General features: G+C 65.7%; 50 protein-coding genes and 1 pseudogene (2 of these 51 running past the window's edge). 18 read left to right on the top strand and 33 right to left on the bottom strand.

Going from position 1 to position 57671, the window contains the following annotated elements; all coding sequences use genetic code 11:
- From NDI56_RS17650 to NDI56_RS17630, 5 genes are all read right to left on the bottom strand, one after another.
- A protein-coding gene (locus NDI56_RS17650; RefSeq protein ID WP_310921013.1) for a FecCD family ABC transporter permease crosses the window boundary here: on the bottom strand, positions 1-739 show its 5' portion. Its footprint begins 389 nt before the window's first position; the window shows 739 of its 1128 coding nt (coding positions 1-739); the start codon lies at positions 737-739; its stop codon lies beyond the left edge, outside the window.
- Positions 729-1682, bottom strand: a complete 954-nt coding sequence (locus NDI56_RS17645) for an NAD(P)/FAD-dependent oxidoreductase (RefSeq protein WP_310921012.1) — start codon at positions 1680-1682, stop codon at positions 729-731. Before NDI56_RS17645 ends, NDI56_RS17650 begins: the two co-directional genes overlap by 11 nt.
- 2 nt (positions 1683-1684) lie before the next feature.
- Positions 1685-2827 (bottom strand): ABC transporter substrate-binding protein, encoded by a 1143-nt coding sequence (locus tag NDI56_RS17640; protein ID WP_310921011.1) that lies wholly within the window; start codon positions 2825-2827, stop codon positions 1685-1687.
- Positions 2828-2989: 162 nt separating this feature from the next.
- A complete protein-coding gene (locus NDI56_RS17635) occupies positions 2990-4006 on the bottom strand; it encodes a HEAT repeat domain-containing protein (RefSeq protein WP_310921010.1) in 1017 nt (338 codons plus the stop codon).
- A 136-nt stretch (positions 4007-4142) separates the two neighbouring features.
- Positions 4143-4952 (bottom strand): ZIP family metal transporter, encoded by an 810-nt coding sequence (locus NDI56_RS17630; RefSeq protein ID WP_310921009.1) that lies wholly within the window; start codon positions 4950-4952, stop codon positions 4143-4145.
- 139 nt (positions 4953-5091) lie between these two features.
- Between NDI56_RS17630 and NDI56_RS17625 the strand changes: the two genes are divergently transcribed.
- A complete protein-coding gene (locus NDI56_RS17625) occupies positions 5092-5283 on the top strand; it encodes a hypothetical protein (RefSeq protein ID WP_310921008.1) in 192 nt (63 codons plus the stop codon).
- A 45-nt stretch (positions 5284-5328) separates the two neighbouring features.
- On the opposite strand, the gene NDI56_RS17620 is transcribed toward NDI56_RS17625, so the two are convergent.
- From NDI56_RS17620 to NDI56_RS17610, 3 genes are all read right to left on the bottom strand, one after another.
- Positions 5329-6177 carry an alpha/beta fold hydrolase gene (locus tag NDI56_RS17620; protein WP_310921007.1) on the bottom strand — a complete coding sequence of 283 codons (849 nt, stop codon included), beginning with the start codon at positions 6175-6177 and terminating at the stop codon, positions 5329-5331.
- Between the two features lie 86 nt (positions 6178-6263).
- Positions 6264-6569, bottom strand: a complete 306-nt coding sequence (locus NDI56_RS17615) for a CGCGG family putative rSAM-modified RiPP protein (protein WP_310921006.1) — start codon at positions 6567-6569, stop codon at positions 6264-6266.
- 52 nt (positions 6570-6621) lie between these two features.
- A complete protein-coding gene (locus NDI56_RS17610; protein WP_310921005.1) occupies positions 6622-7035 on the bottom strand; it encodes an SRPBCC family protein in 414 nt (137 codons plus the stop codon).
- 179 nt (positions 7036-7214) lie between these two features.
- On the opposite strand from NDI56_RS17610, the gene NDI56_RS17605 reads away from it, so the two are divergent.
- Positions 7215-7865: a helix-turn-helix domain-containing protein gene (locus tag NDI56_RS17605; RefSeq protein ID WP_310921004.1), complete on the top strand. Its 651-nt coding sequence runs from the start codon at positions 7215-7217 to the stop codon at positions 7863-7865.
- 138 nt (positions 7866-8003) lie between these two features.
- A complete protein-coding gene (gene rdfA, locus NDI56_RS17600) occupies positions 8004-8600 on the top strand; it encodes a rod-determining factor RdfA (RefSeq protein ID WP_310921003.1) in 597 nt (198 codons plus the stop codon).
- Between the two features lie 3 nt (positions 8601-8603).
- On the opposite strand, the gene NDI56_RS17595 is transcribed toward rdfA, so the two are convergent.
- From NDI56_RS17595 to NDI56_RS17585, 3 genes and pseudogenes are all read right to left on the bottom strand, one after another.
- Complete coding sequence (locus NDI56_RS17595) at positions 8604-10532, bottom strand: archaea-specific SMC-related protein (protein WP_310921002.1); 1929 nt, start codon at positions 10530-10532, stop codon at positions 8604-8606.
- A 393-nt stretch (positions 10533-10925) separates the two neighbouring features.
- A pseudogene (locus tag NDI56_RS17590) lies at positions 10926-11227 on the bottom strand (transposase); the annotation flags it as partial.
- Positions 11228-11329: 102 nt separating this feature from the next.
- Positions 11330-11842, bottom strand: a complete 513-nt coding sequence (locus tag NDI56_RS17585) for an SRPBCC family protein (RefSeq protein WP_310921001.1) — start codon at positions 11840-11842, stop codon at positions 11330-11332.
- A gap of 1206 nt (positions 11843-13048) precedes the next feature.
- Here NDI56_RS17585 and NDI56_RS17580 point away from each other — a divergent pair.
- On the top strand, positions 13049-13213 hold the full coding sequence (locus tag NDI56_RS17580; protein ID WP_310921000.1) for a hypothetical protein: 165 nt from the start codon (positions 13049-13051) through the stop codon (positions 13211-13213).
- Between the two features lie 158 nt (positions 13214-13371).
- On the opposite strand, the gene NDI56_RS17575 is transcribed toward NDI56_RS17580, so the two are convergent.
- From NDI56_RS17575 to ppsA, 7 genes are all read right to left on the bottom strand, one after another.
- Entirely contained in the window at positions 13372-15291 is a 1920-nt protein-coding gene (locus tag NDI56_RS17575; protein WP_310920998.1) for a molybdopterin oxidoreductase family protein, read from the bottom strand.
- Positions 15292-15302: 11 nt separating this feature from the next.
- Positions 15303-16040 carry a helical membrane plugin domain-containing protein gene (locus tag NDI56_RS17570; protein WP_310920997.1) on the bottom strand — a complete coding sequence of 246 codons (738 nt, stop codon included), beginning with the start codon at positions 16038-16040 and terminating at the stop codon, positions 15303-15305.
- 1 nt (position 16041) lies between these two features.
- Complete coding sequence (locus tag NDI56_RS17565) at positions 16042-18351, bottom strand: molybdopterin oxidoreductase family protein (protein ID WP_417936039.1); 2310 nt, start codon at positions 18349-18351, stop codon at positions 16042-16044.
- Between the two features lie 29 nt (positions 18352-18380).
- A complete protein-coding gene (locus NDI56_RS17560; protein ID WP_310920995.1) occupies positions 18381-19373 on the bottom strand; it encodes a 2Fe-2S iron-sulfur cluster-binding protein in 993 nt (330 codons plus the stop codon).
- A 1-nt stretch (position 19374) separates the two neighbouring features.
- The gene (locus NDI56_RS17555) at positions 19375-20865 is read right to left on the bottom strand and encodes an NADH-ubiquinone oxidoreductase-F iron-sulfur binding region domain-containing protein (RefSeq protein ID WP_310920994.1); all 1491 of its coding nucleotides are present in this window, start codon (positions 20863-20865) and stop codon (positions 19375-19377) included.
- A gap of 253 nt (positions 20866-21118) precedes the next feature.
- Positions 21119-21493: a CBS domain-containing protein gene (locus tag NDI56_RS17550; RefSeq protein ID WP_310920993.1), complete on the bottom strand. Its 375-nt coding sequence runs from the start codon at positions 21491-21493 to the stop codon at positions 21119-21121.
- Between the two features lie 495 nt (positions 21494-21988).
- On the bottom strand, positions 21989-24259 hold the full coding sequence (gene ppsA, locus NDI56_RS17545; protein ID WP_310920992.1) for a phosphoenolpyruvate synthase: 2271 nt from the start codon (positions 24257-24259) through the stop codon (positions 21989-21991).
- Positions 24260-24545: 286 nt separating this feature from the next.
- On the opposite strand from ppsA, the gene NDI56_RS17540 reads away from it, so the two are divergent.
- A complete protein-coding gene (locus NDI56_RS17540; protein ID WP_310920991.1) occupies positions 24546-25559 on the top strand; it encodes a type II glyceraldehyde-3-phosphate dehydrogenase in 1014 nt (337 codons plus the stop codon).
- A 544-nt stretch (positions 25560-26103) separates the two neighbouring features.
- Here NDI56_RS17540 and epsC read toward each other — a convergent pair.
- Positions 26104-26967: a serine O-acetyltransferase EpsC gene (epsC, locus tag NDI56_RS17535; RefSeq protein WP_310920990.1), complete on the bottom strand. Its 864-nt coding sequence runs from the start codon at positions 26965-26967 to the stop codon at positions 26104-26106.
- A gap of 182 nt (positions 26968-27149) precedes the next feature.
- Here epsC and NDI56_RS17530 point away from each other — a divergent pair, with 182 nt between their 5' ends.
- Complete coding sequence (locus NDI56_RS17530) at positions 27150-27350, top strand: hypothetical protein (RefSeq protein ID WP_310920989.1); 201 nt, start codon at positions 27150-27152, stop codon at positions 27348-27350.
- Here NDI56_RS17530 and NDI56_RS17525 read toward each other — a convergent pair.
- On the bottom strand, positions 27347-28240 hold the full coding sequence (locus NDI56_RS17525; RefSeq protein WP_310920988.1) for a bifunctional methylenetetrahydrofolate dehydrogenase/methenyltetrahydrofolate cyclohydrolase: 894 nt from the start codon (positions 28238-28240) through the stop codon (positions 27347-27349). The genes NDI56_RS17530 and NDI56_RS17525 overlap by 4 nt on opposite strands.
- Before the next feature lie 313 nt (positions 28241-28553).
- Here NDI56_RS17525 and NDI56_RS17520 point away from each other — a divergent pair, with 313 nt between their 5' ends.
- Positions 28554-30059 carry an anthranilate synthase component I family protein gene (locus tag NDI56_RS17520; RefSeq protein WP_310920987.1) on the top strand — a complete coding sequence of 502 codons (1506 nt, stop codon included), beginning with the start codon at positions 28554-28556 and terminating at the stop codon, positions 30057-30059.
- On the top strand, positions 30056-30628 hold the full coding sequence (locus NDI56_RS17515) for an anthranilate synthase component II (protein WP_310920986.1): 573 nt from the start codon (positions 30056-30058) through the stop codon (positions 30626-30628). Before NDI56_RS17520 ends, NDI56_RS17515 begins: the two co-directional genes overlap by 4 nt.
- Here NDI56_RS17515 and NDI56_RS17510 read toward each other — a convergent pair whose 3' ends face one another.
- Both NDI56_RS17510 and NDI56_RS17505 read right to left on the bottom strand, forming a co-directional pair.
- The gene (locus NDI56_RS17510) at positions 30629-32485 is read right to left on the bottom strand and encodes a BCCT family transporter (protein ID WP_310920985.1); all 1857 of its coding nucleotides are present in this window, start codon (positions 32483-32485) and stop codon (positions 30629-30631) included.
- 47 nt (positions 32486-32532) lie between these two features.
- The gene (locus NDI56_RS17505; protein ID WP_310920984.1) at positions 32533-33771 is read right to left on the bottom strand and encodes an NAD-binding protein; all 1239 of its coding nucleotides are present in this window, start codon (positions 33769-33771) and stop codon (positions 32533-32535) included.
- A 171-nt stretch (positions 33772-33942) separates the two neighbouring features.
- On the opposite strand from NDI56_RS17505, the gene NDI56_RS17500 reads away from it, so the two are divergent.
- Positions 33943-34356 carry a DMT family transporter gene (locus NDI56_RS17500; RefSeq protein WP_310920983.1) on the top strand — a complete coding sequence of 138 codons (414 nt, stop codon included), beginning with the start codon at positions 33943-33945 and terminating at the stop codon, positions 34354-34356.
- A 95-nt stretch (positions 34357-34451) separates the two neighbouring features.
- On the top strand, positions 34452-34832 hold the full coding sequence (locus NDI56_RS17495; protein ID WP_310920982.1) for a Rid family detoxifying hydrolase: 381 nt from the start codon (positions 34452-34454) through the stop codon (positions 34830-34832).
- Positions 34833-35099: 267 nt separating this feature from the next.
- On the opposite strand, the gene NDI56_RS17490 is transcribed toward NDI56_RS17495, so the two are convergent.
- Both NDI56_RS17490 and NDI56_RS17485 read right to left on the bottom strand, forming a co-directional pair.
- A complete protein-coding gene (locus NDI56_RS17490) occupies positions 35100-36827 on the bottom strand; it encodes a formate--tetrahydrofolate ligase (protein ID WP_310920981.1) in 1728 nt (575 codons plus the stop codon).
- A 137-nt stretch (positions 36828-36964) separates the two neighbouring features.
- Positions 36965-38161, bottom strand: a complete 1197-nt coding sequence (locus tag NDI56_RS17485) for an alanyl-tRNA editing protein (protein WP_310920980.1) — start codon at positions 38159-38161, stop codon at positions 36965-36967.
- A 96-nt stretch (positions 38162-38257) separates the two neighbouring features.
- Between NDI56_RS17485 and folP the strand changes: the two genes are divergently transcribed.
- The gene (folP, locus tag NDI56_RS17480) at positions 38258-40630 is read left to right on the top strand and encodes a dihydropteroate synthase (protein WP_310920979.1); all 2373 of its coding nucleotides are present in this window, start codon (positions 38258-38260) and stop codon (positions 40628-40630) included.
- Positions 40631-40666: 36 nt separating this feature from the next.
- Positions 40667-40888, top strand: coding sequence for a hypothetical protein (locus NDI56_RS17475; RefSeq protein WP_310920978.1), 222 nt, complete (start codon positions 40667-40669; stop codon positions 40886-40888).
- 81 nt (positions 40889-40969) lie between these two features.
- Here the strand turns inward: NDI56_RS17475 and NDI56_RS17470 are convergent, their stop codons facing one another.
- The 3 genes from NDI56_RS17470 to NDI56_RS17460 all read right to left on the bottom strand — a co-directional run bounded on the left by NDI56_RS17470 (position 40970) and on the right by NDI56_RS17460 (position 42269).
- Entirely contained in the window at positions 40970-41551 is a 582-nt protein-coding gene (locus NDI56_RS17470) for a cyclodeaminase/cyclohydrolase family protein (RefSeq protein WP_310920977.1), read from the bottom strand.
- Positions 41548-41715 carry a hypothetical protein gene (locus tag NDI56_RS17465; protein WP_310920976.1) on the bottom strand — a complete coding sequence of 56 codons (168 nt, stop codon included), beginning with the start codon at positions 41713-41715 and terminating at the stop codon, positions 41548-41550. Before NDI56_RS17465 ends, NDI56_RS17470 begins: the two co-directional genes overlap by 4 nt.
- 131 nt (positions 41716-41846) lie before the next feature.
- Positions 41847-42269 carry a hypothetical protein gene (locus NDI56_RS17460; RefSeq protein ID WP_310920975.1) on the bottom strand — a complete coding sequence of 141 codons (423 nt, stop codon included), beginning with the start codon at positions 42267-42269 and terminating at the stop codon, positions 41847-41849.
- Between the two features lie 96 nt (positions 42270-42365).
- On the opposite strand from NDI56_RS17460, the gene NDI56_RS17455 reads away from it, so the two are divergent.
- Positions 42366-42956: a hypothetical protein gene (locus NDI56_RS17455; RefSeq protein ID WP_310920974.1), complete on the top strand. Its 591-nt coding sequence runs from the start codon at positions 42366-42368 to the stop codon at positions 42954-42956.
- Positions 42957-43036: 80 nt separating this feature from the next.
- Here NDI56_RS17455 and NDI56_RS17450 read toward each other — a convergent pair whose 3' ends face one another.
- The 5 genes from NDI56_RS17450 to NDI56_RS17430 form a co-directional block, all read right to left on the bottom strand.
- A complete protein-coding gene (locus NDI56_RS17450; protein WP_310920973.1) occupies positions 43037-44806 on the bottom strand; it encodes a BCCT family transporter in 1770 nt (589 codons plus the stop codon).
- Positions 44807-45134: 328 nt separating this feature from the next.
- Positions 45135-45575, bottom strand: a complete 441-nt coding sequence (locus tag NDI56_RS17445; protein ID WP_310921074.1) for a universal stress protein — start codon at positions 45573-45575, stop codon at positions 45135-45137.
- 87 nt (positions 45576-45662) lie between these two features.
- Positions 45663-46913 (bottom strand): threonine ammonia-lyase, encoded by a 1251-nt coding sequence (ilvA, locus tag NDI56_RS17440; protein ID WP_310920972.1) that lies wholly within the window; start codon positions 46911-46913, stop codon positions 45663-45665.
- A gap of 51 nt (positions 46914-46964) precedes the next feature.
- On the bottom strand, positions 46965-49562 hold the full coding sequence (locus NDI56_RS17435) for a GcvT family protein (protein WP_310920971.1): 2598 nt from the start codon (positions 49560-49562) through the stop codon (positions 46965-46967).
- 240 nt (positions 49563-49802) lie between these two features.
- Entirely contained in the window at positions 49803-52481 is a 2679-nt protein-coding gene (locus NDI56_RS17430; RefSeq protein ID WP_310920970.1) for a GcvT family protein, read from the bottom strand.
- A gap of 214 nt (positions 52482-52695) precedes the next feature.
- On the opposite strand from NDI56_RS17430, the gene NDI56_RS17425 reads away from it, so the two are divergent.
- The 5 genes from NDI56_RS17425 (at position 52696) to NDI56_RS17405 (ending at position 57172) form a co-directional block, all read left to right on the top strand.
- A complete protein-coding gene (locus tag NDI56_RS17425; RefSeq protein WP_310920968.1) occupies positions 52696-53115 on the top strand; it encodes a GlcG/HbpS family heme-binding protein in 420 nt (139 codons plus the stop codon).
- 200 nt (positions 53116-53315) lie between these two features.
- Complete coding sequence (locus tag NDI56_RS17420; RefSeq protein WP_310920967.1) at positions 53316-54266, top strand: succinylglutamate desuccinylase/aspartoacylase family protein; 951 nt, start codon at positions 53316-53318, stop codon at positions 54264-54266.
- 158 nt (positions 54267-54424) lie between these two features.
- Positions 54425-55600, top strand: a complete 1176-nt coding sequence (locus NDI56_RS17415) for a DUF8073 domain-containing protein (protein ID WP_310920966.1) — start codon at positions 54425-54427, stop codon at positions 55598-55600.
- 59 nt (positions 55601-55659) lie between these two features.
- A complete protein-coding gene (locus tag NDI56_RS17410; protein WP_310920965.1) occupies positions 55660-56520 on the top strand; it encodes a methylenetetrahydrofolate reductase in 861 nt (286 codons plus the stop codon).
- Between the two features lie 238 nt (positions 56521-56758).
- Positions 56759-57172, top strand: coding sequence for a hypothetical protein (locus NDI56_RS17405; RefSeq protein WP_310920963.1), 414 nt, complete (start codon positions 56759-56761; stop codon positions 57170-57172).
- A 116-nt stretch (positions 57173-57288) separates the two neighbouring features.
- Here the strand turns inward: NDI56_RS17405 and NDI56_RS17400 are convergent, their stop codons facing one another.
- Positions 57289-57671, bottom strand: partial view of a BCCT family transporter gene (locus NDI56_RS17400; RefSeq protein ID WP_310920961.1) — the 3' portion only. The gene runs 1366 nt beyond the window's last position; the window shows 383 of its 1749 coding nt (coding positions 1367-1749); its start codon lies beyond the right edge, outside the window — the gene reads right to left on this strand; the stop codon is at positions 57289-57291.

Here is a 57671-nt window from a genome sequence, read left to right as displayed (position 1 = left end):
CGATCAGGGCGAGCCCCATCGCGACGACCGTCCAGGGCAGCGCCATCCGCACCTGTTCCCAGTCGGTGCCGGTCAGCGAGCCGGTGGTCCACGCGATAGCGCTCTGGACGACACCGATATCGTCGGCGAAGAAGAACAGCGCCGTCTGGAACGAGCTGAAGATGGTCCCCACGATGACCCCCGCCAGCACGAGCCTGACGGGCGAGGTGCCGTTCTTCCACGCGATGATGTAGACGATGAGGAAGGCGACGGCGCCGCCGAGGGCCGCGGCCAGCGGGAGGAACGCGGCCATCCCGGTGAACAGGACCAGCGTGAGCAGAATCATCAGCCCGGCCCCCGAAGAGACGCCGAGGATGAACGGGCTCGCGAGTTCGTTGCGGGTGACCGCCTGGAAGATAGCGCCCGAGACGGCCAGATTCATCCCCACGAGCATTGCGACGAACACCCGCGGCAGACGGATGTTCCAGACGATGAGACTCTCCGTGCTCATCTCGGGCATCTTCATCCCCCAGATAAACGCGTCCCAGGCCCGCAGACTGAAGACGACGTTCGGGTTGAACACCGCCTGCCACGCTTCGACGATGGTCATCGAGTAGGTGCCGTGGCTCACCTGGAGAAGCCCCCCGCCGACGATGACCGCCAGACTCCCCAGACAGAGCGTCGCCAGCGAGCCGTCGAACCAGCCCAGCCACCGTTCCCGACGGGTCGGCGGTGTCGAACTCGCCGTCTCACTGGCCATGGCTACTCACCTCCCCGCCGTGGAGATACGCCGCGATGCGGTCGTCGTCCATCGCGTCGAGCAGCGCGCCCTCGTCACAGCCGGCGACGACCGCCTCGGCGTCGAGATGGCCGGCCAGAGCCGCCTGCCCGCTCTCGGCGCGGGCCGCTCGCTCGGCCGGGCCGATGTACGACGAGAGCGAGTCGTCGAGCGCCGCCGTCCGGACGCGGTCGAACCGCTCGGAATCGGGTTCGACCGGGGCGCCGGGACCGTAGTACTCGTCGAACCACTCGACCCACGCCTCCCGGTCGCCCCACTCGTCGTCCAGTTCCGCCTCGCGGCGGACCCAGTCGACGCCGTCGGCGACGGCCTCCCACCAGCCGTCGTCGACCCGCGCGTCGGTGATAACCTCACCGGCCACTCGCGCACCGCGCCCGGCCGCGACGATGGCCTGCTGTGACTCCTCCGAGGGCGACGCCACGTAGAGGTTCGGGACCGCCGTCGTCCCGTCGTGGTTGGCGTAGCTCCGGTCGAAGGATTCGGTGGTCTCGCCGTCGCGCTCGGTCGTCTCGAACATCGCGTCGTCGTCGCCGAGCCCGCGCATGTACGACCCGTCGTATCGGGTCGCCGCGACGACGCGACGGGCGGTGACCGCCGCCCGGTCCTGCAGGTGTACCGAGAATCCCCGCCCGCCCTCCGCGTGGTCGAGTGACTCGACCATCTCCGCCCGGAGTTCACAGCCGGCCTGCTCGGCGTGGTCGTGAAACAGGTCGTACAGGGTCTCGATATCGATTCCGTCGGGGAAGCCGAGGTAGTTCTCCAGATGCGCACACCGTTGCAGCGAGGAGCGACCCCTGTCGAAGATGACCGTCTCCAGACCCGCGCGGGCACAGAACACGCCGGCCGAACAGCCGGCCGGACCGCCGCCGACGATGGCGACCTCGTGGTCGTAGCTTCCTCCCATGGTCAGAGCTCACCGCTGACGATGTCACCGAGCCGCTGGCGGTCGTACAGCCGTTCGTTCTCACCGAACTCCTCGCCGAACAGCTGCCGCGCCGCCCGTTCGGTCTTCGAGAGGTTGCTTATCGGCCCCTGGTACATCCCACCGGCGGGATACACGTCCCCGTTCTGGACCGCGGTCAGCTGACTCGCCGTGGCGTCCTCCCGGAGGAAGGAGAGATACGTCTCCCGGAACTCGTCGCGGGTCCGGTGCTCGTCGGTGTAGAAAAACAGCATCTCGGGGTCGATATCCAGCAGCGGCTCGTAATCGATGGACCCGCGGTCGGAGGTGAAGCTCTCGATGTCGGAGCCCGCCAGGGCGTCGCCGACCCCGAGGTCGCGCCAGTGTTTGTAGGCGGTCCGCTCGCCGATGCGGTAGGGGTAGAACTTCTTTGGCTCCGTCGACCCCGGCGAGAGCAGCGCGATTTCGGGCCGCTCGCTCTTCGGTGGAAGCCGCTCTCGGATACCGCCGATCGTCTCGTCGTGGAACGTCCGGAGCGCCTCGAACCGGTCCGTCCGTTTGAACACGTTCGCGACTTTCTCCGTGGCTTCGTACAGCGAGAAGTACGGGTACCCCTCGTGCCAGGAGTACGTCGAGAAGCTCGTGTTCCCACACATCGGAGCGACGGTCTCAGTAACGCTGTCGACGTCGGCCTGTTTCCAGTTCGGAATCAGGTTGGTCATGTAGTTCGGGTCGATGAAGTGGACTCCCGCGTCGATGTCGTAGAACCGCTCTTTCGTGATGCCGTCCTGCCACAGCGACGTGACGTCGTCCTTGCCCGCCGAGAGGCCGGGGATATCCTCGTAGTGCCACGTCCGATACTCGCCGGTGAGGACGACGGCACTCGGTTTGCCGACACCCAGTGCGACCCCCATGTCGGCCCAGCTGGCGTTCTCGGCGACCCAGGTTTCGGGCACTGACTCGAAGCGCACCTCGCCGGCCGGTGGTATCGTCACCGAGTAGGGGTCTGTACCCGGCGTCGCGGTACGTTCGGTCTGTCCGGCCAGGTCCGAACAGCCGGCGACCAGCCCGCTGGCCAGGAGCCCGGCTCCGTGTTTGAGACAGTCTCTCCGCGTCGCCCTCCGTTGAAGTTGCTTCCGACGGTGCATGAATTTTAGGCCGTCCTAAAGTGACTAAGACCTTTCGACTTTTTGGCGAACCTAAAACCTCTCCCCCCTCGGCGCCCACAGGACCTACTGCGTGGGGTAGTCGAGAGCACCGCCGGACCTTCCTGTTAGACGGTCACGAACCACAGCGACGGTCGGTGGCGGTCAGCGTGGCGCGCCACAGCGTGGACACATCGGGGGTCCCTTCTCGGGGAGCGCGAGTCCGCAGTGGGGACACTCGCCGTCACCGGCAGGGGAGGTAATCGACTCGACGACGGCCTCGGTCCCCGCTCTGACCGATTCGACGGTCCCGAGTTCGGCTGGCTCCGGTCCGGCTCGCTCCTCGCCTCGGCTCAGCCGCCGGAGGAAGCGCACGCGGTCAGCGAGAAACGACGGCGTCTCGCCGTCCATCGAGTCGATGCCGTCGAGTTCGGGCAACGTCTCGCCACTCCCGTCCGATTCGGCGAACACAGCGAGCGCCTCGGCTGCCCGCCCGCGGACGTACGGACTCTCGTCGGACAGCCGGCCCCCGAGTGCGTCCACCGCCGTTGCCAGCTTCTCCGGCCGCTCACAGCCTATCGCCACCAGCGCCGTACAGAGGTGGTACCGGACGAGTTCGCTCTCGTCGTCGAGATGGTCGGCCAGCGACCCGACCTGATGTCGGAGTCGCTCCGGGTCACCCAGTGCGACGTACGCCAGTGCCTTGGCCAACTTCTCTTTGACCTCCGGTTCGTCGAACGACAGCCCGAGACGCAGGTCCGCCAGCGTCTCCGGGTCACTGACAGCTTCGGGGTGTTCGAGCGCGACGTAGCCCAGCGTCTCGGCACACCGGGCCCGGACGTAGTAGAACTCCCCGTCGTCGTCGAGGCGCTGGGCGACAGCGGCCACGGCGGGACGGACCACACCGGGTTCCGACTCGGCGACGGCGACGAGCAACTTCGCGGTGGACAGTCTGACCGCCCGCTGCTCGTCCGTCAGAAACGGCTCCAGTGCCGTGACCAGTCCCTGGAAGCGCGCCGGCGCTTCGTTCGCGACGGTTCGCAGCGAGTGGAGTGCCCGCTTGCGCTGTTCGGGGCCCGCCGCGCTGACCCGGTCCAGACACGCTATCGCCGCCGCACGCTCTCCGTCGGTAACGAGTGTGGCTAGCCGGTCGGACGAGGGCGCTTCTCCGGACTCGTTCATCGGACAACTGCTCTATCGGCATCTCTCGGTCGACGTACGTAATACCCAACGATTGCACGCAGTCGGCTCGCGGGCGGACGCGGTGATTCGGTGGGAGAAGCGTTCGACAGACCGCAGGTGACAACGCTATCGCGGGTCAGACGGCCACGAGCGGGACCATCACCGACACCCCGACGGTGAGGCCGACGGTCAGTTCCCGGTACCCGCGTCCGGCCAGCTCCGTCCCGTGTTCCAGCGCCTCCGGGATGAACTCCGAGACGACCAGGAATATCATCGCCCCCGCGGCGAACCCGAAGCCGGCGGGCAGGAACTCCCGTGCGACGCGGACGAACGCGAAGGCCAGTACGGCGCCGATAGGCTGGGGCAGACTCGAGAAGACGGCCCACCAGACCATCCGCCAGTTCGGGACGCCCATCGACCGCAACGGGATGGAGATAGCGAGTCCCTCCGGAACGTTGTGGATGGAGATGGCGACCGTCATGAATATCGCGAGTACGGGGACGATGAACGGGCCGAACTCGATGCCGCCCGCGAGGTTCAACTCGGCGAAGGAGACGCCGACGGCGACGCCCTCGGGAAAGCTGTGGACCGTGAGAATCCCGAGGATGAGCACGAGCTTCCTGAAATCTGCCTCCTCGTAGGTCCCCGGATCGAACTCGTGGTCGGAGATAATCCGGTCGGCGACGACGACGAGAACCGCCCCGGTGACCAGCCCACCGACCATCAGGTAGATATCGGTCCGCCCGTCGGCCTCGGCCATCCCCTCCATCACCAGCCCGAACAGCGACGCGGACACCATGATGCCCGACGCGAGCCCCCACAGCGCGACCTGCAGCCTGTCGCTCACCTCCCCGATGACGAAAAACGGGAGCGCGCCGATACCTGTCGCCAGTGCCGTTACCAGCCCCGCGGTGAACACGAGGAGTAAATTTCCCAGCAGTGACATGAGTAATCTATATAGTAGTCGGTATATAATTATGTATGCTAACTATCATTTTTCGGTTGGCCTAAATACTTGACATGTCTTGCACGCCTTCTGGTACCCTTTCCAGACAGGGACAGCCATTAGTATTGAACAGACAGTCGTGACGTTGGCGTCGACGCCGACGCTGTACACGTCGAGTCAGGACGCGCTCGAATCGAAGACCCGATTTATCCTCGGCACGGCTATCTACGCTACAGACCTCGTGCGCAGGCGGTTCGTGCTCCCCCACTCCGAAGACGACCCGACGGTCGACGAGATGGCCGTGGCGGAAGGGGTACCCAACGACGACTGAGTCTCATCTCTACGCTCGGACGGAACATCTGATGACAGGCGCCGCTCACGGCGGCTGGTGGGTGCTGCCTCTCGGTGCCATAGTCGCAAAGAAGGCCCCACACGCCTCGTTGAACGCCCGCGGATTGTCCTGGTTGAGCAGGTGGCCCGCAGCTGGTATCTCGCCTAACTTCGCCCGAGGAACAGTCGCAGCGAGTCGCTCGCCCTGGCGCTTGACCATGGGCGCTTCCTGCTCACCGTAGAGGACGAGCACCGGCGTCTCGATGTGGGACAGGTTCGGCGGTTCGACCTCGTAGAGCGCACTGAATATCTTCCGATACTCGTCCGGCGAGACGTCGTCGAGAGCAGCTAAGGATTTCGAGCGGACTTCGGGGTCGACCGTCAGCCACCGCCGGCCAGTTATCGCTCTGACGGACGCCAGAAGCGACTGAAACGTCGCGGTCGACCCGAACGTGGACACGATTCCCGTGATCGCCGGAAGCGGCGAGAGCATGGGTTTCATCACCGGTGGGATGTCGACCGGGGGCATCGACTGAAGCGGCCCGCCGATGACGGCACCTCGCGCCCGGTTTGGATGTCTGTCGAGATACGACTGCACTACCATTCCGCCGACGGACAGGCCACACAGAATCGGACTGTGGATATCCAGGCGTTCAAGGAGGCGTTCGAGATCGTCTACGAACAGGTCTATCGAATAGTTTCGTGTCCCGGTCGGGCCGGTCCGGCCGTGCCCCCGCAGGTCAAACGTCACCACCCTGTACTCGTCGGCGAATCGCTCGACCTGCTCGTCCCACGATTGGTTGTTCAGCCAGCCACCGTGAATACAGACCAGCGGCGGCCCACTCCCTCGCTCCTCGTACCAGAGCGTTCCGTCCTCGATAGATACTGTCGGCATGCAGTAGATACTGTGGCTTTTCAGGTTTAACGCAGCGGCTTGCGAGCGTCAGGTCCCGCGACGGTCTCTCAGTCCGTCGCCTTTCGTCACCGGGCGTAGACGCGGGTAACGTGGCCGCCACAACCACATTGCCGGACGGACTCGACACCGGTGTCGTCGCCGCACGCCGCGTCGGGATTCGGGAGCAGGGACGTCTCCGGGTGACCGTGGTTCGCGTGCGCAACGAGATTGACGTGGTTGCCCGGAACGGTCTGTTCAATAGCTGTCTCGGCTTGTTCGCGGACGAGCTCCCGGTCGTCCGCGTGGACGGTTTTCTCCGGATTCGCCGACCAAGAGTTGTCGTGACTGTGGTCGGTCACCGGTTCGACCGATTCGTCGGAGGGAGCCGTCATACCGAACAGTTCCGGTCGTTGCTTCGTAGCCCGTGTGCCGAACAGGTTCGGTTCACTCGGCCAGGGTCGCGAGGTAGTCGAACTGCGCCCGCAGTTCCCGTCGGCGCTGGCGCGAGACGACGGTGGCGTCGAGGACGGGCCCGACGAGCCGCGCCTGAACCGCGAACTCCGTGGTGGCCTCGACTTCGACCCCACTGGCGGTCTCGGTCAACGTGTACCGGGTCACCATCTCGTCGAAGATGCCGTCGCGCTGTTCGTAGGCGAGAACGGCGTCGCTGTCCTCGAAGAGCTCCAGCTCCAGTTCGATGGTCGCGAGCCCGACGTGGTTGGTGATTCGGACGACATCGCCGTCGACGCCCACGTCGTCGAACTCGGCGGCGCGCATGAACGTGCCGACGTCGGTCATCGCGTCTCGGAGCTCGTCGATGTCGGCGTCGACGGTCTCTGTCACTGTGACGGTTTCCATGGGTGAGCGTAGCTGCCTCTCCTATAGTAGCCAATGCACACCCGACCGCACGACGACAGTGCGGTCGGTGTGTGAATCGTTCCAATTGTCACTATAGACTAATGTTCCGGACGGCTAAGCCAGTACTGGCGAACATGTTCGGGAACACTGACGGTACCGGGGACCGAACACGGCCACGCATGCCGAGCGCGAAACTCAGGCTCACGGTTCCGGAGGAGATATGGCTGGGAGAGCTCACTCGGAGCCATCCCGAGACACAGATCCGAGTCCTCGCGGCTATCCCGGACGGCCTGTCGGGGGTCGGGCTGATAGAGATAGCCGGGCAGACCACCGATTCCGTCGTCGCCGCGATGCGAGCCGAAGACGACGTCACGGAAATCGAAGTGCTCCAGCGCGGGGACGGCGAAGCGCTGGTTCAGTTCGAGACTTCGAACCCACTCCTGCTCTTGCCGGCCCGCGGGTCCAGCGTGCCCCTGGAGATGCCGTTCGATATCAGGGACGGCGAGGTAACGTGGGAAGTGACGGCCCCGACGGAACAGCTCTCGGAGCTGGGGACGCAACTGGACGAGTTCGGCATTCCCTTTTCGGTGGAATACATCCGTCAGGAGACGGCCCGGGAACGGTTACTGACCGACCGCCAGCGGGAGGTCGTCGAGGCGGCAGTCGCAGCGGGATACTACGACACGCCCCGGCAGTGTTCGCTGACCGAACTCGCCGACCGCATCGGCGTCGCGAAGTCCACCTGTTCTAACACCCTCCATCGGGCCGAGGAAGCGATAGTCAAAGAGCACGTCCGGCGAGAGGTCGTCAGCGACCTGTCGACGGCGTAACCCGAACCTGTTCGGGACAACCGCTACTGGGGACCACAGACAACACTCCGGATATGACTACCGCGGACCTAACAGAACCACACGACCGTCAACTCCAGAACCCGAAATTAAATATGCTGCCACCGTACCCCCGAAGCGATGCAAGGAACGTCGGACGGCGGGTGCAAAATCGACAGGGTGACCGAGGCACGGGGGCTCACCGACATCGAAGAACGCCTCCAGACCCGGTGGGCTGACGGCGAGAGTCTGCGAGACCTGGAGCGGTATTTCAACCAGGCGGTGCTGCGAACCGCGATGGCGTCGGCGGGGATGGAGACCATCGACGGCGAATCGTCGAATCTGTATCGGCTTCTGACCGATGACGAAGTCACGGCCGGGAAACGGGTCGACGCGGAGTCCAGGCTCCGTCGGAACGGCGTCGACCCCGACTCCGTGACTGACGACTTCGTGAGCTATCAGACAGTTCGGACCCACCTCAACGACTGTCTCGGCATCCAGACCACGCGCGAAAGCACTCTCACTGTCGCCCAGGCGCGAAACACGGTACACAAGCTCGTCTCACGCATCGAATCGGTCACGTTGCGGACCATCGAACGGCTCTGCAGACAGGATACGTTAGCGATCGCTGCCCCCTCTGTGACCGTGAGTGTCAGGGTGGCGTGTTCGGAGTGTAACGACGAGTACACGTTCTCGACCCTCCTCACGGAGGGGCATTGTTCCTGTACGGAAGAGTGACACTCAGGGTGTGCCAGTGAACGACCGCGTCGAGACGGTGTCGTAGGCGTCCTCGAGTTCGTACGCTTCCTCCGGGAGAACAGCGGCGACGACGTAGTCGGCGTGTGCGTCGAACAGCTCCATCAGCCCGTCGATGCGTTCGGCGTCGAACATCTCGACGGCGTCGACGACGAGGAACGGGACGGCCTCGCCCGCGTCGTGAACGAGGTAGCCTGCCAGCGCGACGACGAGTCCGATGACTTCCCGCTCGCTCTTGCTCAGACTGTCGACCGTGTCGTCGTAGACTTCGCCCTCCTCGTTCGCCCTGACGATGTGGAGCTCGAACGCCGACTCGGAGAGCCGGCCGTTCCCCTCGGCCCGGCGCTCTAGCCAGATCCGTTCTACGGAGTCGTAGCCCAGCGCGTCGAGGACCTCTTGCATCATCTCGTTGAACGTGCTCACGAGGTCCTGCTCGATGCTTTCGATTCGGTCGCGCTGGTCACGCAGCTCGGTCGCGACCGACTCGCGCTCTGCCTCGATATCTCCCCGAGCGGCGATTTCGGACTCTATCTCGTCGATCTCCGCGTCGACGGATTCGAGGTCGCTGGCCACGCGGCCACGCTCGTACTCGAGGTCACTGATATCGTCGTAGAGGCCCTGTAGCCGCGCCTCCTCGTCCGGGTCGTCCGTGGTCGCCCGCTGGAGCTCTTCGATGTCCGACTCCAGGGATCGCAGGTCCGACTGAAGGGTCTCGACTTTCTCTCGGCGTCGGTCGAGTTCCGCGGAGATATCCTCCTGGCGCTGTTGGAGCCGTTCGGTTTGCTCAGCGCGGCTCTCCAGTTCTCGGCGCTGCTCGGTCAGTGACTGGATGCGGCTGGTTACCGTGTCCCGCTGGTCCCGGTTTGCGACGACGATGCTCTCGATAGTCTCGACCTGCTCTGAAATCTGTGCCTCGTCGACAGTACTCCCGCACGTCCAGCAGTTGACCTGCCGGGATTCGGGGTTCAGTTTGGCGGTCACGTCGTCCTCGGTCATCGAGTCGGGGATGTCGGCCTCGTCGTCGAGCAACTGGGCGTTCATCTCGACGATCGAACTGAGAGCGTTGATTTTGGACGTGAGGTCCTGTTTCTGCTGATGGAGGCGGTCCAGTTCCGTCGTTATCTCCTCGACGGACGTCCCGTCCGAGGTCGGCTGTTGCTCCGAGAGTTTCGTCGTGACCTCGTCGAGTTCCGACTCCAGCGATTCGATCGCGTCCTCTTGGGCCCTGACGTGGGAACGGACCTCGTTTCGCTTCTCGCGCTTGTCCTTGAGATCGTCGGTGACGTCGTCTGCCTCGGCTTCCAGCTCTTCGACCTCGTTTCGCTTCGAACGGAGCTCCGTCTCCAGTTCCGCCTTCCGGTCCCGCAGTGTCTCTCGGCGCGACCGGATTCCGGGGAGACGACTCTCCATCGAGTCGAGTTCCGCGAGGCGGTCGTCGAGCGCGTCCTTGCGGTCACGGAGGCGGGAGATCTCGGCTCTGATCGCGGCCGTGTCGACCGGGCGCATCAGGAGGTCGTAGAGGTCGTCCCCGGCGAGGATGGCCCGGCGGATCGGATTGGTCTCGGTGAGTGCAACGAACAGTTCACAGAGCACAGCAGAAGACGTGTACACGTCGCTGTTGGTCGCGACAGTCTGGCCGTTCCGGCGTTCCAGTTCCAGTTCGTATTCTGTGTCGTCGACCGTCAATCGGACCATCCCGCTCTCGGCATCGTTCTTTAGTGGCGGCACGGGGCCACCGAGTACGCCCGCTAGCGCACGCAACAGCGATGATTTGTTCGACGCGTTGCGTCCTGACAGCAGCGTCACCCCATCTGTGATCGCGAGGTCGACGTCGGTGATACCGCCGACGTTTTCGACTGTCAGTCGGACTGGACTATCGCTCTCTTCGCTCTGACGTGATAATCTATCTTTCATATCTCCTCCAAGGTATCGTCTGGGCGAGGGCAGCAACCCGCTCGTGTTCCCACCTCTCGTCTGTCAGAGTAGATCCGAAATCCGCCCGTGTCCGGCTTCCGGCCGCTGGAAGTCGACGAGCCGACGGATTCGGCGCAGGCAGTGGCTGCCGGCAGTGAGTGACTCGATGATCGACGCGGAGTGGCGTTCAGGTTACGGCCCAGTTTCTGGGTCAAGCTATGCGGAGTACAACAGATAAATATGTTGTATATTCCCTCTGACTTTTTATTCAACAGTTTGCTATCTGCCGAGGAAAGCACCAGCCCGTCACGCGGAGAACTCGCTTGTCCCGGCTGGGGCAGTCGGTGTGGGTTCCGTTTTCCAGAAACGCTCTTGCGTAGCACATTGTTGATTTCAGAGCGTCGCTCGGATAGCGTGTTTGAGTGCGTCTCGCCCTGGTTTTCTGTATAGTTCTCGCCGGATTGGAACGCTCTGAGATACTGTGTCAACTTGTCCTTGGAGACGCCTCGATGGGGCGAGAGCCACAGTCGCACCCGCGACGCGTGGCTCTCGCAGGTATTGACGTGTACCTCGTCGGCCGCGTATTCGCCGTCGCCGTGGACGACGTATTCGCGGATGAATGCGTCGTCGTCTGCAAGCGGATCGTACGCCCAAAAACCGTCGGTAGAGAGTGTCAACGACTCCTGCTCGCGGTGCGGTGCCCTTGTCCTCTTCGACTCTGTAGCTAGCGCTCAGCAGTATCAACAATTCAGTGTATTAATACATTCCTCACTGAGCGAAAAATATTAAGGCAGTGATTATAAGTCGATGCCGATGTCGGCATCGTCTAGATCTAGTGTGAAATTCGAAGTAAATTCTTGTTTGACGCTCTTGTGTCGCATCCAGAACATCGCTCTTATAGCGAGTGGCCAGATGAGTTGGCCGGTCGGCCAACATTTGTCTGGCAATTCGTATTCGACGTGATCGTGAACGACAGTCTCATCACCGACAGTCCGGAACCTGTGAGTGTGTGTCCACTTGGGAAATGACCCTTGGACCATCTCCTCACGAAACATCGCTTCGTCGTCCGACCGCTCACGCTCAACAATCCGCAAAACCAACGGCTGGTCGAAATCAATCCAAGTTTTGAAAGCGACGGTAGAGCCAGTCTCTAACACTTCCGGACCGTGGTCACCGTCGGGGCCCTTTATCTCCTTGAGCTCAAAGAGGAACCCAGGGGTTATTTTGCGGCGTAGGTCAGCTACCGAATAAAGTTCCCATATGTCGTCAAGAGACGCGTTAATACGCGTCTCAGAGTCGAGAACAGACATACCCCTGCTATATCTGGGTTTTTCAAAAAACTACTGCATAGCTAGTAGACCTGCCAGTACATTCGCACTCAGTAGCACTCTCCGTGTAGACCGGCGGTATCGGAGGTAAACCTGTGCAGCGCAGTCAAAGCACGCTGTTAGTGCATCGGCCGGACGAACCTGAGCCAGTCCCCACAGCCACTGACGAGCATACGCGTCTCGACAGGGAAGCCCCACCCGTATCTGTTGCCTGCCGCCGAGCACTGGCGACGACTCGCGACCCACAGCGACTCGGGAGCAAGCCGACGATCGCGTGCCCGCACTGTCCGTTTGAGGGATCGGTGTCGATCACGGTGACACAGGACCGGCCCGACACTGAGCAGTGACGGTGGGCCTGCTATACAACTCTGATACTGATTCTCCAGCGGTTATGACTGCGAATCGGGATCTGCTCCCATGCCGTCGAGTCGGTGTGGAGCGGTCCGAATCCGGTGAGCGGACAAAAATGCCCGAACGTCACGCGCGGGTATCAGGAGCAGGCTACCGCTCAACAGTATCCACAATCTCCTACGCAAGAGCGTTCCAGAAAATACGGCTCTGACTGCGGTCGCTCAGCTCTGGTCGAAGCACACGGGTGGGACCGTTCGACGTCTGGACCTATCGCCACTCTGAATATTCGGCAAATTCGTATTTACAGACTACATATCAAAATATCCAAAATACATGATCCAAATACTTTTTTGAGAAGACCACGCAGAGAGACATATCTCACAGCGTCTGTGGGTCACCGAACTTGTTTCGCAAAACACCGTCGGACGCGTGTGACAGGGGGTGCCATCCCTGTACGTTCAATACGCGAGAGAGCGGCTCAGGGCACCTTCAAACAGATTTAAACCAAAAGCTCCATTACCACCTACTGGGAAGGAGACTCTAGTTCTCTCGGTCAGGAAGGGCGCTGTCGCGGCCTGAATCTATCGTTCTACAGCGGCTAGCTGTCGCACGATAGCACACTATACTAAACGTGGACGATACACGATTTATAATATCTATAGAACTAGCTATCTTTTAACAGCTCGACGAAAAGCCCGAGATTGTCGTGCCGACATTTGACGTGGCTTATCCAGTCGAGACATTTTAACGAACGATAATGCATATTTTGACCGCTATAAACATCTGGAATTTTCCGCCCATCGGGATATGTGTCTGGGGGTACAACAGTGAAACGAGATGAACGCGAGCAAAACACAAACCCACGCACGCCACGAACCGACGGAGAAGTTCTACCTCCCCGCAGTCACGGTGCCGCAGAATCCGGGCCGCGTTGAGGCCTTCGTCGAGGACCTCTTCGACTTCCACGGTGTCGTGCCGATTCCGACCAGTTACAACAGGTAAGCGCAGTCCTGCGGAGACATCTACGAATCGGTACCCGACGTATCACCACCCGCTTCGAGATCGCGATAACTCGAAGACGGCCCCCTTCGACTGCGTATCTGTGGTCCGATCTGCCAAGGTTCCGTGAGTCCCCTTCTCGAAGAAAGAGCCGTACCCGACTACGCGGGGTCGAGGCGTACTGTCGAGCCGCCGCTGCGTAAGAGCGGATCGGCGACGATAGCCGGGAGATAGACCGTCCCCGACCGGGTCCCCTCGTCGACCTGCGCTGTCGCCACGACCTCGGTCACTCCGTCGGTGACAATCACCTCGTCGCCGGCGTCGATGTTCCGTTCGGCCGCGTCGGCCGCGGCGAGCCGAAGGACTGCTGTCGCCGCGGAATCGTCGGCGAACTCGCTCGTGCGGCCGCCGGTCACGAGCCTGAGACTGTCGGCCGAGTCACGCTCCGGGACCGACCGTGCCGTCCCGAACGCCGCGAGGCCGTCGTCGGTGTCGAACGTCGCTCTGTACAGGACCCCGTCCGAATCGAACGGCCACTGGCGGCCGCCGGCGTCGAGGTCGGCGTACGCGATGCCGGCGTGTGTCGGCGCGACCCGCGACAGTTCGTCGAACACTGCCTCCGGACCATCGTAGTCGAACGACGCTGGCTTCCCGGTCAGCCGTGCCCCTAACTCCGAGAGGATATCGAGGTCGGGGCGGGCGTCTCCCGGCGCCGTCGCCGCCCGGGGGAACCGCTGCACCCGTCGTTCGAGATTCGTGAGGCTCCCGGACTTCTCGACGCCCGCTGCCGCGGGGAGGACCACGTCTGCGTGTTCTGTGGTACTGTTCGGCATGATGTCGACGACGACGAGCGTGTCCAGCCCGTCGAGCCGCCGCTGTAGCCACTCCCGCTCCCGCTTCGAGACGGCGGGGTTCTCACCGACGACGAGCGCGCCCCGAACTCCCTCGCCGAAGGCCGCGAGCAACTCCCGAGCGTTCTTCCCGGGCGTCGACGGCGGTGTGACGCCCCACTCGTCTGCGACCCGGTCGCGAGCCGCGCGCTCGGTCACCGGCTGATACCCCGGAAGGTAATCGGGTACACAGCCCGCGTCGACTGCCCCTTGCTCGTTCGCGAGGCCGCGGAGGACGAACAGACCGGTTCCGGGCCGGCCGACACTGCCGGTCAGCAACAGGAGATCGAGCAACGCCGCCGCCGTCTCGCCGTCGCCGCCCTCGATTCCGGTCCCGACCATCGCCGCGATGGTGTCGGCGGCCGCGAGTTCGTCGCCGACGCGAGCCACGCTGTCCGCGTCGACGCCGGCGGCGCTGACTGCGCGCTCCCGGTCGTAGTCGGCCATCGACTCCCCGAACCGGTCGAAGCCCCGCGTCCGGTCGGCCACGAACGACCGGTCGACGCCGTCCCCGTCGGCCAGCAACCGGGCGGAAAACAGGTCGAACACCGTCGCGTCCCGGCCGGGCCGCGGGGCGACGTGGTAGTCGGCCAGTCGGGTCGTCTCGTTCGCGACTGGGTCGACGTGGACCAGTGTCGTCCCGTCTCTGACTGCCGGCCTGACGAAACTGTTGAACGCGATCGGCTGTCGCTCGGCGGGGTTCGCGCCCGCGACGATGACGACGTCGGCCTCGCGGACGTCAGCGAGGCTGTTCGTCGTCGCCGGCCAGCCGAGCCGCTCAGCGAGTGTCCGTGCGGCCGAGACGTGACAGAGCCGCGCCCGGTTGTCCACGTTGTTGGTGCCGAGAGTGCGTGCGATTTTCTGGAGGAGGTAGTTCTCCTCGTTGGTGCAGTGGGGCGCGCCGAGGAACGCCAGGCCGTCAGACCCCACAGCCGTTCGGACGGCGCGTAGGCCCTCGGCGGCGCGGTCAAGCGCCGTCGCCCACGAGACCGGTCGGAGGCGCCCGTCACGCCGGACCAGCGGCTCCGTCACCCGGTCATCGCCCACGTCGAAGGCCCCGACGCCCTTCGAGCAGAGACGGCCCTCGGGGTTGGCGGGGCCGGGGACGCCCCGGGCTCGCCCTCCATCGCCCGCTTTCAGCCGACAGCCGACCCCACAGAGGGGGCAGACCGTGGTCGCTCGCTCGGTCACGGTGGCATCTCCTATCGGTGCCTCGCGCTTCGTCCCAGCGCCTGGAGCACGCTGACGAGGTACCCCAGCCCGGCTCGCACGTCGGCCGACTGGAGCGCCGAGACGGTTCCGAGCAGCCCCCTCGGCTCGCTCTCCCGCTGGGCCTGTCCGACGGCGCCGACGAGCTCGTTCATGCCCTCGACGGCGTCGGGGTCCAGATCGAGCGCCGAGAGGGTCTGTGCCGTGTCGACGAGCGCTTCGAGGTCGCCGTTCCGCTGGAGGTCGAGCACCACGTCCAGCGCGTCGACGATGTCGCCGCCGCCCTCCTCGAGCATCGTCACCAGCTCTTCGATTTCCTCTGGTGAGAGCGAGTCCGTAAGCGCCGTCGCGACCGTCGCGAAGTCGTCGACGTGGCCCTCGCGCTGGAGTTCGACGACCGTCTCCAGCGAGTCCGAGAGGTCGTCGGCGTTCTCGCCCAGTTCGGCCGCCAGCGACGCCGCCCCGTCCGTCGAGAGGCCGTCCGCGGCCTCGACGAGGTTCGACGCCGAGTCCGTGACGTGCTGGACCTCGTCGTCGTCGGCGCTGGCGGCGACGAGAATCGCCGTCGTGAGCGCGTCGTCCAGTTCGTCGCTGCTCCGGACGAGCGCCGCGAGTTCGTCCCCGCGCTCGGAGAGCGCCTCTTCGAGGGCGGCCCGCCCCTCGTGGTCGGTGGCGTCTTCCCGCTCTCCGTGGGTCGCCGACGTCGGATAGGACTGCTGTCGTTTCGCCATCTCAGTCGTCCCCCATGGGCGTCTCCGCAGTCGCCATCGTCGGTTCGGCCTCCGGCCCGGCGGCCCGCAACTGGACGGCGGACACCTTGTACTCCGGCGTCGCGGCGGCCGGGTCGAGGTGTTCCTCGTCGGTGAGCCTGTTGACCGCGCTCTCGGCGAAGTGGATGGGGACGAAGACGTTGTCGGGGCCGACCCGGTCGGTCACCTGCGACGGGACGACGATTTCGCCCCGCCGCGATTCGAGCGCCACGAGATCACCGCTCTCGACACCGAGGGAATCGGCGGTCTCCGGGTGTATCTCGACGAAGTCGCTCGGCGTGTACTTCATCATGCCCTCCTCGCGGTGGGTCATCGTACCCGTGTGGTACTGGTAGAGCACCCGCCCGGTCGTGAGCGAGAACGGGTACTCCTTGTCGGGGATCTCCGCCGGTTCGCTGTAGCCGACGCCCTGGAGGTTGGCCTTGCCGTTGTCGGTGTTGAACGTCTCGGTGTAGAGGCGCTCGGTCCCCGGGTGGTCCTCGTCGGGGCAGGGCCACTGGAGGCCGCCGTGCTCTTTGATGCGTTCGTGAGTGATGCCGCCGTACAGCGGTGTCACTGAGTTCACCTCCCGCATAACCTCGGCCGTGTCTGCGTAGTCCCAGTCCCGCCCCATTCGGTTGGCGAGGGCCTGGAGTATCTCCCAGTCAGTGCGGGAATCGCCCTTCGGTTCCATCACCTTGTTGACCATCTGGACCGTGCGGTCGGTGTTGGTGAAGGTCCCGGTCTTCTCGACGAACGAACACGCGGGCAGCACTACGTCGGCGTACTGGGCCGTCTCGTTGACGAACAGGTCCTGCACGACGAGGAAATCGAGGTCTTCGAGGACGGCCTCGGCGTGGTTGACGCCGGGTTCGGAGAGGGCGGCGTTCTCGCCGATGATGTACATCCCCTTGATGTCGCCCTCGTCCGCGGCGAGGAACATCTGTGTCGTGTAGTAGCCGTACTCCGGGGAGATGTCACAGTCCCACGCCTCCTCGAACTTCGCGCGGACGTCGTCGTCCGCGATGTCCTGATAGCCCGGGAAGTTGTCCGGGAGCGGTCCCATATCGCCGCCGCCGCCCTGGACGTTGTTCTGGCCCCGGAACGGGGAGACGCCCGCGCCGGGCTTGCCGAGGTTGCCGGTGATCGCGGCGAGGTTCGCCATCGCGAGGACGTTCTCCGTCCCGTGGGAGTGTTCCGTGAGCCCGAGGGTCCAGCCGAACACGCAGGCGTCGGCCTCGGCGATGGTCTCGGCGGCCGAGACGATCTCCTCGTGCGGGACGCCCGTGACCTCCTCGACGCGTTCGGGCGTGAACTCCTGGACGGCCTCCCGCACCGCTTCGAACCCGGTCTCGCGCTTCTCGACGCGCTCTTCGCGGTCGTCCGCGGCTTCGTGGTCGGGCGCCGCCTCGGGTTCGTAGCCGGTCACCCGCTCCCGGACGAACGCCTCGTCGTAGAGCTCGTTGTTGATGATGTATCGGGTGATGCCGTTTATCCAGACGGCGTCGTAGCCCGGTTTGATCTGGCTGTACTGGTCGGCGTACTCGGCGATCTGTATCTCGCGGGGGTCGAACACCAGCAGGTCCGCGCCGTCGCGGACGTTCTGCTTGATGCGCGTCGCCAGCACGGGGTGGGCCTCCGTGGTGTTCGACCCGGTCAGGAGGATGCAGTCCGCGAGTTCGAGGTCCTCCGTGCTGATGGAGGCGGCCCCGTAGCCGTACGTCTGTGCCAGTCCCGCGACCGTCGAGGAGTGACAGAGGCGGTTGCAGTTGTCGACGCTGTTGGTCCCCAGTACCTGCCGGGCGAACTTGCCCATCAGGTAGTTCTCCTCGTTGGTCGCCTTCGAGGAGGCGATGAGCGACAGCGCTTCGCCGCCGTGTTCGTCCCTGATACCGCCCAGCCCCTCGACAACCCGTGTGAGGGCCTCGTCCCACGTCGCCTCGCGGAACTCGCCGTGCTCGTCGCGCACCAGCGGCGTCGTCAGCCGGTCGTCGGAGTTGATGAAATCGTAGCCGAACTTCCCTTTCACGCAGGTGGAGATGCCGTTGACCGGGGCGTCCTCCTCGTCGGTCGGTCTGGCGGCGAGTATCTCCTCGCCGTCGGAGTAGAGGTCGAACCGGCAGCCCACGGCGCAGTAGCCACACGTCGTGTCCGCGACGTTCAGCTCTTCGAGTCGCTTGTCGCCGATGGACTGGGCGATCTCGAACAGCTTGCCCTCCGAGAGCGCGTCTGCGGCGACCCCCTCGGCGACGTGTTCGACGTTCTCCATGGCCTGCTGTTTGGCCCGCTGCATGTAGCCCGCGACGCCGTCCAGGTCGTCGCTCACGGCCACTCACCTCCGTCGAACCCCGCCCAGTCGTCTGTTGCGTCCTCCGCGTTCGACTCGTCGTCGCTCGCGCGGTCGGCGATGGTCGGCGTGTTCGGTGCCGACCCGTTCGTGGCTGGGTCGCTCTCGTGCTCCGTGGCGCGTTTCTTCGGCGTCATCGGCCCCTTCGACTTCCCGCTGCTCTCGATTGCTTTGCCGATGCTGTTCTTCTGGGTAAAGCCCGGAAGCGGGATGGTCGTCGCGTCCTCGATGCCATTCTCGACGAGCGAGCCGGTCGGACAGACTGTCGCGCAGTGCCCACAGGAGACACACGTCGAGTCCTCCATCGTCTCGGCGTCGCTCTGGAACCCGATACGGGTGTCCTGTCCCGACCCCTCCATCCGGAGGACGCCCTCGACCTGCACGTCGTTGCAGGCCTCGACACAGCGGTTACAGAGAATGCACTTGTTGCGGTCGATCTGGATGAACGACGAGGTGTCGTCGATGGGTTCGTACTCGTCGCGGTCGTCGAGGACGCCGTAGCGGGGCTCCTCGACTTCCTGTTCGATGGCGGCGTCCTGCAGTTCGCAGCGGCCGTTCTTCCCGCAGGTCGTACACCTGAGGTTGTGGTTCGAGAGCACCAGGTCGAGGTTCACGTCGCGGGCCTCGGCGGCCGCCTCGGCGTCCGTACTGACGGTCGCCCCGTCTTCGGCCGGGTGGCTGCAGGCCGGGACGATGCCGTCGGCGTCGGTCTCGACCATACAGGTGCGACACTCGCTGCGCGGGCCGATCTCCTGTCTGTCGTAACTACACAGCGCCGGGACGTAATCGTCGGTCTCGACGGCCTCGACGGCGTCGAGCAGGGTCGCCCCCGGCTCGACCGTGACGCTCGTCCCGTCGACGGTCACGGTCGCCCGGTCGGGGCCGCCGACCGCGGGGTCGGCTGCAGTGCCCGGTGCGATCTCCTCGGTCAACGGCGGTGCCTCATCGTGTGTGTGGTCTGAACTCATATCATGTCACCTCTGCTGGCGCGGGGCAGCTGTTCGCTGGGCAGTGCCCGTCGGCGTGGGCCCGTAGCTCCGATTCGAACTCCGCGATGGCCGTCCGGGCCGGGCGACCGGCTTCGACGCCGAACGCGCAGATGCTCGACCCGTCCATCACCCGGACCAGTTCTTCGATGTCGCTCGGCGCGTACGTGCCGTCGTAAATATCCCGGAGGAGGCCGGCCAGCTGTGTCGTCCCTTCTCGACAGGGGACACAGCGGCCGCAGTTCTCGTCGGCGGCGAACTGGGTTCGTTTGCCGACGAACTCCAGGACACAGCGCTCCTCGGCGAGTACCTGGACCGTCCCCTCGGTACCGAGGTCGGCCGCCGTCAGTGACGACGGGTCGACGCCGATGTCCAGGTTCGCCGTGAGGCCGCCAAAGCGGCCGCCGACGCAGGCGGCTTTGAACGCACCGTCGACGGTGACAGCGTCGACGGCGCTCGACAGCGTGGCGGACTCCGGCAGCTCGACCGTGGCGGGCGCGGCCACGTCCCCCTCGACGGTCACCAGCCGGGTGTCGGTCTCGTCGCCGTCGCGGAGCGCGACCGCGAGCTGGGCGAGTGTTCGGGCCGTGTGCACGAGCGTGGGCTGGCCGTGTAGCCCGACCGACTCCGGGCCCGGTGGGCGGACGCGGGCCTCCAGCCGGTGGTTCCCCTCGATGGCCTCCAGCGCCATCGTCGGCTCGCCGGCCCGGTGGGCCGCCGGCCCGGTGACGATGTCGACCGCGACCGCTGTGTCCGGGTGGTTCCCGGCAGCCGCTCGCATCGTCTCGGCGGCTCGGTCGTCCGCCGACGAGGCGTAAACGATGACGCTGTCGGCACCGACGGCCCGCGCAGCGGCGGTCGCACCGTCGAGAACCTCGAACGGCGCGGTAGCCAGCAGGAGCGCGTCCGTCGGGTTCCCGTGTGCGTTGACGACGACGAGCGGGTCGCCGTCGGCGTCCTGTGCCGTCTCCCAGGTCGCCGCGAGCGGTTCGTCCTGGCAGAGGTCGCCCCAGCCCCGACCCGTGATGATGGCCGCGGTGTCACGCACCGCGGTCGCGTCGGACATATCGAACCCGCCCGCGGCATCGTGGTCGGCGGGGTCAGTGGGGTTGCGCCACCCGGCGCCGCGCAGGACGTGACGGCTGCCGACGTCGAGGCCCGGCAGGTCCACCGGCGGCATCCCCGCCCGCTCCGGCTCGTGGTCGGCGAGGGCGTCGGGGTCCCCGGCTCGAACGGCCGACCCGTCGGCCGCGCTCTCGACGATCGTCTCTAACTCCTGTGTCGAACAGTCGGCGTGGAACGCCGTCTCGCCGCCCGCGGTCACGGTGACGAGCGGTTCGAGCGCCGGGACGCCCGTCGGGCCGACCTCCACGACGCGCGCGTCAGCGTCACCCGCGACAGCCAGTAGGTCCGGAGTCGGCCCCGTATCGGCGATCCGTATCGTCGTTCCCGCCGCTGAGATTGTGGATGTCATTTGCTACCGTATGTATAACTGACGAACTGACAGTGTATTAAAACATCAGGTCACCGGCGTTGATACGGCCGCTGACCAGGCTACGCTCCCCGGCCGGGCCACCGCTCCGTCGTCAGTTTCTCGGGTGTAGCGGCCGCGCGAGCGGGTGCCGCCCGATACGTACCGACTGGCTCCGGCGAATCATCGCGACCCGTGGCCAAAGCCACAGCGTATCAGGTCACGAACCAGTCGTGTTCCGCCGGGCCGCGCGACGCTACGACAGGTGTGCCGTGATGTCCGACGATGAAACCATCCCGATGTAGTCGTCCTCGACGACCGGGAGGTGGTCGATGCGGAAGTTCTCCATCATCGCCGCCGTCTCGTTCAAACTGAGCTCGGGCGGCACCGTCTCGACCGACTCGGTCATCACGTCGGCGACGTCCAGTTCGGCCGTGTCTTTCCCCTCTGCGACGGCGTTGAGCACGTCAGTGCTCGTCACGATGGACGGCGGGGCCGTCGTGACGAGCAGGGCTCCGATCTCCTTCTCGCGCATCGTCCCCGCGGCGTCCACGAGGGCGACGTCCGGCTCGACCGTTTCGAGCGGCGTCGTCATGATATCGGCGACCACAGCCCGTTCGTTTGTTACCATACCGAGTGAATGACGACGGCCGTCGTGTTGAAACTTCGCCCCGGCTACTCGGCAGTGTTTAGTTTAGCAAAAAAGGCTCTGCAGAGCCAGAAAGCCCCGGCTGTCATCGGAAGCGGAGCTTCCGATTGCCCGCGAGAGCTACGCTCTCGCCCTGGCTGAACTCGGGGGTGGTTCGAAAGACGGTGGAGCCGTCTTTCGTCATCACGAGAGAGCTTCGCTCTCTCGAACGACCTCGCTGTGCTCCTCACTCACTACGTTCGTTGCGGTGCTTACGTCGTCCGCCGTCGTTCAGCCAGCCGCCCCTTTCAGCCCACCCGTAGCCGGTTGACCAGCCGGCATGGGTGGGGCTGAAAGGGGCCGTTCTCTCAGCGAACCCCGGCGATGTAAGCACCACAGCGAGTGAAACGAGCGAGGAGCGCAGCGAGCCGCGGGAGCTGAGAGAACGGGGGCTTTCTGGCTGTCTGTACTCCCAGCGGCCGAAGTAAACACGACCGGCTACTCCCGGACCGATTCGAGGACGAGCCGCTGCTCGACGCGCTTGGCCTCGCGCTGGGCGTCGCGGACGGCGTCGACGTTCACGCTTATCGACGAGATGCCCGTCTCCACGAGCCGGCGTATCATCGCCGGTTTCGAGGCCGCCTGCCCGCAGATGCTCGTCGCCACGTCGTGGTCGTCGGCGGTCTCGATGGTGTCCTCCATCAGTTCCAGCACCGACGGGTGGAGCTCGTCGTACCGCCCGGCCACGGCCTCGTTATTGCGGTCGACGGCCAGCGTGTACTGCGTGAGGTCGTTCGTCCCGAAGGAGACGAAGTCGAGTCCGGTCTGACAGATGGCCGCGGCGCTGAGCGCGCTCGCGGGGGTCTCTATCATCACGCCCCACGGCCGCTTGTCGGGGTCGATACCGACCCGCTCCATCTCGGCTTTCGCCCCCAGGACGTCCTCGGCGTCGGTCACGAGCGGGAACATCGGTTCGAGGTTGTCGTACCCCATCTCGTAGAGTTTCTTCACGGCGCGAAGCTGCAGCTCGAACGCGTCGGTGTCGTCGAGCGACCGCCGAATCCCGCGGTACCCCAGCATCGGGTTGTGTTCGGCCGGTTCGTCCTCGCCGCCCGCTAACCGGCGGAACTCGTCCGTGGGCGCATCGAGCGTTCGCACGCGGACCGGGCGGGGGTAGAACTCGTCGGCCACGCCCCGAATCGCGTCGGCGAGCGTGTCGACGAACGCTTCTTCACCGTGTGTAGCGACGTAGTGTGCAGGCGTCTCCCCGGTCGACAGCACAACGTGCTCCATCCGGAGCAGTCCGACCCCGTCGGCGCCGGTCGCCGCGGCCCGCTGGGCTGCCTCGGGGATGGAGACGTTGACTTTCACGTCCGTCGCCGTCATCTGCTCTGGCGCGGTCCGCTCGGCCGTCGGCCCCGTGTCCGAACTACCCCCGTCGCCGGTTTCGGCGTCCGGCGTGTGGGTCCCGTCGGCGACGACGCCCCGGTCGCCGTCGACAGTGACGCGCTGGTCGTCGGTCAGCGTCCCCATCGCGGTCTCGCAGCCGATGACGGCCGGTACGCCGAGCTCGCGGGAGACTATCGCCGCGTGGCTGGTCATCCCGCCCTCGTCGGTCACCAGCGCGCCGGCGCGCTTCATCGCCGGCACCATGTCGGGGGTCGTCATCTCGGCGACGATGATGTCCCCGTCCGTGACCTTGTCGAGCTGGTCCAGCGAGCCGACGACCCGCACGGTCCCGGTCGCCGTGCCGGGGCTCGCGCCCAGCCCGTCGACGAGCGTCCCGTCGCTCCCGTCATCGGAGCCCCGTTCGTCCCCGTCGTCGCCCTCGTCGATAGTCGTTATCGGCCGGGACTGGAGGAGGTAGATGTCCCCGTCGTCGATAGCCCATTCGACGTCCTGTGGCTGGCCGTAGTGGTCCTCGACGAGTTCGCCCAGGGTCCGGAGGTCCGCCAGCTCGTCGTCGGAGAGGACCCGCTCGTCGCGCTTTGCCTCCGGGACCGGGCGTTCGACGGTTTCACCGGTCTCCTCGTCCCGGACACACATCGTCTTTTTCGTCGAGACGGTGACGTCGTCGACGGCGTCGGCGGTCCGGTCGTACGTGTAGTGGTCCGGCGAGACGCTCCCGGAGACGACGGCCTCACCGAGGCCCCACGCGGCCTCGACGGTCATCTCGGCCGCACCGGTCGAGGGGTGACTCGTGAACAGCACTCCGGACTTCTCGGCGTCGACCATCCGCTGGACCACGACGGCGATGTCGACGTCCGCGTGGCCGAAGCCCTGCTCGTCGCGGTAGTAGATGGCCCGCTGGGTGAACAGCGACGCCCAGCAGCGTTTGATTCGGTCGAGGAGGCCCTCTCGCGTGACGTTGAGGAACGTCTCCTGCTGACCGGCGAAGGAGGCGTCCGGCAGGTCTTCGGCAGTCGCCGAGGACCGGACCGCCACTGTCGGGTCCGCTCCCAGGTCGTCGAACGCGTCGCGGATGGATTCGCGCGTCTCCGCGGGCCACTCGGCGTCCATGATGAGTTCGGACGCCCGCTGTTCGGCGGTGGCAAGCGCCCGCGAGTCCTCCGGGTCGACGTCCACGGCCTCGAACAGTTCTTCGGCGATACCCGCGCCCTCGATGAACCGTCGATACGTGTCCGCCGTGACGGTGAATCCGGACGGGATAGGGAGCCCGTGCGACGAGAGTTCACCCAGTGAGGCGGCTTTGCCACCGACGGTTTCGACGTCCGTGGCGCTCACCGCACTGAGCCATGCGACACTCATAGTCGTCGGTTCGACGAACCCGATAATGAATATTTGGCCTGAGTTTGAGCGATAGAAGCTCTCTATCGCGCATTTTCAAACAGTACGCGAACTGATAGGTCGAGGGGCGGACCCGTCGTTTATCACTGCGACCGCGGTATCGGTTCACGATGTCACAGCGACACCCAGCCGCTCGGCTCTCGGTCGAGACCCCGCGACGGGTCGAGTTGCCGTCGACGATATCTGCCGTCGTCGGGCACCGCACCGACCGACCGAACCGACAGCCTACCAGTGGTGAGCGATACAGATGACCGGCGTCAGCATCAACGGCTTCGGCACCATCGGGAAGCGAGTGGCCGACGCCGTCTCGGCCCAGCCCGACATGTCGGTCGTCGGCGTCAGCAAGCGGTCGCCGAACCACGAAGCCCGCTCCGCGGTCGCGAGCGGGTACGACCTGTACGCCGCCGACCCGGACCGGGTCGAGGAGTTCGGGGAGCGGGACATCCCCGTCGCGGGAACCGTCGGGGACATGCTCGCTGGCGGCGACATCGTCGTCGACACGACACCGTCCGGCGTCGGAGAAACCTACCGCGACCTTTACGCCGACCACGACGTCGACGTCGTCTATCAAGGCGGAGAGGACGCATCCGTGGCCCCACAGAGTTTCTGCGCTCGGGCGAACTATCAGCGCTCGCTCGAAGCTTCGGCGACGCGTGTCGTCTCGTGTAACACGACCGGCCTCGCCCGCGCGGTGACGCCGCTGGACGAGGCCTACGGCGTGGAATCCGTCGACGCGACGCTCATCCGTCGCGGCGGCGACCCGACCCAGACGGACCGGGGCCCGATTAACGACATCGTCCCGGACCCCGTCGAGGTCCCGTCCCACCACGCCCCCGACCTGCGGACCGTCCTGCCGGATATCGACGTGACCACGACGGGTGTCACGGTCCCGGCGACACTGATGCACCTCCACAGCATCACGGTCTCGCTCGACTCCGACCCGACTGCCAGCGAGGTCAGGGACCGGTTCGACGCCGAACCCCGCCTCGAACTCATCACGACCGCGTCGGGGTGTGACAGCTGTGCCGAAATACAGGAGTACGCACAGGACACCGGTCGGCCTCGCGGCGACGTCTGGGAGAACTGCATCTGGGCGGACGCCGTCGACGTCAGCGACGGCCGCCTGACGTTCTTCCAGGCGATCCACCAGCAGGCCGACGTCGTCCCGGAGAACGTCGACGCCGTCCGCGCGCTCGCGGGTACCGCGGACGCCCGGGAGAGCCGAGCCCGGACGGATGACGCACTCGGCGTCGGGATGTAAGCGACCGGCCGGAACAGGCGGCTCCGTGTCGTCGTGTGCTTTTTCACACAGAGAACGTGTGGTGGCACACCATGGCAGACGGGACCGGTATGGACTACGACGCTCACTGGGACGCGGGTCTAGGTGGAACGTGACGGGAGAGATATATAAACGCACGTGGGGAGAGCTGAGCGGATTTAACCCGGGTGTGTCGTCCGGTCCGGCTGTCGGGGGACGGCCCGCTACGCTGATTGTTTTAATATCGCGTACAACTCCGCGCGAGCTTTTAATGGGGCCAGCGGTCTACACGTCAGTACAATGGAACGAACTCCGGGCCGGGTAAACGGCCGAGCACCGCCGGCCGACTCCCAGCAAACGAGCTGTCCGATGTGTAGTGCAAAACTGACACGCCAGTCCGGGATCGGCATCTGTCGCGCTTGCAACTGGGTCCAGCAGTCCCCTGCAGACTGATACTGCCGGCTGTACGTTCGCACAGATATTCGCTACCTCGGGGGTGGCGAATTCCATCAGTGTGTTACAGCCAGCAGTATGAGCGCACCCGCTGTCAGTCAGTCTTCTTTCGCTCCTGGGTCGGGTGGTCGCTGACGTAGACCTGCGTGTGGTCCGGGATGTTCTCGGCGACCCACGAGTTGGCGCCGATGCTGACGTGGTCACCCACGGTGATTGCGCCCAAAACTTTGGTGCCGGCCCCGATGACGACGTGGTCGCCGATGTCGGGGTGGCGCTTGTACCCCTTTTTCAGCGCGTGTTCGTCGCCCTCGTCCTCCTCGAAGTGGAGCGCACCGAGCGTGACGTCCTGGTAGATGCGGACCCAGTCGCCGACGGTCGCCGTCTCACCGATGACGACGCCGGTCCCGTGGTCGATGAAGAAGTGCTCGCCGATTTGGGCACCGGGATGGATGTCGATGCCGGTCTGGGTGTTCGCGTATTCGGTGAGCTCCCGGGCGTACTCTGCCGCGCCCTCCTCGTAGAGCGTGTGGGCGACGCGCTGGATCATCATCGCGAGGAACCCGGGATACGACCGGATGATCTCCATGTAGGTCTTGGCGGCGGGGTCGCCCTTGTATGCCGCCTCGACGTCCTTCTTCAGCGCCTCGCGGACGGCGGGCAACTGGTCGAGAACAGTGGACACGAGATCCGCGGGGTCATCGTCCGCGTAGGGCCGGACGCCCGCGTGGAACAGCGCGCCGAGGTCGTCGAGGCAATCGAGAACCGCGAGTTCGTCCCGGACCAGTTCCGTCGCGTTCCAGCAGGCAGGGAAGAACAGTCGCCCCAAGATGTCGACCTCCTCGCGCCCGTGCTCGCGGTGGGGGAATTCCATCGGTGTCTCCGTGGGAAACGGCGCCTCGTCGGCGGCGTACGCCTCGAAGAGCCGCCGGTGTGCGTCGCCTGTGTAGGTGTAGTCCATACTCGCACTACCTGCTGAGCGTCCTTATACTGCCGGCTGTAAGTTCGTGAAAATATTCGCCACCCGAGGGTGGCGAATTATTTTAGTTCGTTACAGCCGGCAGTATTCGTTGGGGGCCACTGGCGGCCTCCTGAAACACACGGTGGGATAGTATTTTGACGACGGATACCGAAGTACAGGACATGAACGGGGAGTGTTACTTCTGCCACGGGTTAGTCCTGGCAGACGAGTCCGAGGATATCGTCCTCCAAGACCACGGTGACCACAGGGTGTTCCTCCACCGCCAGTGTGCGGCCGGGTACAACGTCATCGAAACGCGTGTCGGTCCATCAAGCGGCGCAGACGTGGTCTGTCCGGTCTGTGGCGACGTCGAGTCCCTCTAGGGCAACTCGACTTCCACACCCGACTGGAGACTGGCCGCCTTGACGGTGTTGTACATGAGCATCGCGATAGTGAGCGGGCCGACGCCCCCGGGGACTGGCGTGATGGCACTCGCGGTCTCTTTTGCGCTCTCGAACTCGACGTCGCCGACGAGCTCGTACCCCTTGTCGGTGTCCGTATCGACGCGGTTGACGCCCACGTCGATGACCGTCGCACCCGCCTTGATCATCTCGCCGTCGATCATCTCGGGAACCCCCGCGGCGGCGACGAGGATGTCTGCCTGTCGGGTTTTGGTGGCGAGGTCCTCGGTCCGTGAGTGACAGACAGTCGTCGTCGCGTTGCCGCCGTCGCCGTACTGGACGAACAGATTCGCCATCGGCTTGCCGACGATGTCGGAGCGGCCGACGACGACGGCGTCTTTGCCCTCCGTCTCGATGCCCTCGGCGGCCAGTATCTGCTGGACGCCGTGGGGCGTACACGGCTTGTAGCGGGCGTTTCCGGCGACGAGACGGCCGACGTTCTCCGGGTGGAACCCGTCGACGTCTTTCGTCGGGTCGATACGTTCGAGGACAGTCCGTTTGTCCACGTGGTCGGGGACTGGCATCTGGACGAGGATTCCGTGGACCGACGGGTCGCCGTTCAGCTCGTCGATGCGGTCGAACAGCACCGCCGCCGGTTCGTCCGGGTCGATTTCGACGTGTGAGCCCTCGATACCGAGTTCCTCGCACGCCCGCTGTTTCATCGAGACGTACGTCTCGCTGGCGCCGTCGTCGCTCATCAGCACCGTCGCCAGCCCCGGCTGTACATCCGCGTCCCTCAGCGTCTCGACCGACGCCTTCACGTCCGCGCTGATACCGTCCGCGATCTCGTTGCCGTCTATCGTTCGAGTCATTGTTTTCCGTGTCACCATCGCAGTGGCGCGCGCGGCGGTCCGCTCGCCGGCCTCGAACCGACGAATCCTGCGACGGACCGCCCTCCTGAACGCGTTCGTCTACATCTCGGGACCAGATGGAATAGCTGCCGACGCGGAATAGCCCACCCCTTGAAGTCGCGACCGCTGTTCCTATCACAATACCGAGAGATTGTGTGAAAACCTTCGCTGCCAGCGGTGTGTGCCACGGGTACCCAAAATTTTTGTTACCCTCAGTGGTCTGTTCGAACAATCACTGCGGAGACCACTCGGTCTTCGTGGAGGCAGACTACGAATGAACGAGATGGCAGTCGTCACTGAGCGAGCAGCGTTCGCCGAGACCGCCCGTACGGCCCCGACCGGCGCCCGCGTCCCGGTCGAAGTGCGGGTCACCGTCGCTGACCCGTTCGAGGCGTATCGTCGCGCTCGCGACGGGGCACACGACGGAGTCTACCTGGAGACGACGGGCGGCCAGTCCGGCTGGGGGTACTTCGCCGTCGACCCCGTCGAGCGACTGCAGGTCGGGCCACAGGCGACGGCGCTGGGTGGGGCCAGTCCGAGCATCGCCGCCATCGACGGACTCCTCGACCGCGAACGACTCGTCCGCGGCGACTGCGAGGTGCCGTATCCGTGTGGCGCCTTCGGCTGGCTGTCGTACGACATCGCCCGGGAACTGGAGGACCTCCCGGAGACGACGCGACCTGACGGGTTCCCTCGACTCCAGCTTGGCGTCTTCGACTGCGTCGCGGCGTGGGAGGAGCCCCGCGACGGCGAGGCCGAGCTGCGGATTACGGCCTGTCCGGTCGTCGAGGACTCGCCGACAGTGGCCTACGAGGACGGTCTCGACCGGGCACGGGCGCTCGCTGAGGCGGCGCTGCACGGCGACCGGGGTGTCCAGTCCCGGCCGACCGCGAACCAGCAGGCCACCTTCGAGAGCGAGTGTGGCGAAGCGGCCTACGCCGACCGCATCCGGCGAATCAAGCAGTACGTCCGCGACGGCGACACGTTTCAGACGAACGTCTCCCACCGCCTCGTCGCGCCCGCGTCGGTCCACCCCGTCGAGACGTTCGCCGCGGTCCGGCGGGTCAACCCCGCGCCGTACTCGGCCCTCGTCGAGTTCCCGGGCGTGGACCTCGTCAGCGCCAGTCCCGAACTCCTTCTGGACGTAGACGGCGACCGCCTGTTGACGGAGCCCATCGCCGGCACGCGCCCACGGGGCGACACGCCCGAGGCGGACGCCGCCCTGGAGCGGGACCTCACCACCGACGAGAAGGAGCGGGCCGAACACGCCATGCTCGTCGATCTGGAACGCAACGACATCGGGAAGGTCAGCGAGTACGGCACGGTCGACGTCACGGAGTACCGACGCGTCGACCGCTACTCGGAGGTGATGCACCTCGTCTCGCTCGTCGAGGGGAAGCGCCGTGCCGACGCGAGCGTCGCCGACGCCGTCGCGGCGCTCTTCCCCGGCGGTACCGTCACCGGCGCACCCAAGCCCCGGACGATGGAGATAATCGACGAAGTCGAGGGGACTCGCCGCGGCCCCTACACGGGCTCTATCGGCGTCTTCGGCTTCGACGACCGCGCCACGCTGAACATGACCATCCGCACGCTGGTCCACCACGAGGGCGAGTACCGACTGCGCGTCGGCGGCGGCATCGTCCACGACTCCGTCCCGGAACTGGAGTACCAGGAGACGCTGGACAAGGCTCGGGCGCTGGTGACTGCCGTCGACGAGGCGCTGGGCGAGCAGGGGTCGTTCGCCGTCGAGCCCCCCGAACCAACCGAGGGTGTCCAGTGATACTCATCGTCGACAACTACGACTCGTTCGCCTACAACCTCGTCCAGTACGTCGGGACCTTCGACGAGGTCGTTGTCCGCCGGAACGATGCCATCGATGTCCCCGGAATCCGGGACCTGGACCCGGACGGTATCGTCGTCTCACCCGGACCCGGGACGCCCGACGAGGCGGGCGTCTCGATGGACGTGTTCGCGGAGACCGACTACCCCGCGCTGGGAGTCTGTCTCGGCCACCAGGCGCTCTGTGCCGCCAACGGCTCGCCCGTCGGCCACGCGCCGGAGGTGGTGCACGGCAAACCATCGGCGGTGCGCCACGAGGGGACGGCGCTGTACGACGGCGTCGACGACCCCTTCGATGTCGGGCGCTACCACTCGCTGGCCGTCGAGCGCACGGACCTGCCCGAGGAGCTGATAGAGACGGCCCACACCGACGACGAGCAGGGGGTCGTCATGGGCGTTCGCCACCGCGACCGGCCGCAGTTCGGGGTGCAGTTCCACCCCGAGAGCATCCTCACCGACGCCGGAACGCGCATCGTCGAGAACTTCTGTACCGGCATCGCCGGCGTCTGATCAGTCCTCCTCGGGCGGGTCGATATCGTGGTGGGACTGTACGGTCGGCAGGCGGCTGCGGACGCGGACGACAAGTGACGTGTGGCCCCGCTCCTCACGGAGCCACGAGCGGGTCAGCCCGGCGATGCCGACGAGAGAGATGACTGCGAACGGGCCGCCAGTCAGCACCGCGAGGGCCTGTAGCGTCTCCGCGCCGCCGACGAGCAACACGGCCACGGCGACGGCGCCCTGAAACCCGCCCCAGAAGACGATGCTCCCGGTCGAGGGGGCCAGTCCCCGTCTGGTCGCGAGGATGGCGACGACGAGCGTCGACGTGTCGGCCGACGTGGTGATGAACACCACGATGAGCGCCAGAAAGAGGAAGACGAGCAGTTCGGAAAGCGGGAGTGCAGCCAGTAGCGGAAACCCGGCGACGGCCTCCGACCCGCCCCGTGCGGCGATGGCGCCCAGCACGTCCGCACTGCCGCGCTGCTGCAGGAAGAGGCTCGTTCCGCCAAGCAGGAGGAACCACGCGATAGTGGCTGCCGACGTCGCCACGACAGTGGTGAACACGACGGTCCGGACGCGACGGCCGCGGGAGAGCGCTGCGACGAAGAGCCCGGCGAATGGGGCCCACGAGAACCACCACGACCAGTTCCAGACCGTCCAGGTTGCGACCCAGGCCCCGCCGGTGTGGAGGGAAAGCGGAACGAAGTGGACGACGTACCGGCCCAGCGCGGTCGACCCCTGCTCCGCGACGTACCGGCGGGGCCCAAGCGCGACCAGCAGGACGGCGAACAGGCCAAAGAGCACGACGTTCAGGCCCGCGATGCGGCGGATACCACGGTGGATACCCGTGGCACTGGAGAGGACGAAGATGAGCGTCAGGCCGCCGACGAACACCACCGGGCCCGTCGCGTCGATGGCTACGTCCCACTTGAACGCGACGCCGGCGAGGAACTGCTGGCTGACGAGTGCGACGGAGGTAGCGATGCCGCCGATGGTGGCGAAGACAGCCAGCGTATCGACCAGTCGACCCCAGACGGAGTCGAGGCTGTCGATGCCGAGAAACGGCGTCAGTAGCGTCGACACCCGCAACGGAGCCCCGCGTCGGTGGACGAAGTACGCGATGGGCACACCGATGGCGGCGTAGGCACTCCAGGCGGAGACGCCCCAGTGGAACAGCGAGTAGACGAGCGCGTCGCCGGCGGCCGCGGCGGACTGTGGCTGGGCCCCGAAGTACGGCGGCGGCGTCCGGTAGTGAAACAGCGCTTCTGCCGGTCCCCAGAACACCAGTCCCGCCGCGATGCCCGCGGTGAACACGAGCGTAAAGTACGTCGGGTAGGTGTAGGCTGGCTCCGTCTCCGGGCCGCCCAGTTTGATGTCACCCCAGGGCCCGAGCAACAGGACGGCAGCGAAACACACCGCCACAACCATCGCGACGACGAACAGCGGCCCGCCGACCCGGAGGAGGGTCCCCGAGACGGCGGTGACGGCGGCCGACGTCCGGGTCGGGAGCAGGGACTGCAACAGGACGAACGCGGCAAACACCGTCACCGGAACGCCCATGGTCACCGGGTTCTGGTTGCTCGCGAACTGCCGGAGTGTCTTCCTCACGCTCGTCTGTCTGACCCGAAGGAGATAGCCCACGGACCGACTGTCGTCGTCGCCGCCCCGGTAGGGAAGCACCGCGAGGTAGCCCAGCCCGGACCCGAAAAACACCAACGAGATGGCGACCCACCCCCTGCCCGTCACTGCCTCGCCGACGAAATCCCGGAAGAAAAACCCCACGAAGACGATGGCGCCCGACGCGGCGGCGACCGGGACCAGCAGCTTCGCCACCATCGCTTCGATGCCACTTCCCTTCGACGTGGCCATACTATGAGATACGGTAGCGTGTACGTATAGTAGTGTCGCGGGAGTGACTACTTCCCGCTGTCCCCGCTGTCGTCGAGGTCTGAGAGGGTCGCGTCGGGCGCGCTCCCGTCGAGAACCGACCGGCCCAGCAGGGTCCCGCCGATACTGCGTGGGTTGATCACCTCGTCGGCGCCGACGGCCCCGAACTTGTCGACGTGTTTCGACTCGGTGGCGGCGGCGGCAATCCGTACGTCGGGGTCGATGGACCTGACCGCGAGGACGGTCAGCACGTCGCGGGCGTCGTCGTCGCTCGCGACGACCACCCCCTGTGCGGTTCCGACGCGAGCGTCCTTCAGGACCGCTTCGTCGGTCGGGTCCCCCGTCAGAACGTTCAGGTCCGCGTCGTCCAGCGCCGAGGCCGCCTCTGCGTCGTCGGTCACGACGACGAGCTCCGTCTCGTCGCCCAGTTCCTCCAGCAGCGAGTCGGTCGTTTCTCCGTGGCCGAGGACCACCACGTGGTCCTCCAGGAGTGTGAGGTCTGATGCGGTCATGATTCCGAACGCCGTCGCCATCCGTGATTCGATGACCGGCCCGACCAGCGCCCCGATGGCGACGGTGAAGGCGCCGGTCCCGAAGACGATGATAGAGAGCGCGAACCAGCGGGCCCGCGCCGTCGTCGGCGTGAAGTCGCCGTAGCCGACGGTGGCGATGGTGACGATGACGAAGTACACTGCCTCGCTCCAGGTCAGCGGGTCGCCACTGAACTCGTTGCGCAGCGCGTACGCACCCACAGTTCCGTAGAGCCCGACGCCGACGATGGAGGACAGCGAGGCGATCTGGAGCGGCGAGAGGTCGACCGGTTGGTCGAACTGCGCTCTGTTGCGCACCAGCAGCGGGTAGGTGACACAGAGAGCAAGTAACAGCGGTACGTCCGTCGTCTGGAGGGTCGTCAGTGGAAGCACAGCGACCGTGGGCAACAGCACGAGCGCCGCCCGGTACGCGATTTCCTTCCGTTGCTGGAGGCCGCCAGTCACGATGCCCAGAGCGAACGCGAACAGGACGCCCCCGAACTGGACGACGCCGGGCGGCAGAGAGAGGAACGCCGCCAGCGGGCCGTCCATCGCTGGCATCGGCTTACTCAGGTTCGACAGCCCGGTCAGAAAGGAGAGGAGCGTCACCGCGCCGACGAGCAACACCGTCGACTTCCCGCGGGTAAAGGCCCCCCACTCCACGAACGGAATCCGGTCCGCCGGGTAGAAGACCTCCTCCAGTGCCGGTTCCGTTCGCTCGTCCGATGCGTCAACCACTACCACGGAATTGACCGACCGAGACCAAAAAAGCTCGCCGTCTACGGCGCCGTCGTGACACTCAACTCGGTGACTGTCGTAGGAAGGAAGCATGACCCGACTTCGGGCGGCGACGGAACAGTCGAGACCACCCGGACCAGCGTTGAACTACCCACGAACGGAGGGGCAGCGGTGAACAACTCCGCTGTCGTGTTCGGTCTGGGGACGATGATAGCCTGGGGGTTCTGGATCGTCTTCGGCGACGTGGCCTCGAACAGCATCGACCCGAAGACCGCGGCGTTCATCTCCTACGCTACCGCGGCCGTCGTGACTGGTCTGTTCGTCGTCGTCACTGACGCCTCTCTCGCGGTCACGAACCGGGGCGTGTTGTTCGCCGCCGTCGCCGGCGTCGCCGCCGCTATCGGCGTCGTCTCGACGTTCATCGGCGTCAGCGTCGGACCGACCGCTGTCGTCTCGACTATCGGCGGGATGTACTTCGTGACGGCGGCGCTCATCAGCACCGTCGCACTGGGCCAGCCGCTCTCGCTGAACAAGGTGGTCGGCATCGGGCTGGCCGTGGCCGCCATCGTGGTCATCAACCAGTAGCGCCGTCCGTTCCACGACGTGTAAGGAAAGCAACCACTCGTGTCCGGGGCCGCTCCGTGCCGGGATTTATACTGCTGCCAGATGAACGCTCGTCCGTGAAACGGACCATCAGTACCGACGACGCGCCGGCAGCGGTGGGCGCGTACAGTCAGGCGACGACGAACGGGAGTCTCCTCATCACGTCCGGACAGCTGCCACTGACCACCGACGGCGAGCTCCTGAACACCGAATCGGTCGGCGACCAGACCCGCCAGTGCATGCGCAACGTCGAGGCCGTCCTCGAAGCCGAGGGGTGCTCGCTCGACGACCTGCTCAAGACGACCGTCTTCCTCGACGACATCGACGACTTCGATGCGTTCAACGAGGCCTACGGCGAGTTCTTCGGGGCGAACCCGCCGGCTCGTAGCGCCGTCGGCGCCGGCGACGTTCCGAAGGGCGCGGCTGTCGAGATAGAGGCCATCGCGACCACCGAATGATACTGCCGGCTGTAAGTTCGTAAAGATATTCGCCGCCCCGGGGTGGTGAATTCCTTCAGTTTGTTACAGCCGGCAGTATGAAGCAGCGGCGGGGCGGCGTGGTACCCGCCTACCTGTCACTGCAACTGAACTTATTTTCACAGCTTTAGAGCTGTTAGTAACTCTCGGACCACCCGCTTCCGTGACGGGTGATTCGGTGGCGCGGACAGGGTCAGCGCCGTCGATGGCTGCGAACGACAGAACCCCGAAGGCGGTGAGCCGCGCCGCTCAGAACAGCCCGCTGATATTGCCGTCCTCGTCGATGTCCATGTCGGCGGCTGCCGGGCGGGCGGGCAGCCCGGGCATCGTCAGCGCGTCCGCGGTGAGCGCGACGACGAAGCCGGCGCCGGCCGAAGGGTACACCTCGCTTATCTCCAGTTCCCAGCCCTCGGGCGCGCCCTTCTTGCTCGCGTCGTCGCTGAAGGAGTGGAACGTCTTCGACATACAGACCGGGACGTCCCCGAAGCCGAGGTCCTCCATCCGGTCGATGTCGTCGAGCGCACTGCCGGTGAACTTCACGCCGTCGGCTCCGTATATCTCGGTCGCGACGGTCCGGATCTTCTCCTTGATGGGCGCCGCCTCCTCGTAGAGGTACTCGAACTCGTCTTCGTCGCTCTCCTCGACGGCGTCGATGACGTGTTCGCCCAGCGCCTCGCCGCCCTCGCTGCCGTCCTCGAAGACCTCGGACTCGGCGACCCGCACACCGAGGTCCTCGCGGCAGTGGTCGAGCACTGTCTGTACCTCCGCTTCGGTGTCGTCCGGGAATCGGTTGAGCGCGACCACGACCGGGACGCCGAACTGCTGGAGGTTCGCGACGTGGCGGTCGAGATTCTCGAAGCCGGCCTCCACCGCGTCGACGCCGGACTCGTCTATCTCGTCGTAGTCGACCGGCCACTGGTCCAGCCCGTGGTACTGCAGTGCCCGGACCGAGGCGACCAGCACGACGGCGTTGGGCGTCATGTCGCCCAGCCGGCAGACGATGTTCATGAACTTCTCGGCCCCGAGGTCGGAACCGAACCCGGCCTCCGTGACGAGGTAGTCCCCCATGCCGAACGCCGCCTTGTCGGCGATGAGGGAGTTGGTCCCGTGGGCGATGTTCGCGAACGGGCCGCCGTGGACGAACGCGGGCGTCCCCTCGATGGTCTGGACGATGTTCGGTTTCAGCGCGTCACGGAGCAGCATCGTCGCGGGCCCCGTGGCTTCGATATCGCCGACGGTGATGGGCTCGCCGTCGCGGTTGTAGGCCACGATGATGCGGGCGATTCGCTCTTTGAGGTCCTCGAGGTCCTGGGCGAGACAGAGGACGGCCATCAGCTCGGAGGCGGCGGTGAGCTTGAACCCGCCTTCCCGGGGCGTTCCGCCGGAATCCCCGCCGAGGCCGACGACTGTCTGCCGGAGCGCGCGGTCGTTCATGTCCATCGCGCGTTTCCAGGCGACGTCGTTGACGTTGATGTCGAGGTCGTTGCCCTGCGAGAGCCGGGCGTCCAGCATCGCCGCGATGAGGTTGTGGGCCGACGTGAGCGCGTGGATGTCGCCCGTGAAGTGGAGGTTGATGTCCTCCATCGGCAGTACCTGCGAGCGACCGCCGCCGGCCGCTCCACCCTTGACCCCGAACACCGGGCCAAGCGACGGTTCACGAATGGCTATCATCGTGTCCTCGCCGAGGTGGTTCAGCGTCTGGCCGAGCCCCACCGTCGTCACGGTCTTGCCCTCGCCCTTCGGCGTCGGCGTCATCCCGGTCACGAGGACGAGGTTCCCCTCGTTGTCCTCGGCCCGGTCCCGCAGGCGGTCGATAGCGTGGTGCTTGACCTTCGCGGTGTACTCCCCGTGGTACTGGAGGTCGTCGAGGCCCAGTCCCCACGGTTCGACCAGCTCCCAGATCGGTTCCATGTCGGTCGATTGCGCGATATCGTAGTCCGTCGGAATCGGCTCTTGTGTCTCGTCGAATGATGCCATCTCGTTCGAACGTTCCTGACCGCTCCTCAAGAAGATTCGCTAAGATGACACTTCCCGTATGCGATATGTTCTGACCGCCGCCGACCCGCCAACGGTGCTCGATACACCAGAATTCTGTCACGTCGTGGAGTGCGGACTCACTCCGGACGGAGGTAGTCGACGACCGCCTGCGGCTCGGCTTCGAGGCCGCCGCCCTGAGCCAGCGTCGGTTGGCCGCCACCGCCGCCACCGAACTCGGCGGTGACCTCGCCGACGACATCGTTCGCGTCTGTCTCGCCGTCGGTGGCGACGACGACGAACGTCGGGCCGTCGCTGCCGGTCAGGACCAGCACGTCGGCGTCTATGTTCCGGTCAGCGATGCGATCCGAGACGGTGTTCGGCCCGACACCGTCGACGGTCCCCACCACCCACTCCTCGCCGTCACGGTCGACCGTGTCGTCTACGACACTGTCGAGGCGAGCCTCCAGCAGTTCCCCCCGTAGTTCGTCCAGTTCCGTTTCTAGCTCCCTGTTCTCCGACAGCAGCCCCCGGGCCCGCTGTGGGAGCCCCTGTACGCTCGTGTCCAGTGTCTCCGCCGCGCGAGTCGCGGCGCGCGTCTCGTCGACTTGCCGCTGGATGGCCGCCGGACCGACGGCGTACTCCACCCGGACGAGGCCCGCGCCGGGGTTCGAAACGTCGAGTACTTTGATCGGGCCTATCTCACTGGTCCGGGCGACGTGCGTGCCGCCACAGGCGGCGACGTCCCACCCGTCGATATCCACGATACGGACTGTCTCCGCCGGGTCCGCGTCGGCCCTGAGATTGAACACGATGTCGTCGTCGGCCTCGGCCTCGTCGGCGTCCATCTCGTCCCACTCGACGCGCCGGTCGTCCCAGACGGCCTCGTTGGCGAGGCGCTGGACGCTGAGCGCACTGACCTCGTCGGCGTCGCCGTCGACTGCGAAGTCCAGGCGGACGCTGTCGTCGCCGATGTCGAATCCGCCGTAGCCGTGTTCGCCGAACAGTTTCCGGCCCGCACCGTAGACGACGTGACTGGCAGTGTGCGCCCGCATACTGTAGGTCCGGGCGTCGTCGTCGACGTCGCCCGTCACGGTCTCGCCCGCCTCGAAGTCGGGGGCGTCGCTGAGTGTGTGGACGGTGACGCCACCGCGCTTCTGGACGTCCACCACTTCGTGACCGCCGAGTGTCCCGCTGTCGGCCGGTTGCCCGCCGCCCTCGGCGTAGAAGTACGTCTCGTCGAGCGTCACGTCTCGGCCGTCGACCGAACGGACCGTCGTATCGAACGCCGTCACGTACGGTTCCTCGGCCGAGCGGTTCGTTGGCTCCTCAGACATGTGTTCCGCGTGGTTTCGGACCCAGATAAATCCCGCGCCGCCTGCAGCTCCACACCCGGCGATAGCTTAATCAGGTGCGCGCCGGCGATATTTGGTATGCAGTACCACGAAGCCGCCGACTATCTGGAGTCCCTACAGCGGCGTCGGCCCAAGTTGGGGACCGAGACGACGGCGCGGATGCTCTCGCACCTCGGGGAGCCCCAGACGGGCGTCGATGTCGTCCAGGTGGCCGGGTCGAACGGGAAGGGGAGCACCTCCCGGCTGCTGGAACACGCGCTCAGGGCCGCTGGTCTGGACGTGGGCGTGTTCACTTCGCCCGGACTCAACGACTTCCGGGAGCAGGTCCGGATCAACGGGACCGCCGTTCCGAAAGCTCGGGTCACCGACTTCGTCGAGCGCATCGACCCGTGTCTCGACCGTCTCGCGGCCGACGGCGACATGCCGACCCACTTCGAGGTCCTGACTGCCCTCGCCGTCGACCACTTCGGCCGAGCGGGCGTCGATGTCGCCATTCTGGAGGTGGGCATCGGCGGCCGGTACGACGCGACCAGCGCCGTCGACCCGGTCGCGAGCGCCGTCACCAGCGTCAGTCTCGAACACACGGATCTGCTGGGCGACACTGTCGAGGAAATCGCCCGTGACAAGGCTCAGGTCGCGCCGACCGACACGCCGCTCGTCACCGGGGCCTGCGGTGACGCGCTGGCGGCCATCCGGACGGAGACAGACGTCGTGACTGTCGGCCCGGACGACGCGGACGTCGTCGCCGTCGAGAGCGGGATGCGCTGTGCCATCGAGAGCGAGGTGGCCATCACCGGTCCCGACTGGGCGCTGGAGACGAACCTCCAGCTGCTGGGCCAGCACCAGGCCGAAAACGCCGGCGTCGCCGCGACACTCGCTAGACAGGTCGCCGACGTCGACACGGGGGATATCGCGGCCGGCCTCCGGCAGGCGACGCTCCCCGGCCGGTTCGAGATTCTCGACAGCGACCCGACGGCGGTGCTAGACGGCTCGCACAACCCCGGCGCGATGGTGACACTCGCGTCGGTGCTTGCCCGCTTCGAGTACGACGACCTCCACGTGGTGTTCGGTGTGATGTCCGACAAGGACCACGACTCGATGGTCGACGAGCTCCCCCCGGTCGGAACCGCGTTCGTCACCAGGCCGGACCTGGCCCGAGCCGCGGACCTCGACACGCTTGTGGCTGCGTTCGACGGTAACGCGGACGAGGTGACACGCGTCCCGTCCGTCCCAGAGGCCACCGAGCGGGCGCTCTCGGCCGCCGACCCGGACGACTTCGTCCTCGTCACCGGCTCGCTCTACGCCGTTGCCGAGGCCCGCGACCGCTGGACACGCCTCCTCGTACCCAGGGACAGCGGCCGAACACCCGGCGAGCACGTCTCCGGCACCGCGTCGTTCCCCGAGGAGATCGACTACCGCGTCTTGACGACGTATCTCCGTCCGGACCAGGCCGCCCACATCGCCGGAGCACTCGACGTTCTCGGCGGCGACTGCCACCAATCGACGACCGGTGCGCCGGGCGAGTTCGTCACGACAGTGCTCAGCGGGACCGAGCGTCAGCTGTCGTCGCTGGCCGACGCCATCGAGACGGAGGGGCACGGGCTCTCGAACGTCGCGGGGCGAATCCGTCGAGCTATCGACGGGCCACCCGACCCGCTCGGGACGGACGACACAGCCGTGATGGGTATCCTGAACGTCACGCCCGATAGCTTCCACGACGGCGGCGAGTACGACGAGGTCGCCGCCGCGGTCGAACACGCGAGGGCGATGGTCGCGGCGGGCGCCGACGTGATTGACGTCGGCGGCGAGAGCACGCGTCCGGGCGCCGACCCCGTCTCTGTCCCGGAGGAAATCGACCGCGTCGTCCCGGTCATCGAGGCGCTCGGGGACCTCGACGCGGCCATCTCGGTCGACACGCGAAAGGCCGCCGTCGCGGAGCCGGCCCTCGATGCGGGGGCAGACATCGTCAACGACGTCTCGGGCCTCTCCGACCCCGAGATGCGCTTCGTCGTCGCGGACCACGACGCCACGCTCGTCCTCATGCACAGCCTGTCGGCCCCCGTCGACCCGGACTGCACGCGGGAGTACGACGACGTCGTCGAAGACGTGCTCCGGGACCTCTCCGAGCAGGTGTTGCTCGCCCAGCGGGCCGGTATCGAGCGCGAGCAGATACTGGTCGACCCCGGTTGTGGCTTCGGGAAGGATGCCGACGAATCGTTCGAGCTGGTCGACCGCCTCGCCGAGTTCGAGGCGCTGGGCTGTGGGACGATGGTCGGTCACTCACAGAAGTCGATGTTCGCGGACGTAACCGGGCCGAGCGACGACCGGCTCCCGCCGACTCTGGCCGTTACCGCGATGGCGGCCGAACGCGGCGTCGACGTGGTCCGGGTCCACGACGTCGTCGAGAACGCTGCGGTCCTCCGGAGCGTCGACGCGACGCGAGAGCCGTAGGCGTACTCCTTTCACGCTGGCGCCGCAAGGTTCGGTATGGACGCGTTCCAGTGGCTCCAGCTCGGCGGACTCACGGAGGCGTTCTCACAGGTCGTGGTCGGAGCCGGCGCGGTCGTCCTGTTGCTCGTGCTCGTAGCGCTCGGTAGCTTCGCCTACAAGAGCTACAACGGCGGCGTCGAGTGGCCCGACGAGCGGTCGGACGAAGAGCAGGACGGTGTCAGTCGATCCGACGACGACGACGAGTGGAAGTATCACTGAGAGGGGTGCTGCGTACTTTTCCGATGGCATCAGCCCTCGCGGTACGTCCCGGAAACGACTTCCACCGGTCTCTGTGGGCCGTTACTCGTCCTGGTCGGTGACCGCGGCGACGGCGGCGTTCGCGTCCGCCTCCGCGGATTCGACGCGGCTTCGCACATCGCTCACGAACCCGTCGTCGTCGAGCAACCCGACGTTAGCCCGGACGATCGTTGCCGCCGACGCGACCGTGGCCCGCGCGATAATCGCTCCGACAACTGCGTCGGTTCGGGCGTTCGGCGTCCCGTCTACAGCGACGACGGTCGCACTGGTCGCGACGTCCCGGGCCGCCTCGGCTATCTGCACCGGGATTTCGGTGGCCGTCCGGAGGGCCGCCTGCTCGTGACTGTCGTCAGTGTCCGCTTCGAAGGCCGTCTGTACCTCGTCGACCGCCGCGGCGTCCGCGTCGGCCAGCGCTAGCAACTGGTCACGCCGGTCCCGTAACTTCGCCGCTGCGTCGACGAGACGCTCCGAGCGCTCCGTCTCGCTCGTATGGAGACAGACCATCTCACAGAGTGCCGCCGCCAGGGACCCGGTGAGCGCGGCGGTGGCTCCCGCGCTCGGGGCGACCTGTGACGACGCCACGTCCGAGAGAAACCCCTCGACTGTCCGCTCGGCGAAGGTCACGGTCGTCCCCCGGCGTACCGCGTCTCCCGGAAGTAGATGACGAGACTCGCACACAGAAAGCAGAAGCCGGCGGCCCGCAGACTCCCGACTGTCATGGCGAGCAGTGCAGCACCGACGAGGCCGGCGGCCACGACGGCCAGGGCGGTCGGAATCAGTTCGACCATAGACTCGTCCGGGAAGACGACTCCCACGTGCAATAATTTGTGCATCGTTCCTATCGGGAACTCGTGGGTCGGGTCCCGAGCGGCGCGAGTCGGGGTTCGTCCGCCGCTGCGCACCTCGTCGACACACCCTGTCAGTCGCCGTAGGAGTGCTGGAATTCCCAGTGGTACCGACACTGCGTGCAGGTAGCCCACTCCGGAACGTCGAACTGTTCGGGGTGGCGCTTCCCGTGCAGCATGCGACTCCGGCAGACCGGACAGGTCATCTGGACCAACGCCAGCGTCCCGAACTCGTCCGGGTCGTACTCGGCGACACACCGCGGGCAGTCGATGTCGTCCATGGCGCTGTGCTGGAATATCTCGGCCCCGCATCGGACACACGACACCGTCGCTGGCGGTCGTTTCGCCCACCCGCAGTCGCCTTCGTAGGTGGTCGTCGCCGTGTCCATGCTCGACAGTCGGAACTTGTTTGGCCCGTCGCTGCGCCTGAGGGGACCCATCACCTTCTCACCCACCCACTTGAGCTTCGTCAGAAGGCGTCTGAGTCGCCCTGTCACGGCACGCTCTACGTATCCCGTCTGTTTATGTCTGCGGGACACTGGCATATTATTACCTGCCGACACTTTTTCCCCGCTTCCGGCGAAAAATCGCCTATGACCGTTGTCGGCATCCACCGGTCGGTCGGTACGACGCCGCCGGAGCCGGCAGTGGTGCAGTCGGTCGACGTCACCGCGATCGGTGGCCTCCCGGGGTATCTGCAGGCCATCGGGTCGTTCCTGCTCGTGGTGCTGTTCGGCGGCGTCATACTCCGCCGGTCGGAGGCCCGGGTCCTTCGCTCGCTGGAGGCGCTCCGGGAGCGACCGTACAGCGCCGTCCCGTACGGACTGGTCGCGTACGCCGTCGCCCTCGCGGTGGGGCTGTACGGGTTCAGCCAGCTGGGCCGGGTCGGCGTGGCCGGCACGTTCCTCGGTCTCCTCGTCGCCCTCCTGCTGGGCGGTGTGTTCGTCTCACTGACCGCGTTCGGCTTTCTCGTCGTCGGGACCCTCGCCACCGACGTACACGGGCGGCGCGAGCCGACCTACGGACTCGTGGTCGGGGCTGCGCTCAGCGCCATCGGATGGTTGCTGTTGCCCCCGGCGGGCGGACTCGCGGTCTGGGTGCTGGTGGCTGCGTTCGGGCTCGGCGGTGCGGTCCGGCTGTGGGTCCACGCAGAACGCACCGTGGAGACGGAGCGAGCCGACTAGGCACTCTCGGACCGCCAGTACCGGCGATAGCAGCGGCTGTGCGGCGAGACATCCGGAAAAGACGATAGCCCCGCGTAGGGCTAGTCGCTACCGGTCGCGGATTCGTCACGGTCGCTGATGTCCGTCACCATATCGCTGCCCGACGTGACCACGTCGACGTCGTCCCGCTCCGAGAGGTCCTGTATCGTCTCCGCGAACTCCTCGGACTCCAGTATCTGGTACTCGTTACTGAGGCCCAGATACACGGTGTAACACATCAGTGTGAGGATGACCGCGAACGGTAACCCGGTGGTGATGGCCGCCGTCTGCAGCGCCGTCAGGCCGCCACCGATGAGGAGGATGGAAGCGACGGCGCCCTCAGTCACCGCCCAGAAGATACGCTGGGTCTTCGGCACGTCGTGTTTGCCCCCGGAGGTCAAGTGGTCGATGACCAGTGACCCCGAGTCCGACGACGTGACGAAGAAGGTGATGACGAGAAGCGTCGCCAGCAGCCCCGACACGACACCGAGCGGGTACTGGTTCAGCGTGATGAACATCCCCAGCGTCTCGAAGGCCCCGTAGCCCAGTTCGGTGTACTGCTGCTGGACCGCCCCTCCGGCCAGCGCGCTGTTCAGCGCGCTGCCGCCGAAGGTCGACAGCCAGAGCGTCGAGAACAGCGCCGGGAGGAAGAGTACGCCAAGGACGAACTCCCGGACGGACCGCCCCTTCGAGATGCGCGCGATGAACATCCCGACGAACGGCGACCACGCGATCCACCAGCCCCAGTAGAACACCGTCCACGCGGTCACGGTTCCGTTCTCGGCGGCGCCGAGAGTGCCGGTGAAGAAGCCGAGACCGAGGATGTTCTGCAGGTAGGCACCGAGCCCCTCGACCCACGCGCCCAGGATGAACACGGTCGGGCCCACCAGCAGGAGGAACCCGAGCAGCGCGAACATCAGGTACAGGTTGATGGTGCTCAGCCGCTTGACGCCGCCCTCCAGGCCGGCCGCGACCGACGCGGTCGCGATGAGGGTGATGGCCGCGATGAGCACCACCTGCGGTCCCGTCCCGGTCGGAATGTCGGCGACGCCGAGCATGCCGCTGCCGAAGACGAAGCTGAGCCCGCTGTTGACCTGTGCGACGCCGAGTCCGAGCGAGGTCGACAGCCCGAACAGGGTCGCGAACACCGTCACGAGGTCGATGATATGGCCCGGCCAGCCGTAGATGCGCTCGCCCAGCAGGGGCCAGAATATCGACCGGAAGGTCAGCGGCAGGCCGCGGTTGAACGAGAAGAACGCCAGGCCGAGGCCGACGAGGCCGTAGACGGCCCACGGGTGGAGCCCCCAGTGGAAGAACGTCTGGGCCATCGCGGCCGCCGCAGCGGCCCCGGTTCCGGCTTCGGCCCCGAAGAAGCTCGGTGGGGTGTTGAAGTAGAACATCGGCTCGGTGACGCTGAAGAACATGAGCCCGATGCCCATGCCCGCGCTGAACAGCATCGCCATCCACGAGAAGTCACTGAACTCCTTTTCGGCCTCCACGCCACCGATCTTGATCTTCCCGTACTTGCTGAACGCGAAGAACAGCAAGACGACGATGAAGACGTTCACCGCCAGCAGGTAGAACCAGCCGAACGTGCTACCGATAGTGTCGAACAGCCACGTGTACGCCTGCGACGCTGTGTCGCCGAGGAGGACTGTGACTGCGATGAACAGTGCGATAATCGCCAGTGCGACCGGGAACACGACGGGGTGGACGTCGAACCCGTACTTCTGCCAGTTCGTGTCGCCCGGCTCTCTGTCGGACTCCGGGTGGAACAGCTCCACCTGGAGCCCGTCCGACATCTCGCCGGTGGTTTCGTCACTTCCTGACATGTGATTCTCCTTTCGACCGATAGCGTGCTGAGTGTCCGCGTCGTTTCATTGGTGTTGGCTCCGGTACCGATGCGCTCCTCACTCCGTCGGTGAGCGTGGCTGCACCGGCCTCGTTTCTCGCGCTGTGCGACGACGTGGTGCGCCTCGACGTTGCTGAGTTGTGCCGGTCCTCTCAACCGTGTTACACAAACTCACTCAATGCTTCTGGGCCACCTATATTAAACATTTCCTCGGCTTTCGGCCCGAACCCCGCTAAATCCACGTTTCGCACGCGATTTCGCCTAACGTATTAGATTCCAAAGGTGTCTCGTTTCGGCGGCTCGCCGCACTAGTCCTCACCACTCATGCGGTGCGTGATGACCGGGACAGTCGACGAGCGCACGACGCGGTCGGTGGTCCCCCCGAGCAGGTTCCCGACCTTGCCCCGGTAGGCCGACCCCATCACGACCACGTCCATCTCTTCCGACCTCGCGAAGTCGACGATTTCCTCGCTGGGTGAGCCGGTCCGCATGTGGCTCTCGAACCCGACGCCGTGGTCGGTTGCAATCTCCCGTAACGCCTGTAACTCCCGCTCGCCGTAGTCTCTGTAGTCTTCCCGCAAGTCTTCCTCGTCGTCGCGGAGCGCCATCGCCCGTGGAACGCCCGGAAGGTCGATGACGTAGAGTCCGTGGACCGTAGCGCCCAGTTCCGCCGCGAGCGCGATACCGTGTGTCGCACCTCTCTTCGCTTCCTTGCTCCCGTCGTACGGAATTAGCATCTGCTCGTACATGATGGACAATACACACGAACTTCACGGAAAGTAGTCAAATAGTTTTCCCCGCGTTCCGGGCGACCTCGGACGGTCGAGCGCCCGATGTTACCCGGGCACCCGGGCAGTTTTCTCGACGGGGTACTCGGCCGCGCGGACGGCGTCGATAATGGACCGGGCGTGGTCGGCACCACTCGTCTCGACGTTGAACACGAGGTAGGCCTCGCCGATATCGAGGTCGTCGACGGAGCGCTCGTGGCGGACGTCGTGGATGTTCGCGCCGTGGCTGGCGATGATACCCGATATCTCCTCCATCACGCCCGGGTGGTCGTCGATGCGGACCCGCAGGCTGAGGAGCTGCTGGCGCTCGGTCATCGCGTGGATGAGCACCTCCCGGAGCCGGCTCATATCGAGGTTCCCCCCGCACAGCAGCGGCATCACCGTCTCACCGGTCACGTCGAGGTCGTCGCTGAGAATCGCGGCGACGGACGCCGCGCCGGCCCCCTCGACCACCTGTTTGGCCCGCTCCATCAGGAGGAGGATCGCCCGCGCTATCTCGGTGTCCGTGACGGTCACGACCTCGTCGACGTTGGCCTGCATGATTCGCAGCGTCGTCTCGGAGATGCCGCCCGTCGCGATGCCGTCGGCGATCGTATCCACGTCGTCCAGCGTCACCGGTATCCCCTTGTCGAGGCTCTTGTGCATCGTTTCCGCCCCGGTGGCTTGGACACCGACGATACGGGTCTCCGGCGAGAGGTGCTTGAGCGCGGTCGAGACGCCGCTCATCAGGCCGCCGCCCCCGATGGGGACGACCACGGTGTCCACGTCGGGGTTGTCGTGGTACATCTCCGTGCCCAGCGTCCCCTGCCCCGCGATGATATCGTGGTCGTCGTAGGCGTGGACGAACTCGGCGTCGGTGTCCTCGGCGGCCGCCTTGGCCCGGCCCATCGTCTCCTGGAAGTCCTTGCCGACGAGTTCGACGGTCGCGCCGTAGCCACGGGTGGCTTCGACCTTCGCCTGTGGCGCGTCCCTCGGCATGAAGATGGTCGACTCGGCCCCGCACTTCGACGCGGCGAGCGCGACGCCCTGGGCGTGGTTGCCGGCACTGGCGGCGATGAACTCGCCGACGCCGCGGTCGACGTCCTGTCGGATCTTGTTGTAGGCCCCTCTGGTCTTGAACGACCCCGTCCACTGGAGGTGTTCCATCTTGAGGTACACCTCGCCGCCGACGAACTCGTCGAGTGACGAACTCCGCTCGACGGGCGTCTGCTTGACGACGGAGTCGTCGTCGAGTCGTTCTCGCGCGCGTTCGATGTCGGCGTACGTGACGGGCAGTTCTTGTGAGTCGCTCGTATTCATGTGTCTGGGTCGCTTTTCAACCGCGTTCGATAGGCTGGCTGTGCCGACTGCTCATCTGATTATCTTGTCCCGGCCGGGGTCGAACAGCGGTTCGTCCCGGATAGTCGCGTCGTAGGTCTCGCCCTCACACTGGACCTGTACCGACGTGCCGGCCTCGGCGTACTCGCTTGGAACGTACGTGTAGGCGATTGACTCGCCGATAGAGTAGCCGAAGTCGGCGGCCTGCACGTAGCCGATGGCCTCGCCGTCGTGTGGCTCCGCCGCACTGCTCGCGGAGCTCTGCTCCGCGGTGTCTTTCAACACGGGGCGACCACTCAGTACGATGTCCATCGAGTCGTCCAGGGTCAGCGGCGTGATGCGGTCGTCGATGCCATCGGCCTCGGCCTCCTGTAGCGCCTCCTTGCCGATGAACTCCGTGTCCATGTCGACGGCGAAGGGGAGACCGGCCTCCAGCGGGTTCGAGTCCGTGTCGATGTCGGTGCCCCAGAGCCGGTACCCTTTCTCCAACCGCATCGAACTCAGCGCGCCGCCGCCCATCGGCCGCACGTCGAGGTCCCGGCCTTCCTCCCAGAGGGTGTCCCAGAGCTTCTGTCCGTACTCGACGGGAGCCCACAGCTCCCAGCCCAGTTCGCCGACGTAGGACACCCGCAGGGCGACGACCGGCACTTCGCCGACGTATATCTGCTTGGCCCGGAAGTACGGGAAGTCGCTGTTGGTGATGTCCGCGTCCGTACAGCGCTGGAGCAGGAGCCGCGATTTCGGTCCCCAGAGCCCGATGGTCGTTTTGCCGCCCTCCTCGACGGTGACCGCGACGGTCTCGGGGGCGTGTTTCCGTAGCCAGTTGCCGTGAATCTGCGGGGAGTTGCCGCCGCCGGTGGTGACCATGAACTCGTCGTCGTCCAGTCGGACGACGGTGACGTCCGCGAGGATGCCGCCGCCCTCGTTCAGGAGTAGCGAGTACCGCACCTGCCCGACGTCTATCTCCACGTCGTTGCTGCAGACCCGCTGGAGGAACGACTCGGCATCGGCCCCCTCGACCATGATGGAGGAAAAGGTGGTCATGTCGAACATCGAGACGTTCTCGCGCGTGTGGAGATGTTCGGCCGCCTCGATGGGCGAGCGGTTGACCCCTTGCCAGCCGTCCTGCTCCGGAATCCGGTCGTCGTAGCGCTCGACGAGGTCGGCGTTGTACTCGTAGTACTGCGGGGACTCCCAGCCGCCGCTCTGGTAGAACTCGGCGCCCAGTTCCGTCTGCTGGTGGTAGAACGGGCTCGTCCGGAGCCTGCGGTGGTCGTCGGGCTGCCAGCGGGGCTCGACGATGCTGTAGACCTGCTGGTAGCGCGTGGCGCCTCTGTCGACGAAGAACTCCTTCTCGCCGGCGTGTGGCTCGAACCGCTGGACGTGGATGCCACCCGTCTCGACCGGCCCGGACGGCAGGCGCGGGACGCCCTTTTCCATCCACTCCGCGAGGATACGGCCGTAGCCGCCCGAGTGCGTCCACCAGATGGCCAGCCCGCTCCAGAGCCCGTCGACGGCGGCCGTCGGGCCGACCGCCGGCATCCCGTCTGGCGTGAAGACGAAGATACCGTTCTCCGTGACGGCGTACTCTCGGTCCTCGGTGGCCGGCAGCAGCTCGTCGAAGGCCTGCTTCGCCGACTTGTCGCGGTTTCGGTGGGTCGGCGTCGTCCAGTGTTCCTCGGTGAACCCACGGACCGAGGCCTGTCGCTCCTCGCTGTTCGTCCCCATCTCTTCGGGGTCGACCGAGAGCGTCTCGTGGTTGTACGACCCCATCCCCATCGCGTCGCCGTGGTTCCGGAAGTACAGCGAGTGGTCCTGGTCGCGACCCACCGGCTGGGTGGGCCCCTCACTCATGTACTCCGCGATATCGCGGTCGCCGGGCACGTCCAGCCCGGTCGTGTTGTCGCCGACGGAGCTCCCTTCGTCGGCCAGTTCCGCCATCGGCTCGGTGACGACGTACTGGTGCTCGACGGGCGCGATCGGGAGGTCGAGGCCCGCCAGCCGGCCGGTCTGGTACCCCCAGTTGTTCGTCGCCATCACGCAGCGGTCACAGTCGATTCGGCCCCGGTCGGTGACGACAGCCTGTATCTCGCCGCCCGCCACATCGAGGTCTGTCACCTCCGTCTCGCCGTAGAAGTCGGCGGTCGACTCCTCCATGTACCACTGCAAGGCGGCGATACCGTCGACGCGGCCGTCGGTCGGCGAGTAGTAGCCGCCCAGAATCTCTTCGGCGTCCACCATCGGGAGACTCTCAGTCACCTCCTCGGGAGCGAGTAGCTCCGGTCCGGGCAGCCCGTAGGCGGTGGCCCACTCGACCCGGCGCCGGAGGAAGTCCATGCGCTCCTCGCTGCGGGCGAGCTCGATGCCGCCCACCTCGTCGTAGACGCCCGCATCAGAGAGGAGCCGGCTCGTGTAGTGGGCGGCTTTGGTCTGTATCTTCGAGGGCGACGTCTGAAACATGATGCCCGGCGCGTGGACGGACGACCCGCCAGTGACCGGCAGCGGCCCCTGGTCGATGACCGTGACGTCCTCCGCGCCCAGTTCCGTCAGATGGTACGCGACGCTACATCCGACGGCACCGGCACCGATGACGACAGTATCCGCTCGTGATGGGAGAGCCTCTGTGCTCATAGTTCTCGTGTCAGAATCCTCCCGATACGATGTTAAATACACCGGTGGGACCGAAGAGTGTTGCAGTTTGACCGCCGGTAGAGGGCCTTATGGCGGGTTATATCGCCTTTTCGCACGAGCCGCTGTCTGAAACACACACCGCGAGAGTGACAGTCACGGACCGAACCACAAAATATCAAACAAAATACAGAACCGGGTCGGCTCTGGCCAGCCCTTTCGGCGCCGCGTTGCAGGTACCGGTCAGGCCACCAGCGGTTCCTCGCGCACGGTCGCGGCGTAGCGCTCGCCCTCGAAGAGGACTTCCACGTCGGTCCCCGGCTCGGCGTACTCCGACGGGAGGTAGGTGTAGGCGACGCAAGCGCCCGCAGTGTAGCCGTATTCGGCGCTGTGGACGTATCCGAGCGACTCGTCCCCGCCCGGAGCGAAGACGGGCCGGTCGTCGAGGATGGTCGCGTCCCCGTCGTCGAGCGTCAGGCAGGCGACCTGCTGGTCGGTGTAGACGCTGTCGTCTGCTCGCGCCCCGCCGTCGGACGCGCGCTGCTCGTCCGACGAGGCTCGCGGTCCGTCGGATCGCTCACCACCGTCGGCGGCCGCCGCCGTCTCCTCCCGGGCTGCCTGCAGCGCCGCTTTGCCGATGAACTCCGTGTCCATGTCGACCGCCCAGCCGAGGCCGGCCTCGAAGGGGGTGTGCTCCGTGTGGAGGTCCTCGCCCCACAGCCGGAACCCTTTCTCGATCCGCAGGGAGTCCAGCGCGCCGTTGCCGTACGGGCGGATGTCGTACTCGGCGCCGGCGTCCAGAACGTGCTCCCAGAGCCGTTCGCCGTACTCGGAGGGAGTGTACAGCTCCCACCCCAGTTCGCCGGCGTAGGAGACGCGCAGCGCCGTGACGGGGACGTTCTTCACGAAGAACTGCTGGCTCGTAAAGAACGGGAACGCGTCGTCCGAGAGGTCGACGTCGGTCACCTTCGAGAGGACGTTCCGGGCGTCGGGGCCGGTACAGACCATCGCCGCGAGGCTGGAGGTCACGTCGTTGACCACCACGCTGTCGGGGGACTGATGCCGGACCCACGCGACGTGGTTGTTCCCGACTTCGCGGCCGGTCGTCAGCAGCAGGTAGCGGCCCTCGTCCGTGCGGGTCACCGTGATGTCCGCGCGGACGCCGCCGCCCTCGTTACACATCAGCGTGTAGCGAACGTCGCCCACGTCGAGGTCCATATCGTTCGTACAGAGCCGCTGGACGAACTCGCCGGCCTCGCTGCCGACGACCTCCATCTTGTTGAACGAAGTCATATCGTGCAGGCCGACCTTGTTCCGGACGTGGAGCGCCTCCGCGCCTTCGAGGGGCGACCAGTAGACGCCCTCCCAGCCGTCACGGTCCGGAATCCGGTCGCCGTACTCCTCCAGCAGGTCGGCGTTGCTCTCGAACCACTGGGGCTCCTCCCAGCCGGCAGACGCCCACATCTCGGCGTCGTGCTCCCTGTGGGTGTGGTACATCGGCGTCCGCCGGATGTCCCGCTGCATGTCCTCCCACACCCACTTCGGGTGCATGATGTTGTAGACGATACGGTACTCTTCGGCGCCGATATCTCGGGCGAAGTCCCACGACCCCTCGTGTTCGTCGAACCGGTTGACGTTACACTGGGAGACGTCGATGGGGCCGTCCTCCAGCCGCGGAACGCCGTTCTCCATCCACTCGGCCATCGCCTTCATCGCGCCGCCGGCGTGGGTCACCCAGATGGCCGCAGCCGTCCAGAGCCCCTCGCATTTGCGGACGGGCCCCATCACGGGCAGACCGTTGGGCGACTCGGCGAACATCCCGTTGTACTTGTGTTCGAGTTCGGCGCCCTCGGTGGCGGGGACGAGTTCGTCGCTGGCCCGTCGCGGGGCCTTGTGCGGGCGGTCCGGGTGCGTCGCGGTGTCCATGTGGACGTCGGTGAACTCGTGGATCGACCCCTGCTCGCCGTCCGGGTCGTTGCCGCCGAGTTCCTTCGGGTCGGGGACGATGGGCTCGTGGTTGTACGAGCCGATGCCGTAGGAGTCCCCGTGGGTCCGGTAGTACATGGCGTTGTCCTGGTCACGGAGGATGGGGCGGTCGGGACCGACGAGCAACCGTTTCGCCTTCTCTCCGGAGACGTTCTCGTAGTTCTCGAACAGCGGGTGGTCGGTGATATCGACCGCGCTGTCTTCCATCTCCGAGAGCGATTCTGTCATCGTGTACTGGTGTTCCACCGGTGTCACCGGGAGGTGGACGTCCAGTTTCTCGCCGAGCTGTCGCGCCCAGATGTTCGTCGCGACGACGACCTCCTCACAGTCGATGGTCCCGTTCTCGGTGACGACCGCCCGGACCGAAGCGTCCTCGACTTCGACGTCTTCGGTGCGCGTGTGCGGGACGAACTCGGCGCCTCTTTCCATCGCCTCGCGAGCCAGCGCGTCACAGGCGACGACGCCGGATACCTGACCGTCCGTCGGCGAGTAGTACCCTCCGAGAATCCGGCTCTCGTCGACGAGCGGCAGGTGGTCGGTGACCTCTTCGGGTGAGAGCAGTTGCGGGTCCTCGATGCCCCAGGCGTTCGCGTGTTCGACCCTGCGCTGGAGAAACGCCATCCGCTCCTCGCTGCGGGCGACCTCGATACCCCCGACTTCGTTGTAGGCCTGCTGCCCGTCGGCTCCCTCGAGTTCGGAGTAGAGCTTCCGGCTGTAGTCCGCGAACTGGCTGAGTTCTTTCGGCTCCGCCGTCTGGAACATGATGCCCGGCGCGTGGGTCGACGACCCGCCGGTCGTCGGCATCGGCCCCTGGTCGACGACGACCACGTCCTCGCGCCCCAGTTGCGTCAGCTGATACGCGAGGTTGCAGCCGACGATACCAGCGCCGACGATGACCGTATCGGCCTGATTCGGCACGCTATCGGTTGTCTCCATGAGTATGCGTCGAAATCGCTCTGGCGGCCCCAAATAAGTATCGCCTGTACTGACGTACTGTCTCGAAATGCAATACAAATGTCAGTTAGAGTTTGGGATAACAGAGCTAGTGGTGTGAACCAAAACGACTGACCGTCACTTACGAGGGCCAACAGCCAGAAACCGCGAACTACCGGGAAAATAATATATATTTGACGTGAGTCCGACGACCCAGATGGTTCGATCCATTCAACTCCAGACAGCTACGGAACTCGTCGATGCCGCCGAGTCGAAGGCCGAGGACATCGACAATCCGATGGTCATCACGGTCGCGAACAGCGAAGGGAACCTCGTGGCGCAGCACCGCATGGACGGCGCGTGGCTCGCTTCTGTCAGCATCTCCCGAAACAAGGCGTACACGGCGGCTGCTCTGGAGATGCCCACACACGAACTCGCCGAGCCCTCGAAGCCCGGGAACTCGCTGTACGGACTCCAGACGACCGACGAAGGCCGCATCGTCATCTTCGGCGGTGGCTATCCGCTCGAACGCGACGGAGAGATCGTCGGGACCATCGGGGTCTCGGGTGGCGCCGTCGAACAGGACCGCGAGGTCGCCGAGGCCGGCGTCGAGCGCTGGCACGAACTGACCGATTGACGCTCACTGCTCCGCGAGGCGAGCGTTCGTCCCGCAAATCGGCAGGCTACGCTGCTCTCGGGCCCGGCTCCCGCTCGGCGACGATGTCTAGCAGCGCCGTCTCCAGTGGCCCACCGTGGCCCATGTCCTCCTCGGCGTCGACGCCGCGGCCGATAGGTCCTCTTCCGGGCCTTTTTGCCGTCGGCGAACCGGAACCAGATATGGAGTACGAGGAGGTCACGCACACGGCGACCGACCGCACCCTCGGCCGTCTGCCGTCGGGTGGCGACGTCACCGTCACCGTCCACCGGTACGCTGGCGGACCCGGCCCGACCGTGTACGTCCAGGCCGCCCAGCACGGCATCGAACTCAACGGTCCGGCGGCGCTCCGACGCCTCCACGGCCGACTGGTCGACGCCGCAATCGCGGGGACCGTCGTCGTCGTCCCAGTCGTGAACCCGCTGGCGTTCGACCAGCGGACGTACATGACGCCACCGGAGTACGACGCGACGAATCCGAACCTGAATCGGGTCTGGCCGGGCGACGACGAGGGCAGCCTGCAGGAGCGACTGGCCGCGGCGCTCTGGCCGCTCGTGGCCGAGGCCGACGCGGTCGTCGACCTCCACACCGGCACGGCGGACATGCTCGAACACGTACGATACCGTGCCGACCGGCCGGCGGCCCGACGACTCGGCGAAGCGTTCGGTACCGACTACCTTCTGAGCGACGACCCCGAGGACGACGGGACGCCGAGCGGGACGTTCCGGGCTGCGGCGGCACGCGAGGGCATCCCGGCAATCACAGCGGAACTCGCCAACAGCCGACAGATCGCCCCCGAAGCCGTCACGGTGGGTGTCGAGGGGATTCTGGACGTACTCCGCGAGGTGGACGTTCTGCAGGGTCGGCCGACTCACTCGCCGGACCAGACCCGCCTCTACGACGACTCGGAGGCGACCGTCGCAACCGCCGCTGGGCTGTTCGAGCTCCACCCCGACATCGGGGTCGGCGACCACGTCGAGAGCGGCGACGAACTGGGGGCTGTGTACAACCCGTCGACGTTCGAGCGGCGCCAGACCGTCACGGCGGTCGACGGTGGCGTCGCCTATTCGGTGAGCCGCGAAGCCGTAGTGGTGGCAGGCGAGCCCCTCGTCAGCGTCGCCCGCCCCGTCTGAGTGGCACTGCGTCGGGAGTCCCGGGCCACACCGATTTCGAGCCGCCGCTATCCGGCTACAATCGACGCAGCTCCCGCCGAGCGGCCGCACTTTTGAATGGGTTGAGTATACCTCACACACCCCTATCCGGCCGTTCTGTGTCATCAATAAACATTACTATGGGATTACAACACGCGTTCGGTGTTCTCTCACAGGTCGTCGAACAGGTCGAACGCCGGGGCCGGTCGGTCCGTGACGTAGAGGCCACCACCGACTCGGATACCGCTGGCGCGCTGGCCGTCAGTATGACGATGCCGGTCTCGCTCTGTGCGGCCTCGAACGGGACGCTCGACTCGTCGTTCACGCTAGAACGTGCCTCTCTGTCCGAGAGCGGCGGTATCACCGTCACTTTGTCCGCCACAGACCTGCTTCCCGAGCTATCGACGGCCGAGACGGTCAGCGACATCGACGAACAGGGCGTTCACGTCGACGACGGGGACCTGCTCGTGACAGTCGGATTCCGTATTGCTCCCGACTCGTCGGCGGCGGCAGCGACAACTACCGGCGACGGGGCACCCGACGAGGAGCAGTCTCGTGACCCGAGTGGTGCGGGCACGGATGCAGCCGCGGGTGAGAACAGCGACACGCTGGCCGCCCGACTCCTGGCAGCCCGGGCGGACGACGTGTCAGCCGACAACGTCGCGCTCGACGACGAGCAGTCGCGTGACGCCAGCGGCGAGGACGCAGAACCGAGAGACGACAGCGGCGATGACGGCCTGACTGCCCGTCTCGCGGCGGTTCGAACGGACGACGTGCCGGCCTACGAAGACACCGACTACCTCCGGCTCCTCTACGAGTCGTGTGGCACGTTTACCGATATGAGCGACCGAATCGAGATGGACGTCGCCGCGGAGACGGTGCGACGCTACATGATCGAGGCCGACATCCACAGTCCCAAGTCCTACGACACGACCGCTCACGACGACTGCGACGACGACACCAGTTCGGTTGCTGGCGACTCGGAGGCGGCGTTCGAGGGAGCCGGTTCCGGACCGTCGCCGACCGCCACCGAGGACATCCCGGAGGAGCAGTTCGTCACGGACGGTATCGGCTTGCCGGACGGGGTGACCGTGGAAGACATCGTCGACGCTGTCGTCGATGCGACGGCCGTCTACGAGGTCCAGCGCTCGCTCGGTCTCGGCCACGGGCAGACTCGCGACCTCCTCAGACAGCTCAACGTCCTCGACCTCGTGTTACACCGCATCGACGACCGACCACACGGGGTTTCGAAGGACGACGTCGTCCAGCGAATCCGGCAGTGTGATGCCGGGGCTGCCTGCCCCTCCCCCACATAAACGGGTGACCAGTCCCACCCACAAACAAAAGTGGTTCCACTGCCATCGTTCTGTCATAAATGTCTCTGAAATCACGCATCTCCGGGGACCAGGAGGGCGTCGAGACGCTCCTCAGGAACGCGCGGTTCGAACTGATGCCGTTCGACAGCTTCGACGAGGAAATCGAGCACCTCCCGGCGGACGCGACCATCGCGATAACGACGTCCCCGCAGCTGGGTATCGAGCGGACCGTCGAGAAGACCGAGTTGGCCATCGAGGAGGGCTTCGAGGTCGTTCCCCACGTCGCCGCCCGGTACGTCGAGGACCGGGAACACCTCGAAGAGATCGCCCGGCGGCTCACCGAGGCCGGCGTCACCGACATCTTCGTCCCGGGCGGCGACCGCGAGGAACCGGTCGGGGAGTTCGAGTCGGCGTACGACTTCCTCACGACGCTCGACGAGATGGAGTACGAGTTCGAGGACGTCGGTATCACTGGCTACCCCGAGGGCCACGAGTTCCTCGACGAAGAGACGCTCGCGGAGTCCATGCGGAAGAAAGAGCCCTACGCGACCTACATCGTCACGCAACTGTGCTACGACCCCGAGGCCGTCCTGGAGTGGATCGAGGACATCCGGGCGCGTGGCGTCGACCTCCCCGTCGAAATCGGCATCCCCGGCGTGATGAAGTACCAGCGGTTGATGCAGATATCCCAGAAGGTCGGCGTCGGTGACTCCGTCAAGTTCCTGAAGAAGACGACCGGTATCCTCGGGTTCGTCAAGCAACTCATCGGCTCCAGAGGGTCCTACGAGCCCGACGACCTCGTCGACGGGTTGGGCCCCTACGCCGACGACGAGGCGTACGGCATCCGCGGCATCCACATCTACACGTTCAATCAGACGCCCGATACCGAGAGCTGGCGGCGCGGCCGTCTGCCATCCTGAACTGCCGGCTGGCCCTGGTGCGACCCAAACCTACCGAGAGATCCCGGCGGGCGTGATGGATACAGGCGTGAACCGGCCACCGGCGAGGTGTTCACCGTGGCTCGAAGACCTGTACCGGCCAGTCGGTCTCGTCGTCGACGGCGCGACTGTTGCAGGCGTAGCAGGCCGCCCGCAGCGCCGTGCCCCTCGACCCGCTCGGCGGGGCGGTGATTATTGCGTGTCAGTGTCTACACCGTGTATGGCACCAGTACCGATAGCAATGCAGTGGTTGCGCGGTTTCTGGGAGTATTACCGGGGATACACCCGTTCCGCAGTCCATGCCGCTGCAGCGGCGGCGCTTACCATCTTTGGGTTGCTTATCTTTATCGACCCGATATTTGCAGTCCTGGCGATTGGCTCGTATATCTTCCCGCCGATTGTTCTGTACGTCTTCGGCACTGACGTCGGGACAGACTCGAAGCAACCTGACCTGATCGCCGCCAGTGCCGGCTCTGACACGGGCTCGCACAGCGGTTCTGGTGGCGACTCGGATAGCGATAACGGGGACACTGATTCAGACAGTGATGACGGAGACACAGATTCGGATACGGACGGTACTGACACTGATTCGGATACGGACGGTACTGACACAGATACCGATACCGATGGGTAGCCGCTCTTCGTCTCCCGGTTTCCGAACCACCGTGGCTGTCGCAGACCACTTATCCTGCTCGTTCCTGCGCTCCCATCGATAGTCGGCACATCGAGCGATGAGAAGCCGGAGGTGTGTTAGTCATCGCCGGGTGAGGCTTCGCCGTCGTCGGCTCTGGTTACGACGATGCCGTCGTCTTCGACCACGACGGTTCCACTGTCGTCAAGCCGTTCCATCCACTCGGCGAACGCGTCGGACTCCATGATTCGGAGCTCGTTCGACAGTCCCACGTAGACCGTGTAACACATCAACAGCAGGACGAACGTGAGGGGAAGCCCGGCGGTGATCGAGGCGGTCTGGAGCGCCTCCAGCCCCCCGCCGATCAGCAGGACGGCGGCGATGACACCCTCGATGACCGCCCAGAATATCCGCTGGGCGGCCGGCACGTCGTGTTTCCCCCCGGACGTCAGATGGTCGATCACGAGCGACCCCGAATCCGAGGAGGTGACGAAGAAGGTGA

Source organism: Halomicroarcula saliterrae (assembly GCF_031624395.1).
Classification (GTDB): Archaea; Halobacteriota; Halobacteria; order Halobacteriales; family Haloarculaceae; genus Haloarcula; species Haloarcula saliterrae.
This window is presented reverse-complemented; position numbering and strand designations above follow the sequence as displayed.

Excerpts from the sequence above, each read along its gene's own strand:
- NDI56_RS17630 (WP_310921009.1), bottom strand. The coding sequence starts at position 4,952 with ATGTCACTGCTGGGAAATTTACTCCTCGTGTTCACCGCGGGGCTGGTA.
- ppsA (WP_310920992.1), bottom strand. The coding sequence starts at position 24,259 with ATGAGTGTCGCATGGCTCAGTGCGGTGAGCGCCACGGACGTCGAAACC.
- NDI56_RS17485 (WP_310920980.1), bottom strand. The coding sequence starts at position 38,161 with ATGTCTGAGGAGCCAACGAACCGCTCGGCCGAGGAACCGTACGTGACG.
- NDI56_RS17555 (WP_310920994.1), bottom strand. The coding sequence starts at position 20,865 with ATGACATCCACAATCTCAGCGGCGGGAACGACGATACGGATCGCCGAT.
- NDI56_RS17525 (WP_310920988.1), bottom strand. The coding sequence starts at position 28,240 with ATGACTCGAACGATAGACGGCAACGAGATCGCGGACGGTATCAGCGCG.
- folP (WP_310920979.1), top strand. The coding sequence starts at position 38,258 with ATGCAGTACCACGAAGCCGCCGACTATCTGGAGTCCCTACAGCGGCGT.
- NDI56_RS17465 (WP_310920976.1), bottom strand. The coding sequence starts at position 41,715 with ATGGTCGAACTGATTCCGACCGCCCTGGCCGTCGTGGCCGCCGGCCTC.
- NDI56_RS17410 (WP_310920965.1), top strand. The coding sequence starts at position 55,660 with ATGTCTCTGAAATCACGCATCTCCGGGGACCAGGAGGGCGTCGAGACG.
- NDI56_RS17595 (WP_310921002.1), bottom strand. The coding sequence starts at position 10,532 with ATGAAAGATAGATTATCACGTCAGAGCGAAGAGAGCGATAGTCCAGTC.
- NDI56_RS17565 (WP_417936039.1), bottom strand. The coding sequence starts at position 18,351 with ATGCAGCGGGCCAAACAGCAGGCCATGGAGAACGTCGAACACGTCGCC.
- NDI56_RS17430 (WP_310920970.1), bottom strand. The coding sequence starts at position 52,481 with ATGGAGACAACCGATAGCGTGCCGAATCAGGCCGATACGGTCATCGTC.
- NDI56_RS17560 (WP_310920995.1), bottom strand. The coding sequence starts at position 19,373 with ATGAGTTCAGACCACACACACGATGAGGCACCGCCGTTGACCGAGGAG.
- epsC (WP_310920990.1), bottom strand. The coding sequence starts at position 26,967 with ATGGACTACACCTACACAGGCGACGCACACCGGCGGCTCTTCGAGGCG.
- NDI56_RS17585 (WP_310921001.1), bottom strand. The coding sequence starts at position 11,842 with ATGTCTGTTCTCGACTCTGAGACGCGTATTAACGCGTCTCTTGACGAC.
- NDI56_RS17435 (WP_310920971.1), bottom strand. The coding sequence starts at position 49,562 with ATGAGCACAGAGGCTCTCCCATCACGAGCGGATACTGTCGTCATCGGT.
- NDI56_RS17405 (WP_310920963.1), top strand. The coding sequence starts at position 56,759 with ATGGCACCAGTACCGATAGCAATGCAGTGGTTGCGCGGTTTCTGGGAG.
- NDI56_RS17530 (WP_310920989.1), top strand. The coding sequence starts at position 27,150 with ATGAACGGGGAGTGTTACTTCTGCCACGGGTTAGTCCTGGCAGACGAG.
- NDI56_RS17610 (WP_310921005.1), bottom strand. The coding sequence starts at position 7,035 with ATGGAAACCGTCACAGTGACAGAGACCGTCGACGCCGACATCGACGAG.
- NDI56_RS17635 (WP_310921010.1), bottom strand. The coding sequence starts at position 4,006 with ATGAACGAGTCCGGAGAAGCGCCCTCGTCCGACCGGCTAGCCACACTC.
- ilvA (WP_310920972.1), bottom strand. The coding sequence starts at position 46,913 with ATGAATACGAGCGACTCACAAGAACTGCCCGTCACGTACGCCGACATC.
- NDI56_RS17445 (WP_310921074.1), bottom strand. The coding sequence starts at position 45,575 with ATGTACGAGCAGATGCTAATTCCGTACGACGGGAGCAAGGAAGCGAAG.
- NDI56_RS17425 (WP_310920968.1), top strand. The coding sequence starts at position 52,696 with ATGGTTCGATCCATTCAACTCCAGACAGCTACGGAACTCGTCGATGCC.
- NDI56_RS17580 (WP_310921000.1), top strand. The coding sequence starts at position 13,049 with ATGAACGCGAGCAAAACACAAACCCACGCACGCCACGAACCGACGGAG.
- NDI56_RS17475 (WP_310920978.1), top strand. The coding sequence starts at position 40,667 with ATGGACGCGTTCCAGTGGCTCCAGCTCGGCGGACTCACGGAGGCGTTC.
- NDI56_RS17455 (WP_310920974.1), top strand. The coding sequence starts at position 42,366 with ATGACCGTTGTCGGCATCCACCGGTCGGTCGGTACGACGCCGCCGGAG.
- NDI56_RS17510 (WP_310920985.1), bottom strand. The coding sequence starts at position 32,485 with ATGGCCACGTCGAAGGGAAGTGGCATCGAAGCGATGGTGGCGAAGCTG.
- NDI56_RS17450 (WP_310920973.1), bottom strand. The coding sequence starts at position 44,806 with ATGTCAGGAAGTGACGAAACCACCGGCGAGATGTCGGACGGGCTCCAG.
- NDI56_RS17420 (WP_310920967.1), top strand. The coding sequence starts at position 53,316 with ATGGAGTACGAGGAGGTCACGCACACGGCGACCGACCGCACCCTCGGC.
- NDI56_RS17640 (WP_310921011.1), bottom strand. The coding sequence starts at position 2,827 with ATGCACCGTCGGAAGCAACTTCAACGGAGGGCGACGCGGAGAGACTGT.
- rdfA (WP_310921003.1), top strand. The coding sequence starts at position 8,004 with ATGCAAGGAACGTCGGACGGCGGGTGCAAAATCGACAGGGTGACCGAG.
- NDI56_RS17615 (WP_310921006.1), bottom strand. The coding sequence starts at position 6,569 with ATGACGGCTCCCTCCGACGAATCGGTCGAACCGGTGACCGACCACAGT.
- NDI56_RS17490 (WP_310920981.1), bottom strand. The coding sequence starts at position 36,827 with ATGGCATCATTCGACGAGACACAAGAGCCGATTCCGACGGACTACGAT.
- NDI56_RS17550 (WP_310920993.1), bottom strand. The coding sequence starts at position 21,493 with ATGGTAACAAACGAACGGGCTGTGGTCGCCGATATCATGACGACGCCG.
- NDI56_RS17540 (WP_310920991.1), top strand. The coding sequence starts at position 24,546 with ATGACCGGCGTCAGCATCAACGGCTTCGGCACCATCGGGAAGCGAGTG.
- NDI56_RS17620 (WP_310921007.1), bottom strand. The coding sequence starts at position 6,177 with ATGCCGACAGTATCTATCGAGGACGGAACGCTCTGGTACGAGGAGCGA.
- NDI56_RS17605 (WP_310921004.1), top strand. The coding sequence starts at position 7,215 with ATGCCGAGCGCGAAACTCAGGCTCACGGTTCCGGAGGAGATATGGCTG.
- NDI56_RS17645 (WP_310921012.1), bottom strand. The coding sequence starts at position 1,682 with ATGGGAGGAAGCTACGACCACGAGGTCGCCATCGTCGGCGGCGGTCCG.
- NDI56_RS17570 (WP_310920997.1), bottom strand. The coding sequence starts at position 16,040 with ATGGCGAAACGACAGCAGTCCTATCCGACGTCGGCGACCCACGGAGAG.
- NDI56_RS17415 (WP_310920966.1), top strand. The coding sequence starts at position 54,425 with ATGGGATTACAACACGCGTTCGGTGTTCTCTCACAGGTCGTCGAACAG.
- NDI56_RS17520 (WP_310920987.1), top strand. The coding sequence starts at position 28,554 with ATGAACGAGATGGCAGTCGTCACTGAGCGAGCAGCGTTCGCCGAGACC.